General features: G+C 69.3%; 40 protein-coding genes and 3 pseudogenes. 16 read left to right on the forward strand and 27 right to left on the reverse strand.

The window, feature by feature from the left end; all coding sequences use genetic code 11:
* From ACX6XY_RS25520 to ACX6XY_RS25530, 3 genes are all read left to right on the forward strand, one after another.
* Window positions 1-193 (forward strand): hypothetical protein (locus ACX6XY_RS25520; protein ID WP_460335310.1); only part of this gene is annotated, 193 nt, incomplete at its 5' end.
* 1043 nt (window positions 194-1236) lie between these two features.
* The gene (locus ACX6XY_RS25525) at window positions 1237-1902 is read left to right on the forward strand and encodes a MarR family transcriptional regulator (RefSeq protein WP_460335313.1); all 666 of its coding nucleotides are present in this window, start codon (window positions 1237-1239) and stop codon (window positions 1900-1902) included.
* Complete coding sequence (locus ACX6XY_RS25530) at window positions 1896-2312, forward strand: hypothetical protein (protein ID WP_402226996.1); 417 nt, start codon at window positions 1896-1898, stop codon at window positions 2310-2312. The genes ACX6XY_RS25525 and ACX6XY_RS25530 overlap by 7 nt, the downstream gene beginning before the upstream one ends.
* A gap of 285 nt (window positions 2313-2597) precedes the next feature.
* Here the strand turns inward: ACX6XY_RS25530 and ACX6XY_RS25535 are convergent, their stop codons facing one another.
* A complete protein-coding gene (locus ACX6XY_RS25535; RefSeq protein ID WP_460335316.1) occupies window positions 2598-3770 on the reverse strand; it encodes a methyltransferase domain-containing protein in 1173 nt (390 codons plus the stop codon).
* 9 nt (window positions 3771-3779) lie between these two features.
* On the reverse strand, window positions 3780-3902 hold the full coding sequence (locus ACX6XY_RS25540; RefSeq protein ID WP_460335319.1) for a hypothetical protein: 123 nt from the start codon (window positions 3900-3902) through the stop codon (window positions 3780-3782).
* A gap of 371 nt (window positions 3903-4273) precedes the next feature.
* Here ACX6XY_RS25540 and ACX6XY_RS25545 point away from each other — a divergent pair, with 371 nt between their 5' ends.
* Together ACX6XY_RS25545 and ACX6XY_RS25550 are read left to right on the forward strand one after the other, a co-directional pair.
* Complete coding sequence (locus tag ACX6XY_RS25545) at window positions 4274-4867, forward strand: hypothetical protein (protein ID WP_460335322.1); 594 nt, start codon at window positions 4274-4276, stop codon at window positions 4865-4867.
* 44 nt (window positions 4868-4911) lie between these two features.
* Entirely contained in the window at window positions 4912-5214 is a 303-nt protein-coding gene (locus ACX6XY_RS25550; protein ID WP_460335421.1) for a hypothetical protein, read from the forward strand.
* Here ACX6XY_RS25550 and ACX6XY_RS25555 read toward each other — a convergent pair.
* The 4 genes and pseudogenes from ACX6XY_RS25555 to ACX6XY_RS25570 form a co-directional block, all read right to left on the reverse strand.
* Window positions 5176-6154 (reverse strand): annotated as a pseudogene (locus ACX6XY_RS25555) (IS5 family transposase); the annotation flags it as partial. The gene ACX6XY_RS25550 and the pseudogene ACX6XY_RS25555 sit on opposite strands and share 39 nt — an antisense overlap.
* Window positions 6155-6189: 35 nt before the next feature.
* Window positions 6190-6603 carry a hypothetical protein gene (locus tag ACX6XY_RS25560; protein ID WP_460335325.1) on the reverse strand — a complete coding sequence of 138 codons (414 nt, stop codon included), beginning with the start codon at window positions 6601-6603 and terminating at the stop codon, window positions 6190-6192.
* 2 nt (window positions 6604-6605) lie between these two features.
* Window positions 6606-6881, reverse strand: a complete 276-nt coding sequence (locus tag ACX6XY_RS25565) for a DUF6192 family protein (RefSeq protein ID WP_460335328.1) — start codon at window positions 6879-6881, stop codon at window positions 6606-6608.
* A 140-nt stretch (window positions 6882-7021) separates the two neighbouring features.
* Entirely contained in the window at window positions 7022-7918 is an 897-nt protein-coding gene (locus ACX6XY_RS25570; RefSeq protein ID WP_460335331.1) for a lytic polysaccharide monooxygenase auxiliary activity family 9 protein, read from the reverse strand.
* Window positions 7919-8201: 283 nt separating this feature from the next.
* Between ACX6XY_RS25570 and ACX6XY_RS25575 the strand changes: the two genes are divergently transcribed.
* Together ACX6XY_RS25575 and ACX6XY_RS25580 are read left to right on the forward strand one after the other, a co-directional pair.
* Complete coding sequence (locus ACX6XY_RS25575) at window positions 8202-9449, forward strand: ParA family protein (protein ID WP_460335334.1); 1248 nt, start codon at window positions 8202-8204, stop codon at window positions 9447-9449.
* Entirely contained in the window at window positions 9446-10456 is a 1011-nt protein-coding gene (locus ACX6XY_RS25580) for a ParB/RepB/Spo0J family partition protein (protein ID WP_460335337.1), read from the forward strand. Before ACX6XY_RS25575 ends, ACX6XY_RS25580 begins: the two co-directional genes overlap by 4 nt.
* Before the next feature lie 116 nt (window positions 10457-10572).
* Here ACX6XY_RS25580 and ACX6XY_RS25585 read toward each other — a convergent pair whose 3' ends face one another.
* The 10 genes from ACX6XY_RS25585 to ACX6XY_RS25630 form a co-directional block, all read right to left on the reverse strand.
* Window positions 10573-10884, reverse strand: a complete 312-nt coding sequence (locus ACX6XY_RS25585; RefSeq protein WP_460335340.1) for a replication initiation protein, RepL2 — start codon at window positions 10882-10884, stop codon at window positions 10573-10575.
* Entirely contained in the window at window positions 10881-11330 is a 450-nt protein-coding gene (locus tag ACX6XY_RS25590) for a MarR family transcriptional regulator (protein WP_460335343.1), read from the reverse strand. Before ACX6XY_RS25590 ends, ACX6XY_RS25585 begins: the two co-directional genes overlap by 4 nt.
* A gap of 648 nt (window positions 11331-11978) precedes the next feature.
* Window positions 11979-12536: a telomere-protecting terminal protein Tpg gene (gene tpg / locus ACX6XY_RS25595; RefSeq protein WP_460335346.1), complete on the reverse strand. Its 558-nt coding sequence runs from the start codon at window positions 12534-12536 to the stop codon at window positions 11979-11981.
* Window positions 12537-12539: 3 nt separating this feature from the next.
* Window positions 12540-14669, reverse strand: a complete 2130-nt coding sequence (gene tap, locus ACX6XY_RS25600; protein ID WP_460335349.1) for a telomere-associated protein Tap — start codon at window positions 14667-14669, stop codon at window positions 12540-12542.
* Between the two features lie 113 nt (window positions 14670-14782).
* Window positions 14783-15184: a DUF6009 family protein gene (locus ACX6XY_RS25605; RefSeq protein ID WP_460335352.1), complete on the reverse strand. Its 402-nt coding sequence runs from the start codon at window positions 15182-15184 to the stop codon at window positions 14783-14785.
* Window positions 15185-15332: 148 nt separating this feature from the next.
* Window positions 15333-16922: a DNA primase family protein gene (locus ACX6XY_RS25610; RefSeq protein ID WP_460335355.1), complete on the reverse strand. Its 1590-nt coding sequence runs from the start codon at window positions 16920-16922 to the stop codon at window positions 15333-15335.
* Window positions 16919-18022 (reverse strand): bifunctional DNA primase/polymerase, encoded by a 1104-nt coding sequence (locus ACX6XY_RS25615; RefSeq protein ID WP_460335358.1) that lies wholly within the window; start codon window positions 18020-18022, stop codon window positions 16919-16921. The genes ACX6XY_RS25610 and ACX6XY_RS25615 overlap by 4 nt, the downstream gene beginning before the upstream one ends.
* Window positions 18023-18547: 525 nt before the next feature.
* A complete protein-coding gene (locus ACX6XY_RS25620) occupies window positions 18548-19678 on the reverse strand; it encodes a ParB/RepB/Spo0J family partition protein (protein WP_460335361.1) in 1131 nt (376 codons plus the stop codon).
* The gene (locus ACX6XY_RS25625) at window positions 19678-20340 is read right to left on the reverse strand and encodes a ParA family protein (protein ID WP_460335364.1); all 663 of its coding nucleotides are present in this window, start codon (window positions 20338-20340) and stop codon (window positions 19678-19680) included. Before ACX6XY_RS25625 ends, ACX6XY_RS25620 begins: the two co-directional genes overlap by 1 nt.
* A 512-nt stretch (window positions 20341-20852) precedes the next feature.
* Entirely contained in the window at window positions 20853-22769 is a 1917-nt protein-coding gene (locus ACX6XY_RS25630; protein WP_460335367.1) for an acyl-CoA dehydrogenase family protein, read from the reverse strand.
* Window positions 22770-23069: 300 nt separating this feature from the next.
* Between ACX6XY_RS25630 and ACX6XY_RS25635 the strand changes: the two genes are divergently transcribed.
* The 4 genes from ACX6XY_RS25635 (at window position 23070) to ACX6XY_RS25650 (ending at window position 27206) form a co-directional block, all read left to right on the forward strand.
* Window positions 23070-23774: a ScbR family autoregulator-binding transcription factor gene (locus tag ACX6XY_RS25635; RefSeq protein ID WP_460335370.1), complete on the forward strand. Its 705-nt coding sequence runs from the start codon at window positions 23070-23072 to the stop codon at window positions 23772-23774.
* Between the two features lie 258 nt (window positions 23775-24032).
* Window positions 24033-25175 carry a cytochrome P450 family protein gene (locus tag ACX6XY_RS25640; protein ID WP_460335373.1) on the forward strand — a complete coding sequence of 381 codons (1143 nt, stop codon included), beginning with the start codon at window positions 24033-24035 and terminating at the stop codon, window positions 25173-25175.
* Between the two features lie 322 nt (window positions 25176-25497).
* Complete coding sequence (locus ACX6XY_RS25645; RefSeq protein ID WP_460335416.1) at window positions 25498-26151, forward strand: ScbR family autoregulator-binding transcription factor; 654 nt, start codon at window positions 25498-25500, stop codon at window positions 26149-26151.
* Between the two features lie 197 nt (window positions 26152-26348).
* On the forward strand, window positions 26349-27206 hold the full coding sequence (locus ACX6XY_RS25650) for an AfsR/SARP family transcriptional regulator (RefSeq protein WP_460335376.1): 858 nt from the start codon (window positions 26349-26351) through the stop codon (window positions 27204-27206).
* An 11-nt stretch (window positions 27207-27217) separates the two neighbouring features.
* Here the strand turns inward: ACX6XY_RS25650 and ACX6XY_RS25655 are convergent.
* The 6 genes and pseudogenes from ACX6XY_RS25655 to ACX6XY_RS25680 all read right to left on the reverse strand — a co-directional run.
* A pseudogene (locus ACX6XY_RS25655) lies at window positions 27218-28399 on the reverse strand (FAD-dependent oxidoreductase); the annotation flags it as partial.
* Window positions 28400-28421: 22 nt separating this feature from the next.
* Window positions 28422-29198, reverse strand: coding sequence for a 2,3-dihydro-2,3-dihydroxybenzoate dehydrogenase (locus tag ACX6XY_RS25660; protein ID WP_460335418.1), 777 nt, complete (start codon window positions 29196-29198; stop codon window positions 28422-28424).
* An 8-nt stretch (window positions 29199-29206) separates the two neighbouring features.
* A complete protein-coding gene (locus ACX6XY_RS25665) occupies window positions 29207-29659 on the reverse strand; it encodes a DUF2834 domain-containing protein (RefSeq protein ID WP_460335379.1) in 453 nt (150 codons plus the stop codon).
* A 78-nt stretch (window positions 29660-29737) separates the two neighbouring features.
* Window positions 29738-31225: a flavin-containing monooxygenase gene (locus tag ACX6XY_RS25670; RefSeq protein ID WP_460335382.1), complete on the reverse strand. Its 1488-nt coding sequence runs from the start codon at window positions 31223-31225 to the stop codon at window positions 29738-29740.
* A 61-nt stretch (window positions 31226-31286) separates the two neighbouring features.
* Window positions 31287-32219, reverse strand: coding sequence for a 1,4-dihydroxy-2-naphthoate polyprenyltransferase (locus ACX6XY_RS25675; protein ID WP_460335385.1), 933 nt, complete (start codon window positions 32217-32219; stop codon window positions 31287-31289).
* The gene (locus tag ACX6XY_RS25680) at window positions 32213-33013 is read right to left on the reverse strand and encodes a methyltransferase domain-containing protein (protein ID WP_460335388.1); all 801 of its coding nucleotides are present in this window, start codon (window positions 33011-33013) and stop codon (window positions 32213-32215) included. Before ACX6XY_RS25680 ends, ACX6XY_RS25675 begins: the two co-directional genes overlap by 7 nt.
* Window positions 33014-33339: 326 nt before the next feature.
* Between ACX6XY_RS25680 and ACX6XY_RS25685 the strand changes: the two genes are divergently transcribed.
* A complete protein-coding gene (locus tag ACX6XY_RS25685; protein WP_460335391.1) occupies window positions 33340-34161 on the forward strand; it encodes an AfsR/SARP family transcriptional regulator in 822 nt (273 codons plus the stop codon).
* Between the two features lie 103 nt (window positions 34162-34264).
* The gene (locus ACX6XY_RS25690; protein WP_460335394.1) at window positions 34265-36520 is read left to right on the forward strand and encodes a condensation domain-containing protein; all 2256 of its coding nucleotides are present in this window, start codon (window positions 34265-34267) and stop codon (window positions 36518-36520) included.
* A gap of 170 nt (window positions 36521-36690) precedes the next feature.
* Here ACX6XY_RS25690 and phzG read toward each other — a convergent pair whose 3' ends face one another.
* The 5 genes from phzG to ACX6XY_RS25715 are packed head-to-tail and all read right to left on the reverse strand — an operon-like array spanning window position 36691 to window position 41423.
* Window positions 36691-37329: a phenazine biosynthesis FMN-dependent oxidase PhzG gene (gene phzG / locus ACX6XY_RS25695; RefSeq protein WP_460335397.1), complete on the reverse strand. Its 639-nt coding sequence runs from the start codon at window positions 37327-37329 to the stop codon at window positions 36691-36693.
* Between the two features lie 18 nt (window positions 37330-37347).
* Window positions 37348-38184, reverse strand: coding sequence for a PhzF family phenazine biosynthesis protein (locus ACX6XY_RS25700; RefSeq protein WP_460335400.1), 837 nt, complete (start codon window positions 38182-38184; stop codon window positions 37348-37350).
* A 26-nt stretch (window positions 38185-38210) separates the two neighbouring features.
* Window positions 38211-40280: an anthranilate synthase family protein gene (locus tag ACX6XY_RS25705; RefSeq protein ID WP_460335403.1), complete on the reverse strand. Its 2070-nt coding sequence runs from the start codon at window positions 40278-40280 to the stop codon at window positions 38211-38213.
* Window positions 40277-40900, reverse strand: coding sequence for an isochorismatase family protein (locus ACX6XY_RS25710; RefSeq protein WP_460335406.1), 624 nt, complete (start codon window positions 40898-40900; stop codon window positions 40277-40279). Before ACX6XY_RS25710 ends, ACX6XY_RS25705 begins: the two co-directional genes overlap by 4 nt.
* Before the next feature lie 34 nt (window positions 40901-40934).
* Entirely contained in the window at window positions 40935-41423 is a 489-nt protein-coding gene (locus tag ACX6XY_RS25715; protein WP_460335409.1) for a PhzA/PhzB family protein, read from the reverse strand.
* A 295-nt stretch (window positions 41424-41718) separates the two neighbouring features.
* On the opposite strand from ACX6XY_RS25715, the gene ACX6XY_RS25720 reads away from it, so the two are divergent.
* From ACX6XY_RS25720 to ACX6XY_RS25730, 3 genes and pseudogenes are all read left to right on the forward strand, one after another.
* Window positions 41719-42828, forward strand: a complete 1110-nt coding sequence (locus ACX6XY_RS25720; protein ID WP_460335412.1) for a methyltransferase — start codon at window positions 41719-41721, stop codon at window positions 42826-42828.
* 63 nt (window positions 42829-42891) lie between these two features.
* Window positions 42892-43116 carry an acyl-CoA carboxylase subunit epsilon gene (locus tag ACX6XY_RS25725; RefSeq protein ID WP_460335414.1) on the forward strand — a complete coding sequence of 75 codons (225 nt, stop codon included), beginning with the start codon at window positions 42892-42894 and terminating at the stop codon, window positions 43114-43116.
* 16 nt (window positions 43117-43132) lie between these two features.
* Window positions 43133-43329: pseudogene (locus ACX6XY_RS25730) on the forward strand (methylmalonyl-CoA carboxyltransferase); the annotation flags it as partial.

Here is a 43329-nt window from a genome sequence, read left to right on the forward strand (position 1 = left end):
CGCCCTCCGCTTCGCTCCGGGCTGGGCTCCGCTGACGCTTCGCCTGTTTCCCCGCAAGCGGGGAAACAGAAAATTCCGCTTGCGGAATTTTTACAGTGGTAGCAATTCGCGCTTGCGCGAATTGTGCGCACCCGCGCAAGCGCGGGTGCTGACGCTGCCGACAGCAGGTGCGCATCATGGCTGGCCTGTGTAGTGACTGGGATTCCTCTCGTCCCCTTGTCCGCCTGGAATCTGTGGGGCCGTCAAGGGGACGGCCCCACAGATTTACCGTAGTGACGGGCTCCGCTGCGCTCCGCCCTAACTCTCCCCCTGTACCCGGATGCTCACGTTAAGCGAAACTGGGCAGCATCCAACCAGACTGTGCAACCAAACTCCCGAGCGTGCCACGATAACATCGTCGAATCTGCACCGGTATATCACCCCACCATATTGCTCAGCAATAGAACAGAAACCCAGGTATGCGTGTGTTGGAATTCAGCGTGCGGAGGTACAGGAGTCGTACGGCCGCCAGGCCGTACGACGGAACCACCCACCGGCACCGGCCACGCCTCCTCGTTTTTGAACGTCTCGGCCGGTACCGCCCGAGACTCAGAGCCGCTGGTACCGCCTACGGTCCGCACCGGGCCATCGGAGCCGCACGCGAAGCCACCTCAACCACGAGCCCCTGCCCGAGGTATTGCAGGAAGCTGCTTACGCATGCGGCTCCGTCGTGAGCCTTCAGCCTCTTCCGGAGGCCCGTGGCGGGATGAGCCGCCTGCGGGCAAGGGGGCCTGCGCGGGGGCGGTGGGGATACAAACCGGGTGGCGGCCGCAGACCGGAGGGTCGGAGTGCCGGCGCACTGCCAGCTACTCGTGGTTGGTGCCGTCGGTAGCGGGGGCGCGCCACGAGCCCGAGGCCCTGGTGTCGCCTTCGCGCGCGTGCGTCTTGAGGAAAAGAGGGCCCTCGCGGAAAACCGGCTTTGACCTGGGATTTCGCGAAAGACGATGTGTCGGCGCTGACACATCGACCTGCAGAAATGTGTCCGTGGTGCCACACCAACACCCAGATATGCCAAGCCTGCTTGTACAAATAACGAACACTGCTGGTGAGAGCTGGTTTCTAGAGGTCACGCCTCGGATCCGTTGTGTCGGTGTCGACACCAAAGAGCCACGCCAGGATGTACAAATCTGCCAACTGAGCTTGAACAACTGCTAGTGTCCGGTGCAACGCCCAAGATCGAGGACAGGACCACCGTCGATGCCCCGCCAGCCCAAGCGCCCCACCACCGGCCGCAGCAAGGGCCGGATCACCGCCGTGCAGCCCGGTGGCGACAGCGCCTTCCGCGAGACTCTGTCCTCCCGGCTGGGCAAGGACATCAAGCCGCCCACCCGCAAGCGGCCCGTACAGCAGATGGACGTCAGTGTCCGGTACACGTACCGCGCGCCGCACGACATGTACGGGCGGTCCGGCTACAGCGTGGTGTCCAACGATTTCCTCGCCGACGTGCTGGCCGTGCTCATCGCCCAACACGGCATGTCGCCGATCCAGTCCGCGGTCCTGCTGTGGTGCATCGGCCGACAGCGCGAGGGCTGGCTGCGCGCCACCCACAAGAAGATCGCTGACAAACTGGGCGTGGAGCGGTCGAACGTGACCCGCGCGATCGGCCGCCTGGAGCAGTGGCACATGATCCAGCGCGTGGACAATGGGCTGGTCTTCGTGAACCCGATGCTCGGGTTCGAGGGCAACGGAGACGTGCAGCGCGAGATCCTGGACTCCCTGCGAGACAAGGACGGGAAGCTTCCAGAAGACGTCTTCCCTGCCCTGAACGCCCCACCGCCACCGCGCAGCGTCCAGCTGGAGCTCGCTGTCGAAGACGGGGAAGATGAAGATAAAAGGGCCGACGAGGAGGGGCGGGCATGCTGATCCAGGCGAGCGCCGGTTTCGGAATGCTGTACCGGCTGGACCTCACCAAGGCCGCCATGGAGCTGCTGAGCGCCCTCATCGAGCGCCAGGAGCCCGGCGGCGAGGTGAACGCCTCCCAGGCCGAGCTGGGGGCCCGCGTGGGCCTGTCACGGAACTCCGCAAACACCGCAATGGGACTGCTGGAGAGCCGGAACCTCGTACTGAGACCGAAGGACCGCAAGTACCGGACCTACTACCTCCATCCCTACATCGCCTCCTACGCCTCCCAAGAAGAACTGGAGGAAGCGATCGAAGACGCCGCCGAGCGCATCGAGTCCGGCGAACTGCCCGAGATCACCGTTCCGCTGTACGAGACCGCACCGCCCAAACGCCAGAGCCAGCCGCTCCGGGCCGTGCGCGCCGCCGGCTGATGCCAGCGGCTGCGCCCGTCCGTGCGCGCGTCGTTCCCCTCTGCGGAAAGCCCTTGGCAGCCGTCCCGCACGGTGGCGCTGCTGCCACCGTTTCGTGGCAGCAGCGCCACCGAACAGCCCGGTAGGTCAGCCGACTCCGACCCATCGCGCTGTATGCAGCAGCCGTGCATAGATCTCGTTCGGAACATCGCGGGTCTGCGATCTTACGCAGCACCTCAAGGCCACTGCCGACCACCTCATCGAGCAGTCAGCCCCGAGTCAGGTACGGGCGGAGCCGCTGAGGTGTCAGACCGGCCACGAGTCGGACGGATCGTCGACCCAGGCGCGCTGCCCTTCCGCTGTGACGGTGAGACCGAAGCGGGCGTATCCGGGTTTGCCTTTTTCTGCCCACCATCGGTACGCCGCTTCCGCTTCGTCCCACACTTTGCGGGGGCCGGACTGCCATACCTGCGTGGCGTCGCCGTCGCTGAACAGCGCGCACGCCCATGACCGGTCGGTGAGCCCGTAGAGCCAGACGGGCCGTGCTCCGTCGCGCTTGTCCGCGATGATGTGTACGCAGTCGCGGAGCTTGAGCCCGACCGCGAAGCGCTGGGGGCTGAACCGGTCTGCCCCCAGGAAGTCGTCCTCCGTGAGCGTGGTGGACGACTTCTCACGGGCGGCCGCGTTGTCCGTGACGTACTCGGAGTGCACGACGGATGTCAGGCGCTGGGCTCGTGCCTTCATGAACTCGACTGGACCTGTGAAGGGGCCTGCCGCGCTCTGTCCGTCGTCGGCGACGGACAGGCGGGCCACGGCGTCGCCGTTGCCGTAGTGCGTCCCCCAGGGGGCCACGATGACCGCGCCCGGCTGGCACTGCGACACCCATGCGTACGGGATGGTCCTGAATCCGCATGTCACGATGATCCGATCGTACGGTCCTCCTTCAGGGTAGCCCTTGAAGCCGTCGCCGCGGACGACCCGGACGGGGAGCCCATACCGCGCGAGGGCCGTTCTCGCCGTGTCGGCAACGGCCGCGTCCACTTCGACCGTGACGACGTTCTCAGCGCCCAAGCGATGCGCGAGCAGCGCGGCGTTCCAGCCGGTGCCCGTACCGATCTCCAGGGCGCGATGCCCCGGTTCTGCGCCGAGGTCCCGCAGCATCCGGAACACCACGCTCGGCATGGACGCGGAAGAGGTCGACACCATGCCCGGCCTGTTGCCCGTGTGCTGGCCGTCGTCCCATTGGGTGACGATCGGTACGTCAGCGTCGGCGTAGCTCTGCCAGAGCCTGGGGGCATTCGTCTTCGACACGGGGACGCTGTGGCCCGCCTCCATGTCGAACGGCCACATCAGGTCAGGCAGAAACGCGGAGCGCGGGACCTTGGCATACGCGGGCACCCAGTCCGAGGAGAGGGCGCCGCCAGACATGAGGGCACGCCCCAGCTCTGTACGACCGGGGCGCTCCTGGTGTGCGTTCATGGCCACTGCTTAGACGGCGGACTTGGGCGGGTTGGGAACGCCGGGGCCGCCGTCCGGGGTGGGCGGAGGCGGCGGGGGTGCGGGCTCTCCGGGCAGTCCGTCTCCGCCGTTGGTCTCATAGGTCCTGATCATGGCTTTGTTCCTTTCCTTGTTTCCTGACTGCCCGCCCTGGGGACGGAGTTCTCTTCCCGGCAGCCTGGTAGCAGGTGTTGTGCCAGTAAGCGGCTGCGGGGGTACGTGTGATCCGGCGTGCGAGCTCAGAGCGTGTTTTTGAAGGTGTGGTGACGTCGCCATTGATCGAAGTGGACTCGTGATCCAGTACGTTCAGCCGATCCCTTTCTGCACCCAGAGGGATCACGTTCTTCTCTTTGGAACTCTGTCACCATCAGGGCGTTTATCGAACGTTCAGCCTGTCCTGTGAGTCTGGCATCTGCACGCACCAGGGAAGCGCGAAGCCTTCGCGTAACTCCTGCACCACACAGTCAGGAACCCAAGGAGAAAACGTGCACGATAGAAGACCGTTAGTCGGCAGATTCGTGATGGTCGCAGTCGCGGCCCTGATGGGCGCCGCCGCCCTGACGGCACCGGCGGTCGCGCAGAGCTCCCCCTCTGACGAGGTCCCGAAAGAAGCCAAGGTTGTCGCGGTCGGCAGCACTGAGATCTCGGGTCCGCGGAGTATCAGCGCCGGGCAGTACGCGGAGATCGCGAAGAAGAGTGGCGTTCCGGCGACGAAGGAAGAGCTGAACTCGGCTCGCACTGCCGCCAACTGCTGGGAGCACACGGTCGAGAAGTGGGGTAAGAACGTCTTCGGGAAGAAGATGTGGCGGTACTACCAGCGCATCGGCTGGTGCGAAGACGGAAAGTGGATCACGGCCACGCCGAAGGCGGACGCTTGGGGTAGCACCCACTGGGTCGGTTGGACCTATACCGGCCGGGATACCATTCAAAAGGCATACGGCGTGGGCTGGAACATCTGGGAAGTGAGTTCCCAGGGCCACTTCTGCTACCTGGATGTGGACAACGTCGGCTGTGCCCAGACACAAGACCCCCGTATCTTCCAGCAGGCTCAGGGAGACGGGGGCGTCTACTGGGAGTAGCTTGAGCTGCTTCCCAAAGAGCCCAGGTTTAGGGGGTTCCACCCGTGAACGTGAAGACAGTACGTAGCGAGAAGACGACCCATGTGGCATTGCTGATCGTCTTCTTGGCGGTGGCGGTGCTGTTCGTGCCCGTAGGAACCGTCCTGGCCGGAGCGGCTTCCCTCCTTGTCGGTGCCTACCTGCGTAGGCAGGAGCGACCCGGAAGGCAAGCGTTGCTGTTCATCACGGTGGGATGCGTCACGCTGCTGGTGGGATTGGCGGTACTGTTCAGCGGTTTCACCACCAGCACGGGCGGCGAGAGTGACAGTCCCCGTTCCCCGCGGGTTGAGCCGACACAGGCTCCGTGAACGAGATCGACGCGTGGTCTGTGGGCCGTGCCGAGCGGCAGCCGCTGAAGCGGCTGCCGCTTTCGGTTTGGGCTGTTGCTCAACTGGTGGCTGCGGTCTTCTTGTTCCAGCCGTCGGTGTGGGGGGCTTTGCGCGTCAGCCGCTTGGTCATCAGGGTGATGAGTGACCAGGTCAGGTGGGCTTCGGCATGCTGTGGGAGACGTTCGTAGTCGCGTGCATTACGTCGGGCTTTCATGATCCAGCCGATCGTACGCTCTACCTTCCAGCGTCTCGGGAGGACGACGAAGCCTTTCGCGTCGCGGGGGCGGGAGACGGTCTTGAGGGTGATGTGCAGGAATTCGCGGGCCCACTCGACGAGCTGGCCGGCATAGGCGGAATCAGCCCAGACCTGGGTGATCTGTGGATGGGTGAGACGCAGACGCCAGAGCATTTCGCGGGCGGCGTCCCGGTCGGTCATGTCGGCGGGCGTCACCATGATCATCACGGGAAGGCCCTTCGTGTCGACGGCGAAGTGTCTCTTGCGTCCGTTGATCTTCTTGGCGGCGTCGTAGCCGCGGCTGTCCTTGCCGACCGTCTCGGCGGCCTTGACGGACTGGCTGTCGATGATCAACGTGACGGGGTAAGGGCATCGTCCCAGGCTGGAACGGATTCGGCGCCGCAGCTGGTCGCGGATGAACGCGACCACTCCAGCCCGGTTCCATCGCCGGAAGAACCCATAGACCGTTTCCCAGGGAGGGAAGTCGACGGGCAGGGCTCTCCACTTCGTACCGTTGTCGGCGATGTAGCGGATGGCGTCGACGATCTGTCGGCGGGGCCACTTCTCAGGGCGTCCGCCGGTCTTGGTCTGACAGGCCGGAGTCGGCAGAAGGGGTTCGACGAGGGCCCACTCGGCGGGGGTGGTGTCGGAGGGGTAGCGGCGGCGACGGCCGGGGTTGGGCATGGCGGGTCTCGTTCACGATCTTGCGGATCGAGGGGCTATTTCGAGAGCTGGGCGAGGGTCGCGGTGACCCCGGTGAGCTGGGCGGTCACCAGCTGGGCCCATTCGTCGTCGGGGTAGCGGGCCAGGTGCGGGGCGAGTGTGCCCGTGATCATCCGGTTCAGCCGGCCGAGCGCCTGGTGGAGCTGCTTCTTCTCGTACTCGATCCAGTCCGCGGGGTCGTCGGAGAACATGTAGCCGTCCTTGCGCCGCCAGATGATCGGGGTGAGCTTCTCCGCGGCACCGACATCGCGAAGATGTCTCACCCCGCGCTGGACCTGGGACTTCTTCAGTCTGGTCGCGGCCACCAGCTGGACGGTCTGCAGTCCGGCGGGTCTGGCCTCCATGAGCGAGACGCGGACCAGGTCGCCGTAGTGCTCCGACAGCGGCCTCGCGTCCCGGCGTCGCGCCATGCCTACCCGCCCTTGAGGAGCTGGGCGAGCTGCTCGTCCAGAGTGAACACTCCGCTGTCGATCGCCGATTCGAGCCAGTCGGCCGCCGCACGGACCTTCGCGACCGACCGGCGGACGGTGTCGCGCTCGTCGTCGGTGAACTCCTGGCCCCGCAGCCGGGGAACGAGCCTGCCCAGTGCGGCCACGTAGCTGTGGCAGGAACCCACCAGGTCGAGGTACTCCATGGTGTGCTCGATCTTCCGCACCGCCGGAGCCTGCTCGCGGATCCGCTCACGCACGGACCCGCTCTCCTGGTCGCGGCGGCGGCCTGGTCCTCGTTTGTGTCTGCGATCCAGTCCGACGGGTTCGACGCCTGAACCACTGCGCCACCGCGAAGCCCCGCCTGTCCCCCCTTCGGGCTGGCGGGGCTTCTCGTTTGCTAGCCGCGCTTGCGGCGGCGGGTTACTAGGAGGCTGCCTGTGGCGAAGGCGGTGAGGGCGGCTGTGGCCGCGAGGGCGGTTGGGAGGGGGGAGGTCGCGGGGGTGGTGGTTGTGGCGGAGAGTGCGGGGGGTTGTTCGTCGCCGCCGTGGCCTGCGTGGCTGACTGTTGACCGTTCGGTGCCTGCGGCGATCTCTGTTTCTGTTGGGGCGTCTGCGTTCGTGGGGGTGTTGGGCGTGTTGGCTCCGAAGGTGACGTCCGAGCAGCTGTAGAAGGCCTCCGCGCTGTCGTCGCGTTGCCATACCTTGTAGATGATGTGGCGTCCGGTGCGGGTGGGCAGGTTGCCGGGGAAGGCGTAGTAGCCGCCGGGTGGCGTGCGTGTGGTGCGGTGGGTGGCGATCGGGGTTTCGTCGAGGTCCGACCATTTCAGGGGCTGGGTCGGGTCGAAGCCCTCTTTGGTGATGTAGACGGTCATGTGGCCGCGGTGAGGTGCCGTCACCCGGAAGCGGAAGTCGAAGTCTCCCGGTGATACGGCTGTCGTGGGCCAGTCGGTGCGGGCCCAGTCCAGGGCCCGGTACTTCGTGCGGCCCGCTGAGCAGAGCTTGCCGTCCGGGATGAGCTCCTGGTGCCGTCCGGCGGCGTTGGCGAGGTTGACCTCGTTCCAGTCGTACAGCGGCTGGGTGCCGGAGTCGGCGACCAGGTCCTTGCAGACCTGGGACTGGGGGCGTTCGGGTCCCTCCGCGTAGCACGCGGCTACCCGGCTGACCGGGTTGAACACCGCGCCGTGGGCGCTTGCCGGGGATGAGGTGAGCGGGACGGCCACGGCGGCGGCCAGTGCGGCGGCGGTGAGCGGGGCGGCGCGGTGGTGGGTGCGGGCTGGGTGGCGGGACGGTGACATTGCGGGGCTCACTCTCATGTGGGGGATGGGGTGAACGGCGAATGGACCTGCGGCGCGGGAAAGTTGACCCGTGTACGACTTCTTGTGAGCTTGGCATTGGTCCATACCAGTAGGCAAGGGGTGTGCGACAGACGGGCCCGGTCGCCTGGGCGGCTGGCCATCCGGGCATCCGGGCATCCGGGCGGCTGGGTTATCACGGCGTGATAGGTCCGGCGGGTGAAGTGACAGGAAACTAACGTGACTGTGGTGGCTTCTGGCTTTGGCGTTAGTAGAGTTACGCGTTATGACGTCATCTGATACCAGGGGCGGCCGGGAGAAGGCCGTCTCGAAGTTGCCTTCCTGGCTTCGTCAGGAGCTCAAGGTCCGTGCCGTGCAGCACGGCATCGACATGCAGGACGCCGTCGACGCGGGTATCACCCTGTGGCGGGGGCTCGGGTCCAATGTCGCCGCTGTCGATACCGCGGGCGCGGAGTCGTTCGCGACGTTTCTTCCGCCGGAGCAGTGGGCGGGGTTCCGTGCCGAGTGCAAGAGCCGCGGTGTGTCGGTCATTCAGGGGCTGGCCCAGTCGGTGCGGGTCTGGCTGGACAGTCATCCCGAGCCTGAAGTGCGGCGGCCTGCCGTCGTCCGGCGTGTCGTGGTCTGCAACCAGAAGGGAGGTGTCGGCAAGACAGCCATCACGGCGGGGGTGGGCGAGGCTCTGGCCGAGGACCCGGCTGTGCTGGTTCCGGTTCGGGTGTCCAAGTACTTCGCCGCCCTCGCCCAAGGTGGTGGTTCCGGTGCCGGTCCGCTGGCGCTTGACGATCTTCCGGGGCTTGGTCAGCGCGTGCTGCTGATCGACTTCGATCCCCAGGGGCATCTCACCAAGCAGTTGGGGCACGAGCCGCTTCCCATGGACGGGGACTCGCTGACCAACCACATGGCCGGTGCGCCCAGGGGCGCGTTGCGGGACTTGATCGTTCCCATCGATGAGGAGCGGTTCCGGGGGCGGCTCGACCTGTTGCCCGCGTGTGCCGACGCATTTCTTCTCGATGTCCGGCTGGCGTCCGTGCGGGCTCGGGAGGCTTCCCTTGAGCGGGCGCTCGCGCCGGTCGAGGACGCGTACGACGTCATCGTCATCGACTGTCCGCCCAGCCTCGGGCTCAGCATGGACGCCGCGAGCTACTACGGACGCCGGCGGCTGGATGAGGTCGCGGGAAACTCCGGGGTTCTGATCGTCGTTCAGGCAGAGGACAGCAGCGCCGACGCGTACGGGCTGCTCACCTCGCAGATCGAGGACATGCGCAATGACCTCGCGCTCGATCTCGACTACCTCGGGCTCGTGGTGAATCACTACGACGCCCGGCGCGGCTATATCGCCACGTCTTCGTTGCAGTCCTGGGTGGACATCAAGGATCCCCGTGTCGTGGGGGTCATCAGCGACCTCAAGGAACAGAAGGAGGCGGTCCGCGCCAAGCGGCCGCTCCTCGCCTATGCGCCTCGCTGCGAACAGTCCGTCGCGCTCCGCGCCCTCGCTCGGGAGATCAGCAAGTGAGCAAGGCCAAGAATCTCGGCGCTGGTGCTTCATTCGCCCAAGCGCGTCCTGTCAGCGCCCGCCGTGCCGCGATCGGCGCCGTCACGAAGGCGCCCACCGCTGGCGTGCCGGATCCGACCGAGCTTCCCCTGGAGGCCATCAGCCAGAATCCTGACAATCCCCGTACGGAACTCAGGGATCTTGACGGGCTGGCCGACAGCATCCGGGAGATCGGGCTTGTCAACGCGATCACCGTCGCGACGATTGACGCCTATCTCGCCGAGCGTCCTGAGCGGGCGGGTGAACTTGACGAGCGTGCCCGTTACATCGTCGTTGACGGCCATCGTCGGCTGGAGGCCGCGCGTCTGGCTGGTGTGCGGACTGTCCGGGTCAGTGTCGACGATGCTCTCGCCTCGACGGATGAGTCGCTGCTTGAGGCCGCGTTCGTCGCCAATGTGCATCGCGACGATATGCATCCGCTGGAGCAGGCGCAGGCGCTGAGCAGGCTGGTGCGGTTCTACGGTTCGCAGAACAAGGCCGCGAAGCGGCTGGGCATCGGTCAGTCCACCATCTCGTCGAAGTTGTCTGTCCTCGATCTCGCTCCCGAGCTCCAGGCCGATCTCGTCGCGGGGCGGCGGACGATCGAGCAGGTGCGCAACCTCTCCAAGCTGCCGCCGCAGGAGCAGCGCGAGAAGGCCGATGCGCGTGCCGCCGCCGCGGTGCGGAAGAAGCCGGTAGCGGCGGGGGGGCTATCACGGCGTGATAAGCCGGTGCGGGAGACCGCTGGTCCTCAGGGCGCGGCGGAGTTGCCCTGGCATGACGGGGCCGCGCTGATGGATCTCGCTTTCGGTCAGCTCGATGCGCGGCAGCGGGGGTCTTTCATCCAGCGGTACTTTCAGATCACCAGTGGTGTGGATGAGGTTGCCGCCGATATGGCCAGTGGGCTTCTTCCCGCGCATCGGGCGGATCTGGCCGCGATCCTCGGTCGGGTCTCGGAGCTCCTCACAGAGCAGGAGAAGAACGCGTAGGGCGTTTTCTCTCCCTGTGCCGGGCTGCGGGGCTTATGGACACGGAGGCAAGGAGAGCGTCCCCTGGAGCGTGGTTGATGAACGTGACGTTCATCAACCACGCTCCGGGAAGCGGGTCAGGTGGCGCGGCGCAGTGGTACGACGACGTTTTCGCCGGTGGCCTTCGGGCTGAGGCGGTAGTAGCGGATGTGCGCGAGGCGTTCGGATTCCTCGAGCCAGCCCGCTTCGATGACCTGGCGTCGGGTGCGGCTGAAGACGGTGGGTGAGAGGCCGACGAGCTTGGCGAGCTCCGCGGCGGTCTCGATGACGGCTCCGGATCTGTCGGCTGGGTGCACGGCGTAGAGCATGACGACGAGGCGCTGGTTGGCCGTCATGCCTGCGGTGCGTTGCAGCAGGTGGAGAGTCTTGATCTTGTCGTCGTTGTTCACTGGGCCTCCCACCGTGCCGGGGTCGTCGCATCGAAGCCGGGGATATCTGGGGGGTTGCAGGTCCTGACCGCTTCGCGTTGCTCGACTCCGGTGCCGTGGAATGAAATGTACGGGCTGATCCGGTAGAAGCGGTAGTTCCCGATGCGGCCGCGCACGATGAGGATCCGGTGCTTGGCGAGCTTGCGGTTGATCTTACCGACTGCGTCGGTGGACATGCCGACGCGGCAGGCGATGTCGGCGCCGGTGGCGCGCAGGGGCTCCAGTCCTTCTGGTGAGACGCCGATCCACCACAGGACCAGGAACTTTTGGCTGGGGGTGAACGCCCTGCTCTCGCTGATGGCTTCGACGCGTGCCTTGTCCACCTGGGTGTGTTTGCCGGAGAAGGCGAATGGTGCATACGGGATGGTCTCGCCGGTGTCGGCGTCGACCAGTCTGCGTACTCCCACCGAGGCCTCCGGTTGCTGTGACGCTCATGAGGGCGGCTGGTTGGCCGCCTTGATGAACGTAACGTACATGAACGCGGAGTGGATCTAGGCGGTTCACAGGACGTGTCGCTGAACGTCTGTCGGGGCTGTTTCGTCGGCCGGAGCCGTGGTTCTGAGGGCTTTACTGATGGACGTGACGTTCATCTACCCAGTTCCTGGGAACTGTTCACCACGATCCTGGGAACGTGGTGTACGGCTGACGGAACTGGGTCACGGTTCTGGGGATCTGAGCTTGAGTCAGTGTCACCGCAGGTCAGGGTGGGTTTGGCTGGGGACCGCTCTTATGCTGTTACCTGACCCTGGTCGTGGGGTGCCGGTTGGCCGTGCGCCGGGCGGTTCTGTGACTTCCGGTTGGTGGGCCCACTCCCCCGCTGTCTGCCTCAGCCCGCGAAAGCCCGCCACGACGATGGCCGCGGCTGATCGGGCTGGTGCGCGTGTGTCTCCGTGACCCCGCTGCCAGTTCAGCCATGTCGTCGCATGTTTGCCGGCGGCCGCGGCGCCGCGGCCGCCGACGGCGCGTACGGGCCCGTCGGGGCACCGGAAGCCCGGCTAGGGCTGAGGAGCTGCCGACCCGGCGCGCGCGGTGAGACGCGCCGGGTCAGTAGTCGGTCAGTAGTCCAGGTCGAGGTAGTCGATGTCGTTGAGGGAGACGTCGGAGAGGCCCAGAGCTCGGCTGCCGTCGTCCTGGAAGTACACGGTGCGGAATCCGTCGGCGATGATGCCGCGCAGGTGCTGGTCGCTGGCGCCTGCCGCTTGGGCGTCGAAGAGCCGACGGGCGTACTCCGGCGGCAGGTGGACGGTCAGGCGGCGGAAGCGGCCGTCGTCGGTGGTGCCGATGGGGGCGGTGTAACCGAAGCGGGCGCGGGTCTCCACGGTGATGCCGCTGGTGGTGGCGGCCTCTCGCTGACGGCGTTTGCGGACCTGGGGCTGCCAGCGGGCCCGGACGGCGGCGTCGATGCGGTCGGCGATGGGTTTGGGCGGGTGCTTGCGTTCGCCGGTGAGGTAGCGCTCCACCGAGCGCTGGCTGACGCCGATCTCCCGAGCGACGGCGCGGGTGGTCTTGAGTTTCTTTATGAGGAAGGTGATCTGGGCTTTGACGGTCTTGGGGGGCTGGCGGGTGAACGTCTCCTGGGTGGCGCGGTCCAGGGCGTCGTCGATGTCTCCCATGTCCTACTCGCCTTCGTCCAGGACGGCGTCGCCGCCCTTGATGTGGCGGGCCGGGTTGTAGCCCTGCTCCATCAGGCCGACTGCCCACAGCATCGACTGGACGCCTTCGAGTTTCGCCAGGCCCGGAGTGGGGCCGAGGCGGAAGCCGCCGGGCTGGGGCTTGCCGGACTCGGTGTACGGCAGGAAGTCGAGCGGGCTGTCTCCGGGGCTGGGGTAGACGACGCAGTCGGACAGCACGGCGAGCGGGAACAGCCCGGTCATGCGGGACATGTTGAGGAGCTTGCGGTGCATGTTGATCCGGGCCTTGCTGATGACGGCGGCGCGGATGTCGGGGCGCCAGGTCGGGCGTTCCAGGGCTGGCCAGCGTTCGCCCTGCTTGTAGTGGCGGCCCTGGGGGCGTTCGCGGAGTTTGCCGACGCCGCCCTTGACGGTGGCCTTGATGGCGGTCAGTACGGCGGCCAGGGGCGGGTCGACGTCCTTGTGCTGTTCCATCGCGGTGAGGAACTCGGCACCGGAGAGGTCCTTGGTGACGCCGAGGTCGGCGAGGGTGTCGACGTAGGCGGTCTTGAGGCGGTCGTGCCACGGGTCCAGGTACGCGCCGGTCTCGCGGCGCAGGTACGCCTCGATGGGGTGGACGTCGTAGCCGAGCTCCTGGGCGTAGGCGGCGGTCTGCGTCTGGTACCAGGCCGGGCCCGTCGGGCGGGCGCCGTCCGGGGTGAACGGTGACGGGAGGCGCGGGTCGAGCTCGATGTGGGACAGGTCGACCAGCCAGGAGCCGGGGATCTTGGCGTTGAAGGCCGGGCGGTGGAAGTGTTCGGGGGCGGACAGACCGACGGTCAGGCGGGCCGCGGCGGCGAGGAACGCCGTGTTGAGGTCCAGGCCGATCGCGTACGGCAGGGTGCACTCCTCGTCGGTGAGGGCTTCCACCGGGCGGACCCATTGGTAGGCCTCTTCGTTGAGGAAGCCGCCGTTCCAGCCGCTGTGTACGACGACGGGGTGTTCCTGGGTGGCCTCGGGCGGCGCCGGGTCGACGGGATCGGTGCCGAGGCTGCCGGGATAGTGGCCGGGCACCCAGGCACCGGTGGCCCGGTCCTGTACGGCTCTCGTGGGCGGGCGGAGTGCCGTCATCAGCTCCAGGCCCGACACGGCCGTCGAGCCGCGCGGGGTGATGACGCGCTGGGCGTACGTACCGAGGACGCGGGCGATGGCGGGCGGGTCCAGGTCCGCGACGCCGGGCCAGGAGCGCTCGTCGAGGGCGTCCCAGGGCAGGATCGCCAGCTGAACGCACTGGCGCTGGCTGCCCTGGGCTTTGCGGTAGATGCGGGGCCAGGGGCCGAAGCCTCGTTGGGTGAGGTGCCACTTGGCCTTGGTGATCTGCCGGACGACCGGGTGGTCCGGGGGCAGGCGCAGGGAGCGGCGTTGTTCGGGGCCCTCCAGGCGCTCGGGCAGGCCGAGCTTTACCGCGGCCGCGGCGGTGAGGGCGATGAGGGGGTCGGAGTCCTTGCCGTTGCGGTGGAGTTTCGCCGCGCCGAGGCCGGACTCGTTGAGGGTCCACTCGACCAGCTCGGGGATGGTGCGGGCCGGGCAGTCGAGCACGATGCCGCCGACGCCGTAGGCGGAGCCGTCGCCGTCGAGTACGGCGAGCGGGCCGTGGGGGTAGCGCGGGTCGGTGGGGGTGGGGGTGAGGGTGGGGTGTGGGGTGCTGCGGGGTGGTGCTTGTGGGGTTCTTTTGGGGGGCCTTTGGAGGGCCGTGCGGTGGGGCGTTGTGCGTGCTGCCGGCGGGGTGGGGCGTTCGGGGGGCGCCGGGGCCTGGGGGGTCTCCCCTGGCTCAGGGATGGCCGGTGTAGCCGGTGTGGCTGGCGTGGGGGGGACGGGGGCGCCGGGTGCGGGGTACTTCGCCGCCCAGCCGTTCAGGAGCCGCTGGTACGCCTCCAGACGCGGCGGCTTGGGCTCGGTACGGCCGCTCTCCCAGTTCTTCACCGTCTGGGGGGTCGACTTCAGCACGGCCGCCAGGCGGGCCTGGGTGATGCCTGCGGCTTCGCGGAGCCGGGCGCGTTCCGCTGGGGACGGCAGCTGCGGCTCCTCGTCGAGCAGGGCGTCGACCGCTGCGAACAGCTCTTCCTCAGATGGCATGTCTGGTTACCTCCGCTTACCTCCATCCTGAGCACTTCTTTGCCGGAGTGGCGGGATCGGGCTGCTGTGTCGCGTTTTACCGCGGTAAAACGCAGCACGGCAGGCGTAGTTGTCTACAGCGGCAGCGTTATCCCGAGCTCCTGCATCGCGGAGGACGGCGGGCCGCCCTCCGAGCGCTCCGTCTTGTAGCCCTTGGTGCCGGGGGCGAGCGTGCGCGGGTCGACGGCTTCGGCGGGGGCTCCTGTGGCGTACAGGCCGTTCGGTTCCGAGTCTCGGTCGTGCGGCAGGAGCCAGAAGACCCGGCGGCGGAACGTGCCCGAGGAGCGGGACGCCTTGGCTCCGGGGCCGAGCACCGCGTATCCGACCATGCGGCCGTCGCGGTGGTAGGCGGGCTTGCCCTTGCGGGTCGGCAGCCGGTCGAGGCTTTGTCTGACGTAGTCCAGCGCCTGGGTGTCTTCGAGCCAGACGAGATCCGTCTCCTCGCGGATCTCATCCTGGGTGATCAAGGCGCTCATGCTGTCCTACCTTCTCGTACCACGTCTGACACTGCCTGCGCAGGTTCATGGCACGGATACCCATCAGGAGGCGGAGCCATGGCACCCCAGGGGCGTGAGTGCGTGATCGACCGCCTGTCGTGGCCTGTTCCTACGGCTGTTCCTACCATCAGGCATCCTCCTCGTCAGCGAGCAGCCCGATCCCTGGGTAGTACTTGCGCTGGTTGGACAGGATCATGTGCTTCGGTGACACGAGCCCGATGGTCTCGCGTACGCGCGCGGCGAACGAGCGGGACGTCATGGCCGGAGCTCCCTCATGTCGGCACCACTCCTTGTACGCGGCGTACAGGTGTGCCTGTTCTGCTCGCTGGTCCGGGTGAATCACACAGCTTTCGCTCAGGAAGCGACCGGTGTGGTCCTCGGTCTCGGCGTACGCGGTGGTGGCGATGCGCACCCGCTCCGGGCCGGTGAGGTCCTTGTCGCCGCCGAGGTAACGCCGGGCGCCTTCGATGAGCCAGTTGAGGATACCTGGGCCTTCCTCGGTGACGAGGATGTCGGCCAGGTTGTCGATCTTCCGGTCGTCGGGCACGGTCCGTGCGAACGGGATGAGGCGCATGCGGCGCCAGAAGGCGAAGCCGCCGGTGCCGACCTCGGGGCGGTGGTTGCCGAGCAGCCAGAGCTTGTGGGTGGGCTCGAAGCTGAAGAAGTCCTGGCGCATACGGCGGGCCTTGATGCGGTCACCGCCGGTGAGGAGCTTGACGCGGGCTTCGTCGAACTTGTCGCCTGGTTTGACCTCGCTGCAGACGATGACCCGGCGGCCGTGCAGCTCGGCGAGGTCGGTGGGGTGGCCTTCGTAGGGGCGGGCCATCAGGAAGCCGGGGGGCGCCGCGTCCGCGTAGTCCCCGAGGAGCTTCATCAGGACGTCCAGGAGGACGGACTTGCCGTTTTTTCCGACGCCGAAGAGGAACGGCATGACCTGGCCGCCTACGTCGCCGGTGACGGAGTAGCCCAGGAGCAGGTGGAGGAAGCCGATCATCTCGGTGCCCTCGTCGTCGTCCCCGAAGGTGTCGGCGAGGAACTGGTTCCAGCGCGGCGTCGGCATGGGCTTGGGGCCGGTCGAGGTCGAGCGGGAGTGGAAGTCCTTGCTGGAGTCCGGGGTGCGCACCAGCCCGGTGCGGAGGTCCACGATGCCCGCGGGGGTGCACAGGGCGTACGGGTCCGCGTCCAGGCGGGCCGCGTTGAGGACCATGCCCGGCGCGGATCTGGCCTGGGTGAGCATGGCGTTCATGCCGGAGGTGCTCAGGGCTCGCCTGCGGTGCTGCTGGAGCGCGGTGGTGGTGAAGACTCCGCGTGCGTCGTGGGTGGCGATGGACTCGGCGAGGTCGCCGGCCGCCCACATCACGGTGTCGTCCTCGTCGATCTGCCACCGGGTGGTGTCCCAGCGGTACCAGCCGAGGCCGGGGACATGGCGGTAGTCGGCGGCGTAGAGCTTGACGAACAGCTTGGCGTTGCCGCGGTCGGTGAGGGTGTCCGGGAGCAGTCCGTCCGGCGTGGCGAGCGTCTCGGGCGCGCCGGGAGTGCCGGGAGTGCCGGAAGTGCCGGGTGCGCCAGTCGGGGTCTCGCCGCCTTGTGGGGGCACGGGAGATCCCTGGGTTGCCGATGTTCCTGTGTTGTTCGCGGTGCGGGCGAGGATCTGGGCTGCGACGGCCTCCGCGTCGAAGTCGAAGAGTGCGTTGTCCTGGTCCGGCCTCGGAGTCATGAGCGGCTCCCCGGGTCGAGGGGACGGCGCGCGCCGGCGTTCATGCCACTGCGGATGATGTGTTCCGCCCGCCTTTGTTGTCCGGGGCGGGCCTGCTCGGCTGCTTCGAGCAAGGCCTGCTCCCCCGCTGTGTGTTCGAGATTTCCGGCAGCCACCAGGCCGCCGACGGTATAGGCCGCCCGGTTGAGCTTCTCGGTGAACGAGGCGCCTTCGGGTACCTGCGCGCAGGAGGCCACTTCGGCGATGACCGTGTGGAGGGTGCGGGTGGCGCGGTCGCGGCCGCCGCCCGCGGCGAGTACCGCCTGACGGGCGCGGGGCGGTACGGGGCGCGGGGCGGGCACGGAGGGCAGGTGCCCGGTGCGCTCGAGCTCCTGGGCCAGCCAGGCGGGCAGCGGCGCGGGTTCACGCGCGAGACCCACCGGCGTATAGCTTCCCGCGGGGATGGTGGTGCCGGGGGTGACGATGTACCCGCCGTGGGCCCGTACATCGACCTGCCAGGCGAGGGCGCGCCGGGGGCTGGCTCCGGTGGAGCACTGCCAGTGGCGGCCGTCCGGGACGCGGTACCAGATGTGCAGGCCGCCGGACGGGGTGCGTACGCGAAGCGTTGTGTCGTCGTCTGCGGGGTTGGTGACACCTCGTAGGGCTGCGAGGACGGCCAGGGTGTGGTAACCGTTCGCCAGGCCTCTCAGGTCCACCTCGTCGGGGATGTGGATGCCCGGCAGGAGGCGGTCCCGGCTGGGGACTGGCTGCTGGTGGGCGTCGATGTCGATGACGAGGAGTCCCGCGGAGCCGCAGGAGACGCCTACGCCGAATGAGGGGTTACTCCCCCACCATTGGCGGATGAGGGTGGCGTCGAGGGTGGCGGCATGGAAACCGTGGCACCAGCGGCCTTCGGCGCGGCAGGCGCAGTCGTGGTGGGTGTGGCCTGGCCGGCGGCAGGCCGGGCAGTTGGCCGCGGGAGTTTTCCGGCCCGCGGCAAGCGGGAAGACTGGCCAGCCCCGTTGGGCGCACCATCTGGCGGTGGCCAGGGATCCAGCGACTGGGCGGGCAGGGGTGGTCTGCCGTGAGTCGCTGCGTGAAAACCGCAGCTCAGCAGGCATTTAGTTCCCCCATCAGCGACCGAAGCGACTCAACGACGAACATAGATTAGCGAAGTCTTGGCTGCTGGTGGGGCACCTAAGGCCAAAGCCCGTACATCGTGTCGCTGATGGGGGTTTGGGGCCCTTCGGGAGCTCGACAGCGACTCAACTTCTGGGACAGCGACTGAAGCAGTTTCGGTCGCTGTCTTCGGTCGCTGCTAAAAACCCAGGTCAGAGGCTTTTGATCAAGAAAACAGCGACTGAAGCGACTCAGCGACCGTATATATGACGCGCACGCGCACGCGCACGCACGCGCCAATGTCTTCATATACCCGGAACTTGAGTCGCTTCGGTCGCTGTTTCGTCGAGACATGCCCTGTGACCTGCGGTTTTAGCAGCGACCGAAGACAGCGACCGAACGGCTTCGGTCGCTGTTCTTCAGTCGCTGTCCGCTTTGGGACCCTTGAGTGAAGCTCCAGGCTGTCTCAATAGCGACTGAAGAACAGCGACCGAAGCGACCGAAGCGACTCAACGTCGGGGTAGCCGTCAGGCGTCTTGGACGTGCTCCTGCAGCAGAGCGTGCAGGCAGTGCAGATCCTCGGACGTCATGCGGTGCCGGAGGGTGTGGAAGACCGTCTCTGGACTGTGCCACGGGATGGCACTGACCTTCGTGCCGTCCGGCAGTGGTGCGGGACGGGTCTGAAGCGCCGCTGTGGGCGTGTTCCGGACGGGTGCCGGGGGTGTCGGGGCTTGCGACGCTCCCCCGGCCTCAGCGGGCTGTTCAGGGGCGTCAGGAGCCTTTTTCCGGGGCTGTGGTGGTGCCTGGGATGGCGTGTCTTGAGGTTCCTGGGGTGGTCCCTGCTGTGGTCCCTGGTGGGGCACCGTGTTCACCGCTGGGTCCGCCGGGTCCGCTGGTTCGGTTGGTGGCGAGACCTCAGCTGGTGGTGCTGGTTCAGCCGCAGGGGGGTCCTCCGGTGTCCGCCGGGGGGCGCGCGGTGCGGCCTGCACGGCGACCCGGCGGTCGAGTTCGGCTTGCCAGGCCGAGGCCTGCTCCTCCTGGGGCAGGCCGGCGATCTCCCGGCCGACTCGGATGGACAGCTCTCCCGAGCTCACCAGCTGCTGCAGCTCGGGCGTGAGCCGCAGCAGCTTGCGCTGGTTGCTCACCCAGGGGTTGGACTTGCCGTAGTGCTTGGCGACCTTGTCCGCGCCCCCGAGTTCGAGCACCATCGTCTCGATGCCCAGGGCCCGCTCGATCGGGTCCAGGTCCTCACGGTCGTTGTTCTCCGAGAGCACCGCGTCCAGGAACTGTGCGCGGGACCGTGCCAGTTCCTCGTTGTGCACCACGTCGAGGGTGGGCCGCCCCACGAGGGCCGAGGCTCTGAAGCGGCGCTCCCCGTTGGCGATCACATACGGGATGTCCCCGACCCGCTCGGCTTCCTCCGGCCACAGCTTGAGGTACCCGGAGCGGGAGACGACTACGGCGGGCTGGAGCTGCTGCTGCTTCAGCTTCCGCCCGAACTCCTCGAGCTGCTCCTCGGTGCCGAAGTTCCGCCGAGGGTTGAACCGTGTGGGAATCAGCTTCGCCAGAGGCAGCGAGAGCAGCAGCGGGTCGCTCTTACCCGGTACGTCGTCGACCTTGGCGCCCGCCAGGGACGCGAGGCTGGTACGTCGGCCCATCAGGCGCGCCCTCCATAGCCGAGTTCGAGTGCGAGGCGGAAGAAGTCCTCGCGGGCTTCCATCGCGACGCGGTTCTTCGGGTACTGGGTGACGACCCGGCCCTCGACCGAAGCCCGCGTGTGCACCTTGTAGCGGCGGATCACCGAGTCCGCGCGGGGCCAGCCCTGCGCGTCGATGTACGCCTTGGTGTCCTCCAGGTCCGCGGTTCCGTCACGCGGATCCCAGTTGTTCACGACGACCTGGAACGGCAGTCCGGTGGGTTCGATGACCTTCTGGATGGTCCGCGCGGTGGGGTCGAACGCGAGCCCTTCGGGGGGCATGGGGACGATCACGTCGTGGGCGTAGGTGAGGGCTTCGAGCAGAAGATTCTCGTCCTGCAGGCTGCCCGGAGTGTCGATGAAGATGTGTTGCAGGCCCTGGTTCTTGCCCCGCAGTGTGTCGGAGACGATCGCCCCGAGGTTGAGTGTGGTGGTGGTCTTGCCGACCCCGCCCTTCTGGTTGGCGACTACGTGAACCTGGGCGCCGGTGTCCTTGAGGACGGCCAGGTTCTCCGGAGTCTCGTGTTCCTGGGAGAAGTCGAAGGGCAGATCGTTGATCCGGCTCGCCCACCAGACGGTTGAGGCCTGGGGGTCGATGGACACGACGTAGACAGCACTTTGCATGTGATGCTCCGTTTGCTTCCCGTGGATTCCGGTACTTCGGGCGTGCAGCATCATCGCAGACGCTTCCCTGCTGTCTGGCATGGACACGAGCGGCTTCGGGGGCCGGGACGCGGGTAACCCACGGCTGGCCGTCATACGGCGGTGGGGGGGGGGGGGGGGGGGGGGGGGGGGGTACGCGGGCCAACCCCCCCCCCCGCCCCCCCGCCGGCGCGGGGGGGGGGGGGGGGGGGGCGGGGGGGGGGGGGGGGGGGGGGGGGGGGCCCCCCGGGGGGGGGGGGGGGGGGGGGGGGGGGGGGGCGCTGTCCCCCCCCACAAACCCCCCCCCCCCCACCGTGAGCGAGCCTCAGCTCGGTGCGACGCTTGCCCTGTGCGGACCGCCCGCTCGTTTTACCGCGGTAAAACGGCGGACCTCCCGTTCTCGTTTTACCGCGGTAAAACGAGCGGCGAGCCGTTGGCCGTGGCGATCCCCGTACGCCGCGGTCGCTGGGGTGGTGCTGGCGTGCCCCGCAGGGTCATGAGGCGATGTCGGCGGTTGCGGCGCCGACCAGGTCGTCCACATGGACCGAGTAGCTGTCGTTGGCGAGCGGGATGTTGGCGAGGTACTCGTCAGGCAGGTCGAAGGCGTCGACGAGCGGGCCCATACAGGGCGCGAGCTCGCGGACTGTGCGGTCGACAGCGGCGGGCAGCTCGCGGATGTGGTCGAGGTTGATGCGGTCTTCGACGACGAGGGTCCCGGTGTGTTCGTCGAGTTCCTTGAGGGCGAACAGCCGGTAGAGGTTTTCGAGGAGGGTGCGGGCCTCGGGGGAGACGGTCTCCTCGATGGCTTCGAGGAAGGCGTCGGCCGCGAGCCGCCGGGTGTAGGCGTGCACCATTTCGAGGGCGGGTGGGCAGGCGGCGTTCCAGCGGCCGAGTGGGTTTCCCTGAGGGCCGTGGCGCAGGGCGGTGCGGGAGCGGCGCTGCCAGATGTCCTCGACGTCGGCCAGGCGGTCGCGTAGGAAACGGAGCTCGGTGAGCTGGTCCTGATGACTGGCTCGGCTGTCCCCGGTGGGCTCGTCTGTGGTGGTGCGCTCGGTCTTGTGGCCGAAGATCATTTCGGAGGCGGCCTTGACGGCGATGACGAGGTTGTCGCCCTCGGCGGTGATGCCCCCTTCGATGTTGAGCTGCTGCTCCACGAGGTTGTTGAAGGGGAAGAGTCCCTGAGCGCCGCAGCGTTCCCGGCATTCGATGGCGATCTGGCGGCACTGCCAGGTGATCCAGCTCTTGCTGACGGCCACCATGCGTTCGACCTGGTCGCGGTCCTCGGCGGTGTGCTCCGTCCAGCGCTTCATCACCTTCCGGTGCAGGAAGGTCAGTGCGTAGCAGGTGGCCAGTGCGGAAAGCAGCCGTCCATGGTGGCTGCGGTGAGCGGCGAGGGGCACCCGTTCCCCCTCGCGGGGACCGGCGATGTGGCGGATGTGGGCGTAGCGGACGGCGATGGTCAGGGCGGTGCGGGCCATGCCGAGGCTGCTGGCGCTCATGCAGAGCTTGCCCATGGTGACGCGGTTGACGGAGCGGAGGAAGCGTTTACGGCGGTTGCCGAGGCTGCTGGTGAGCTGGCCGTGGTGGTCGAGCCGTCCGTGTTCGGCTTCCAGGAGAGCGGTGCGGGGGAGTCGTACGTGCTTGAAGCGGGTGAGGCAGTGGTCGACGGTGGGCCCGAAGCGGGAGGGGATGGCGCGGACGGTGACACCGGGCAGGGGGCCGGTGGAGTCAGTGAGCGGTACGAGGAAGAGATAGACGCCCTGGTCCTCGTTGTCGACGAGCAGCCTGGCCGCGACGACGGCGCTCTTGGGGCCGCCGAGCGTGCTGGTGTTGGGCATGAACTTCTGTGCGCCGATGGTGGGGGTGTGCAGAGTGAAGCCACCGGTGGTGGGGTCGTAGGTGGCGGTGGTCTGCAGGTTGGCGGCGTCGTTGCCGTGTTCGAGCTCGGTGCACAGGAATGTTCCCGTGCGGCTCAGTGAGGTGTAGGGGGTGAGGTCCCGGCCGTGGTCGTCGTGTTCGAGGAGGCTGCCGAGGAACAGGTTGTAGTGGATGCTGGCGAGGGTGCACAGGCCGCCGTCGACGCCGCCGATCCACTCGTGCATGGCGGACAGGCGGTGGGGGTCCTGGGGGAGGAGCTCGGGGGTGCCGACGATGTCGTTGACCAGGTGCAGCCGCTGGTAGGAGCGGGATATCTGCTCCGTGGTGGTCAGGCCTGGCTGGTAGTGGAACTCAGGGTCGGCGATGAGGGCCCGCCAGGGGGCGTGGATGTCTGTGCGGTCGCTGCCGTTGTACAGCAGGTGGGCCAGCTCTTCGACGGTGCCCCGTGTGACTGTCGGCAGTGACAGGGTGACGGGCGCAATGCCCCTTTTGCGTATGTTCGGGGCAGTGCTCTGAATGCTTAGCAGGGTCATAGACCTCTCCGCATGGACGCCGAGTCGATAGGAGATGGTGCAGGACCATAAAGATACGGACCCACCGGTTTTTTGCAAGGATCGTCGTGTCCTGTTCTGTCATCAAAATTTTCGGCAGTAACCTGTCAACAGGGGCGAATCGACCAGTGGGAGTGAGGGAGGTGTCCAGGAGGGGACGGCGCGGGGGCCGCGCGTTGCCAAACCGCTTGCCTGGTTTTACGATCAGCGCGGGTTGCTTCTGTCGTCGGCCAGGGCGCCCGTCCTGTTCACGACAGACGGGGGGTACGGAGGTGTGTTTTTGTGGCGCGGCAAGAACGGGCGGTTCGGACGCGGAAGTCGATCCTCGCCTCGGCTGCGGAAGTCTTCGACGAGGTCGGCTATGAGGCCGCCACGATCTCCGAGATCCTCAAGCGGTCAGGACTGACCAAGGGCGCCCTGTACTTCCACTTCAACTCCAAGCAGGAGCTGGCGCAGGCCGTACTCGGCGAGCAGGTGTCCGCACTGCCGAGGGTTCCCGAGCATGAACTCAAGCTGCAGATGTCGCTGGACGAGGCGATGCTGCTGGCGCGTCTGCTGCAGAGGGGTACTGGCGACCCGGTAGTGCAGGGCAGTGTGCGTCTCACGGTCGAGCAGGGAGCCGCCAAGGACGGCCTGGACCGGCGTGTTCCCATGCAGGGGTGGATCGATCACAACCTCGACCTCTTCGGACAGGCGAAGGCCGGGGGAGAGGTACTGCCCGACGTCGACCTGGAACGGGTGGTGAGAGTCTTCGTCGGCGCGTTCACCGGCATCCAGGTCCTGTCGCACATTATGACTGGACGCGAGGACATGTCGGAGCGGGTCGCTGACATGTACCGGCATCTGATGCCGTCGGTCGCGGTTCCCGGCGTGCTCGCACGCCTGGACTTCTCCCAGGAGCGCGCCGACCGTGTCTTCGACGAGGCGCTGAAGCTGCACAGGGAGCGGATCGAGAAGGCCGCGCACGAGAGCGCGTCGGCTGCCTGAGCGTCTGCTGTCTGACCCTGGGCCCCAGGGCTCCTGTGCGCGCTCCTGGAGTGCGCAGGGACAACTGCATATGAGCCATCGGCGGGGGGAGAGGGGTAACCCCCTCTACGCACGCGTGTCTCAATCAACGGTATGAACTGCTGAGCGAACGGAGTGCAAAAGATGGAGATGGCTACTTGTCCGTACGCACTGGACCCGCGGGGGCGGGATCTGGCCGGTGAGGCGGCCTGGCTGAGGGGTCAGGGACCTGCCGTCGAGGTGGAACTGCCCGGTGGGGTGACCGCCTGGGCGGTGATCAAAGAGCAGTACGTCAAGCAGTTGCTGACGGATCCGCGGGTCTCCCGTGATGCCCGGCAGCACTGGCCGATGTTCATTGAGGGGCATATCACTGAGGACTGGCCGCTGCATCCCTGGGTGGCCAACGAGAACATGATGAACGCCTATGGCAAAGATCACACGCGTTTGCGCAAGATCGCCGCCGGGGCATTCACCACACGGCGTACCGAGGCGCTGCGGCCCCGCATTAAGGAGTACGCCGCTGAGCTGCTCGACGAGCTGGCGCAGCGCCAGCCAGGCGAAACCGTCGACCTGCGTGCGGTGTTCGCCGACTTGCTACCTTTGCATGTCATCTGTGAGTTGTTCGGGATCGCGCAAGAGGCCAGGGCCGAACTGTGCGCCAATCTGCACACCGTCTTCGACACCACGGTGACAGCTGAAGAGATGGCTGCGGCGAACGCGCGTGTCTTCGCCATACTGGCTGAGCAGGTCAAGTTCAAGGAGGCCTGTCCGGGAGACGACCTGACCTCCAGCCTGATCGAGGCGCGGGGACTGGATGCCTCCGGCGGGCTCAGCGAGCAGGAACTCCTCGGCACGCTCTACCTGTTGATCGCGGCGGGCCAGGACACCGCGGCGACACTCATCGTGAACGCCGCCGCCGCGCTGCTCGCCCGCCCCGAGCAGCTGGAGCACGTCCGGCAGTCCAGGGCTGCCTGGGAGGATGTCGTCACCGAGACGATGCGGGCTCACAACCCCGCGGCCTACCCGCCGCTGCGCTTCGCCGTGGAGGACATCGACCTCGACGGCGTCACCATCAAGCAGGGGGACGCGGTGCTGGTGAACTTCGCGGCGGCCGGAATCGACCCGGAGGCGCACGGCGACTCCGCCGAGGACTTCGACGTGCTGCGGGAAGGGCGGGGTAACGAGCTGGCCTTCGGCTACGGGGTGCACCGGTGTCTCGGCGCGCCCCTGGGGCGTATGGAGGCGGTCGTCGCGCTCTCGGAGCTTTTCGAGCGCTTCCCGGACATGCGGCTCGCCCAGCCGGTGGAGGCCATCGCGCCGGTGGAGTCCTTCATCATCAACGGGTATGGGTCGCTGCCGGTCGTTCTGCGGCCCGTCGAGTGAGGGTGCGTCAGACCTCGTACGTGTAGCGCCATAGCCACCGCACGGCTTGTGCGTCTTGGAGCTCCGCGGCCTGTCCGGGCCGCGGAGCTTTTTGCGTGCCCTGAGGGGCCGGGCGGCTCTAGTCGGCCTCAAGTGACACAGGAGAGCGTGAACTTGGTGAAGAAGGCGCATCATGGAGAATCAAACCGCGTGGATGGTTTGTTATTCTGGGCGGCGAGGCGCCACCGTAACCACTTCGCTTCACGGTGTAGTTGGGCGGGGCGCGTCGCCGGGGCAGTGCATGGGCGGCCTCGGCAGTCCCTCCACAATCAGGAGATCCATGATGGTGCAGCAGGAGCGTGCCGCGCGCACGAGAGAGTCCTTGATGCGGGCCGCAGCCGAGACGTTCGCGGACGAGGGCTTCGCACTGGCCTCGCTCAGCACCATCAGCAAGAAGGCCGGAGTCAGCAACGGGGCGCTGCACTTCCACTTCGAGAGCAAGAACGCCCTCGCGCAGGCCGTGGAGGGCCAGGCGGCCGAGGCTCTGGACCGGATCACGCGTGAAGTGGTTCTCGACGGCCTCAGCCCGCTGCAGGAACTGGTGGACGCGACACATGAGTTGATGAGCCAGCTTGCCGGAGACGTCGTGGTGCGCGCGGGCTTCGGCCTCTGCGGTACGGGCGCCCGCGGTGACGCCGCCAAGCTGTGGAGCATCTGGCAGCAGTGGATCAAGGGCACCCTGGACCGGGCCGAGCGGATCGGGCAGCTGGCCGACGGGGTGTCGACGGATCAGGCGGCGTCCGCCGTCCTGGCGGCGACCGTCGGCTTTGAAGTGCTCGGCGGCCGCGAACCTCGGTGGTTCTCCGAGGAGATGGTCACCCGCTTCTGGGATCTGCTGCTGCCCCGGCTTGCCGGGCCGGGCGGTCTGGACGTCGTCAGTTCCGCTCCCCGTAGGCGCGGAGAGGGGGCTCTGTCCGCCGTCCCTCGGCAGAAGTAGCCAAACCAGACCGGGCGGTTGCGCTTGCGGGGAGCGCGGCCGGGCTATCTGGGTGTACTTAAGCATCAAATAGGGACAACAGGGCTAACCGCTTTCCATTGACAAACCGCGCGCCCTGTTTTTTACTTGGCGTGCTGCTACGGGCGTAGCCGTCGAGCTCGTGACCGAACGGCCGCGCATCACAAGGGGAGATCGCCATGGACATCCAACTGCTGGGGGCGCTGGCCGTCCGGGAGTGCGGAATCTCGATCACACCGACCGCTCCGAAGCCCCGGCGGGTGTTGGCGTTGCTTGCGCTGCACGCTGATCAGGTGGTGCCGGTGGGGGGGTTGATCGAGGAGTTGTGGGGTGGTGCTCCTCCGCGTAGTGCGCGTACGACGTTGCAGACGTATGTGCTGCAGCTGCGTGAGCTGATCGCCGCCGCTCTGGACCGGGGCGGGACCGCTGGCGACGGGCGTGGCTGCGCGAAGGACGTCCTGGTGACGACGCCCGGAGGCTACCTCCTGAACACGGGCGGCGGGTCTCAGGACGTGCGGGAGTTCGAGCGGCTCGCGGGGCTTGGGTACCGGGCGATGGACGCGGGTGATTTTCCGGGTGCGGCGCGGCAGTTGGGGCAGGCGCTGGACCTGTGGGGCGGGGACGCGTTGGCGGATGTGCAGGCGGGTTCGCAGCTGGAGACGGAGGTGAAGCGGCTGGAGGAGAGCCGGCTGTGCGCGCTGGACCAGCGCATCGAGGCAGATCTCCGACTCGGCCGACACCGCGAACTCCTGGGCGAGCTCACCGTCCTGGTGCGCCGGTACCGCACCCACGAGAACCTGCACGCCCAGTTCATGACCGCCCTGCACCGGTCCGGTCGCCGCAGCGAGGCGCTCGACGTGTATCAGCGGCTGCGCACCGCGCTCGTACGGGAACTCGGCCTCGAACCCTCGGCAGCCCTGCGACGGCTCCAGCGATCGGTTCTGATGTCCACCGAACCCGGCCCCGCGCCCGCGTCCGGGTCCGGGTCCGCCGCCGTCACACCGTTCGGCAGGGAACGACTCGCGCCGGTGATCTGACGCGGGGCGCTGTGCAGCCAGCCGACCTTCTCGTACAGGTCGTCCTCGGTCAGTGACCGCAGCATCGCATTGCGCTCCAGGGCGGCCCCGCCCGCCGGGTGGTAGAGCTGGGATCCCATCTCTCGGGACAGGAGCTGGACGCGGGCGGCCCGCTCGCGTCGCTCGGCGTTGTACGCCAGCAGGCGGCCCGGCATGTCGTCGCCATCGGCGGCGGTGTGGGCGGTGTGGGGGGCGTCGCCGAGTGCCGCCCCCAGGATGACGGCGTCCTCCAGAGCCTGGCATGCGCCCTGGGCGGCGTACTGGAGCATCGGGTGGGCGGCGTCGCCCACCAGCGTCACCCGGCCGTCGGACCACCCGTCGACCGGATCCCGGTCGCACAGCACCCACTCGCGCCAGCCCCGGCCCAGCTCCAGCAGACTCCGGGCGGCGCCGCCCAGTTCCGCGAAACGGCCCAGTACCAGCGCCCGGTCCGCCGGACGCCCCGCCACCGGGGTGCGGGCGTCGTCGTCCAGCGTCGCGGCGAGGTTGAGATAGTCGCCGCCGCCGATGACATAGTGGACGAAGTGCCAGCGCGGTCCCGCCCACAGCGTCACCGCGTTCCACCGCAGACGCCGCGGCACCGCGTCGATCGGTATCACCGAGCGGTAGATGGTGTGGCCGGACACCCGCGGGGCACGGTCGCCCACCAGGCGGGCGCGGACCGCCGACCGCAGGCCGTCGGCCCCGACGAGCAGGTCGCCCGTGAACGTCCGGCCGTCCGCCGCGGACACCGTGACCCGGCGCGCGTGCTGCGCGTACGACCGCACCGTGGCGCCGGTCACCAGCTCGACGCCGCCGGACGCCCGGCACGCCGAGAGCAGCGGCTCGTAGAGGTCGCCGCGCCCCACCACGGCGTACGGGTTGCCGAACCGCCGGCGGTAGCGGCCGGTGAGCGGCATCGTGACCAGGGGCTCGCCCGTCACGCCGTCCATGAGCCGCAGCGCGTCGACGAACACCGCCCGGTCGCGCACCCGCCCGCTCACGCCGAGGACGTCCAGGGCGTGGAAGGCGTTCGGGCCCAGCTGGATGCCCGCGCCGCTCTCGGCGCAGGCGTCCCGGCGTTCCAGGACGGTGACTTGGTGTCCGCGCCGCGCGAGCGAGAGCGCGGTGGCGAGCCCGGCTATCCCGCCTCCGGCGATGACCGCGTGTGCCATGTCGCTTCGGTGTCCCTTCGCGCTACAGGCTCGCCCCGAGGGTCGCGCCGCCGTCGACGTTCAGGTTGTGCAGGGTGATGTGCCCGGCCTCGTCCGACAGCAGGAAGCCGACGGCGTGGGCGACGTCGTCCGGGCGTGCCACCTTGCCCAGCGGAATGCCCACCCGGTACGCGGCCGGGTCTCCCGCCACGGCCGCGGCGGGCCCGCTCCCGTCGGGGTGCATGGCGCGCAGCATCGGAGTGTCCGTCGAACCCGGCGCGACCAGGTTGCAGCGGATGTTGAACCGCGCGACCTCCAGGCCCAGGCACTTGGTGAAGACGGTCGCGGCCGCCTTGGACGCGGCGTAGGCGGCCATGTGCTGCCGGGCGGTGCCCGCCGCGTTCGACGCGACGGTGACCAGGGCTCCGCGCCGCCGCGGGATCATACGGGCGACCACCGCGCGGGACATGCGGAAGACGCCGCTGGCGTTGACCGCGAAGGTGGTGTCCCAGTCCTGGTCGCTCAGCGCACGGGCCTCGCCCAGGCGGAGCACCCCAGCCGCGTTCACCAGGTAGTCGACGGGCCCCAGTTGCCGCTCCACCGCGTCCACCACGGTCTCGACCTCGGTGCCTGAGGTGACGTCCGCCGGGTAGCCGCGTACGGGCAGCCCGTCGGCGTCGAGCTTGCCGACCGTGTCCCACAGCCGCTCGGTGTCCAGGTCGACGGCCGCGACCCGGACGCCCCGCTCGCCGAGCAGGCGGGCCACGGCCGTGCCGATGCCGCCGGCCGCGCCGGTCACCACGGCGATCCGGCCTTCCATGTCGCCGTTCACGGCGTCGCGTGCGCCGTCGCCGCGTACCGCACGGCGGGCTCGGCGGTGGCGGGCGGTTCGTCCGCGTCCCGCGCGTCCGTGTCGCGCGCTGCCGCGATCTTCAGCTGGCGGACCAGCATGAACAGGCCGTAGGTCACGATCAGCGCCAGCAGCGGGGCTCCCACGATGTACGCCCACACGTGCCGGATTCCGTGCCGCCGCCCCTCCACGATCATGTACGCGCCCAGCGCCGCCCAGACCAGCACCAGGTCCGCGTACACGAACTGGGTCGCCAGGTTCGATGTCGCGTCGCGGAGGAAGACCTCGACGACGCCGAGCCCGGCGTCCGCGTTCCGTACGACGAAGGTGACGGCCATCGTTCCCATGATGAGGAAGCCGACGAGGGCGGTTGTCCCGTAGAGGATGCACAGCGAACGGTCTCGTCCTCGTACATCGGCAAAACGCAGCACAGTGGTCTCCCGAGTCTCGTGTTTCTCGTGTTTCTCGTGCTTCGTGGTCGTGTTTTCGTGTGGGCTTGTCTCGCGGGCTCAGAACCGTTCGTAGCGGTAGTCGTCGAGGTCGAAGTGGCGGGCGCGCCAGGTCGCCTCGTACGTCGAGGCCGGGCGGACGGCGGGGGCGTCCCCGCGCTCGTCGAGGTAGTAGCTGTTCGAGCCCCGGCAACTCGGGTCGAGGAACACGGTGTTGCGCTGCCGGCGCAGGGTCCGGCGGAACGAGGCGTCATGCTTCTCCGGCCGGACGGCCGCCTGGGTGGCTCCTCGGCGGCGGGCCTCCTTGATCACCCGCAGCGCGTGGGTGACCTGGTAGTCGATCATGCCGAACCAGGACCCGCCGGTGAACGAGTAGGGCCCGACGATGAACCACAGGTTCGGGTACCCCTTGACCGAGGTGCCCTCGTACGACTGGAAGCGCTCGGTCCGCCAGAACTCCTTGAGGTCCCGGCCGTCCGCGCCGTGCAGGGGGAACGGCGGCAGGTTGTCCAGGACGTGGAACCCGGTGGCCAGGAGGAGTACGTCGAGGGGCTGTTCCCGGCCGTCCGCGGTGCGGATGCCGGTCTCGGTGATCTCCTCGATGGGTTCGGTCTCGAGCTCGACGTTGTCGCGGGTGAAGGCGCGCCAGTAGCCCTTGCTCAGCGACGGCCGCTTGCAGCCCACCCGGTAGGCGGGCGTGAGCTTGCGCATCAGCTCCCGGTCGCCCTTGACCTGCCGCCGCAGATAGAACCGGGAGGCGGCCTCCCCGGCTCGTGCCAGGAAGGGGAACTGGCGGTAGTGCACCATCGCGATCACGAAGCTGAGTTCGGTGACGGAGTCGGTGAGCAGCCGGATCGTGCGCTGCGTCCACGGCGCCGCCGCGAAGAGTCTGCGGACGGCGGGCGGCACCGCGAAGTCCGGCTTCGGGAGCAGCCAGATGGGGGTGCGCTGGTAAACGTGCAGCCGCCGCACCCGAGGGGCGATCTCCGGGACCGCCTGCACCGCCGACGCGCCGGTGCCGATCACGCCTACCCGGCGGCCGGTCAGCTCAAGGGACGGGTCCCAGGCCGCGGTGTGCACGACCTCGCCCTTGAAGGCGTCAAGGCCGGGGATGTCGGGGGTCTTGGGCTTGGTGAGCCAGCCGGTGGCGCAGATGACGAACCGTGCCGTCAGGGCGCTGCCGTCCGCGAGGTGGACGTGCCACACGTGCGCGGATTCTTTGTAGTCGGCCTGGACGACCTTCGCGCGGAAGCGCAGATGCGCGCGCAGGCCGTAGGCGTCGATGCAGTGGTCCGCGTACGCCTTCAGTTCGGCTCCCGGCGGGAAGACGCGGGACCACGACGCGAAGGGCTCGAAGGCGAAGGAGTAGGAGAAGGCGGAGATGTCCACGGCGATGCCGGGATATCTGTTGGCGTGCCAGCTGCCGCCGACGTCGTCCTGCTCCTCCAGGATCAGGAAGTCGTCGATGCCGTCCTGGCGCAGTCTGATCGCCGCGCCGATGCCCGAGAAGCCCGCGCCGATCACCAGTACTTCGTGGTCAGGAGTCATCGGTCTCGTCTCCGGTCGTGTCTGCGGTCTCGTCCGTGGTCGGGGCTGTGGTGTACGGGCTTCACAGGGCGAGGCTGAGCGCTTGCAGGGAGCCGAACGCGAGGAGCAGCAGGCAGGTGTGCTCCAGCGCCGGAATCAGGTCACGGCCGCGCGCCCCGCTCAGCACCCGGCGCACCGGGAAGACGGCGAAGGGGAGCGCGCCGAGCAGGAGCAGCGCCCAGGGCCGGGCGGCGGCGAGCAGGAGGCCGGAGGCGAAGGCGGCGCCGACGCACCACACGTAGAACCGGCTGGTCCACTCGGCGCCCCGCCGCACCGCGAGGGTGATCTTGCCCGCGGCGGCGTCCGTCGGGATGTCCCGGAGGTTGTTCGTGGTCAGCAGCGCGCAGGCGAGCAGTCCGATCGGTACGGACGCGCCCAGCGCGAGCAGGGGCACCCGGCCGAGCTGGACGTAGACCGGGGCGCAGACGAACACGACGCCGTGGTAGAGGAAGATGCTGACCTCGCCGAGCCCGCGGTAGCCGTAGGGCCGGGAGCCGCCGGTGTAGAACCAGCCGCCCGCCGCGCAGAGCGCGACCAGCGCCAGCAGCCACCAGGAGACCAGCACGGCCAGCACCGCTCCGGCCGCGGCGCCGACGACGTACAGGACCAGTCCGTCGCGGAAGACCTGCCGGGGTGTGGCCTGCCCGGAGCCCACCAGCCGGGCGGGGCCCACCCGGTGGTCGTCGACGCCCCGGACGCCGTCGCTGTAGTCATTGAAGAAGTTCGTTCCGAGCACGAACCCCAGGACGAGCACTACGGTCAGCGCCGCGTGCCCCCAGTCGACCGGCCCCAGCGAGTGGGCGAGGGCCAGGCCCACGGCGAGCGGCGCGAAGGACACGGGCAGGGTTTTCAGCCGGGCGCCGACCACCCAGTTGCGCACCTGGGCGCGCACCGGTGTCCGGTCGGGCGTCCGGTCGGGCGTCCGCGCACTGTGCTCACTCTGCGAGGTCAGCATTTCGTCCCCACTCCGAGGAACAGGACGCCGGTGGACTTCGTCCGCACCATGCGGACCTCGTCGCGCCGCCCGGCCGCGTACCGGGCCATGTCGCGCATCCGCGGCCGCAGTCCCAGCAGCGTGAGCTCGACGCCGTGCTCGCGCGCGACCCGGATCAGCCGCTGCCGGTTGACGAAAAGCCGGTGGTCGTGGGTGCCGCGGGGCGGCCGACCCGGCAGGGGGACGTTCTCGGCGAGCGTGATGGAGACGAACCGGGCGATCCGGGTGTCGGCGATGGTGTCGACGACCAGCGTGCCGCCGGGCCGCAGGACTCGGCACGCCTCCCGCACCGCCGTATAGGGGTCCGGTACGTGCTCCAGGCACTGCCCGGCCGTGACGACGTCGAATGACGCGTCGTCGAACGGGAGCTGGGCGATGTCGTGCCGGACGACCTCGTCGAAGCCGTGCTTCAGGGCCTCGCGCAGAGACAGCTCCGACAGGTCGACGCCGACCGCGCGGTACCCCTTGGCGACCGCGTGCGGGCCGAACAGGCCGCCGCCGCAGGCGATGTCGAGCAGACAGGGCTCTCGCTGCCCGGTGTGCGTGGCGTTCGCGGTGTCCGCGGTGTCCGCGGTGTCCGCGGTGTCCGCGGTGTCCGCGGTGTTCGCGGCGTTCGCGGCGGCGGGAACGTAGTCGGCGCGGGCGCGCGCGATCCAGCTCAGCGGTGCGAGCGGCCCCCGAGGATCCCACCACTGGCCGGCGAGGCCGTCGTAATCGTCGATGAAGTCCTGCCTGATCGCCGATTTACTCACCATGTGTGATCCCCAAACTTGTTCATCACGTGCGAATGAAATGAGCCTCGACTGCCGGAAAGTGGCGTATCCCGCATGAAGGCCGGTCGACGTCGACTCAAGGAATGGGTGAGTTCGGTTCCAGGGCAGTCGCCGGGTAGGTGTGAAAATCCCCTGGTGCCCCTGTGAGCAGGGCAGATGGGGGCCGCTTGGAAGAACTCTCAAGCTCCGCTGGAGAAAAGCGGGATCCGGCGGGATTTTAGTTAGTCTGCACGTGACGATGACTAAACGTCGACACGGAGCTGGCCGCAAGATCCCAGAGGGACCTTGACGAGCTACGGAGGGAAGCCGTGAAGATTCAGGTTCTTGGACCGTTGAGTGCCGAGGCCAATGGGGGAGAGATCGTCCCGACCGCCGCGAAACCGCGGCAGATCCTCTCCCTGCTCGCGCTGTATCCGGGGCGTGTGCTGCCCGTTCCCACACTCATGGAGGAGATCTGGGGAACGGAACCACCGCAGAGCGCGCTCACCACACTACAGACGTACATTCTCCAGCTACGCCGCCGCCTCGGCACCGCCATGGGCCCCGACGCCCCCGGCAGCGCCAAGGACGTGCTCGCCACCCGGCACGGTGGCTATCTCTTGCAGGTTCCAGAGGAGGCGGTCGACGTCCACGAGTACGAGCACCTCGTCACCGAGGGGCGCAGTGCCTTCGAGGACGGCGACGACGAGACCTCCGCCACCTGCTTCCGCCGCGCCCTCGACCTGTGGCGCGGGCCCGCGCTCGTCGACGTACGGGTCGGGCCGGTCCTGGAGATCGAGGTGCTGCGCTTGGAGGAGAGCCGTCTGGGCACCATCGAGCGCCGCATCGACGCCGACCTGCGGCTCGGGCGGCACTCGGAGCTCATCTCCGAACTCACCGAGCTGACGGCCCGTCATCCCCAGCATGAGGGGCTGCACTCGCAGGCCATGGTGGCCCTGTACCGCTCCGGCCGCCAGGCCGCCGCCCTGGACGTCTACCGCAAGCTGCGGATGCGTCTGATCGACGAACTGGGCGTCGAGCCGTCGCCGCAGGTACAGCGTCTCCATCACGCCATGCTCTCGGTCGATCCCCAGCTGGACGTGGCCGCCGGGCCCCGGCGCACTTCCACGTTCGACCTGTACGCGGCCTGATCCACGGCCCGACCCGTGGCCAGGCCCTGGCACCCCCGTCCCACAGGAGAGGAGGGAGGGGCCGCACCGTCGCCGTGCGCCGCACGGCCGCCCCCGAGGACCGATGACCGTCGAACGCAACGCAGACATGGCGCTGACCGCCGTAATCGGCCCCGGCGCCGCTTCGTACGGCACCCCGCAGCACACCCACCAGGAGACCGATCCACACAACGGCCCGCACACTCATTCGCCCGCGACGCTCGAACTGTACGGTCCCCTCGACGCCGTCGTGGTGAATGCCGCGCTGGACCGGCTCGCCGCCGACCGGCCCGCGCTGCGGGGCGAACGGCCCCGGCTGCTGCGGCACGGCCCCGACCACCACACTCTGAAGCCGACCGGCCCGTACCCGCTCGGCGTCCTGGCCGACCTGCTCACCGCGTGGCCGGTCGCTGACCCGCCCGAGCCGCTCGGCGTCACCCCGCTGCAGTGCGAGCTGCTCGCCGAGGCCGTGGAACGGCCCCAGCACCAGATCGCCCAGTATGTGTGGCGCTGGCACGGCCTGCTGGACGTCGGGCGGTTCACCACCGCCTGGCAGGCCGTCTTCGACCGCGAGACCGTGCTGCGCGCCGCGTTCGTGTGGGACCCGCGGCCCCGCGTCGCGCTGCACGCACGCGCACACGCCGAGGTCGTACGCCACCGGTACGGCACCGTCACCCGGCGCGCCCTGATGGAACAGGAGCGGCGGCGCGGCTTCGACCTGAGCCGACCGGGGATGCTGCGCGCCGCGCTGCTGGACGGCGCGCCGCCGGAGCCCGACGACGGGCGCCCGCCGCCCACGGACGTCCTGCTCACCTACCACCGTGGGCTCCTGGACGGCTGGAGCGTGGGCATCCTGCTGCGCGAGTTCTACCGCGCGTATCTGGACGCGGGCGTCCTCCAGGGCGGCGAGCGGCGCCCCGACCTGCGCGACTACCAGCACTGGCTGGCGGGCCAGGATCCCGAGCCCGCTCGGGACTTCTGGAGCCGGGCGGCCCGCCCGGTGCCCGCCGGGCTGCCCCGCGCCCGTGGCGGCGGTGGCGCTGCCACCGGGCGTCGCGGCACCGGCCGGGCCCGGTCCCGGCTCACCCGGTCCGAGGCCACCCGGCTCGGCGACTGGGCGGCCCGCTGGGGCGTCACCGAAAGCAGCGTCCTGCAGGCCGCGCTGGCGATGCTGCTGCACCGGGCGGGGGGCGCTCGCGGTCCGGCGCCGGTGGGCTTCAGCGTCACGGTGTCCGGGCGCGGCGTCCCGATGGAGGGGATCGGCCGCGTACCGGGGCCCTTCGAGAACCCGCTGCCGATCACGCTGCGGGTCGATCCCGGCGCCACGGTCGCCGGGCTGGCGCGGCAGGCCCGCGACTGGGCCCTGGACGTGGCCGCGTACGAGTGGGTCTGCGGCGGGCAGGCGCGCGCGTGGCGCGACGGGTCCGGCGGCCTGGGCGCGCCCGGTCTGCTGCTCTCGTTCGAGCACCGGTTCTCGCCCGTGGAGGGGGTGGCGCACGAACTCGAGGGCCAGGGACTGCGGATGGAGGACATCGAACCCGTGGGGGCGCGGACGGCGTTCCCCGTGGGCGTGCTCGCCCACTACGACGGCATGGGCGGCCTGGTGCTCGCCTCCGTCCATGACCGGGCCCTCGTGGACGACGAGGAGGTGTCGGCGCTGCTCGCGCAGGCCGCCCGGCTGCTGCGTGAACTGCCCACAGGGGCGGGCGAGTCCACCACCGTCGCCGAGGCGCTCGCCGGCTTTCCCGGCCTCGGGGTCCCGCGGCTGTACGAGCGGCCCGCGGGGGCTTTGGGGGCTGCGGAGCCTGCGGGATCCGCGGGGGCTGTGGGGCCTGCGGGGTCCGAGTCCGCTGGTTCTGTCGCTGGTTTTGGCGCTGGTTTTGGCGAGGCCGGTGCGGTGTCCGTTTCCGGCGCGGGGCCCGGTGGGCTCGCTCCGCTGGTACGGCTTCGGGGCGCGGCCCGGCCCGGCGCCGGTGCGGTCTGCCTGGTCACTCCGCACGGCCCGCCCGACAGCGGGCACGCGGAACTCGCCCGCTGCTACGACGGGCCGCAGGCGGTCGTGGCGCTGCGCGCCGACATGGACCGGATGGCGGGCTGTGTGGCCGCGCTGCGGCCGCTGCTGAGGACCGGGGGCCCGCTGGTGCTCGGCGGGTTCTCCGGGGCGGGCGCGCTCGCGCACGAACTCGCCCGGCGGGTGGGCCGGGAGCGCGGGCGGCCGCCGCTGGTGGTGCTGGGCACGTGGCGCTCCGCGGGGAGCACGGAGGGGGGCGGCCCTGTGGTACGGGAGCTGGCGCGGGCCCTCGCCCGCGCGGCCGGGAGGGAAGAACCTCACGGGGCTTGAGCGGGGTCGTGTGTCCGGGGCCGGGGCCGGGGCCGGGGCCGGGGCCGGGGCCGGGGTCGGGCGGGTTGCGCGGTCTGTCGGTTCGGGTGGGCGGGTTGTGCGAGGTCTGGGGTCTCGCTCCCGTGCCCCAGGCCAGGGGCACGGGAGCGAGACCGTGGGGCGGGTCGGGGTCAGGGCTGGAGGCGGGTGGGGGTCCAGGTGCCGTTCTCGGTGCGTTCGTAGTGGAGGCGCTCGTGGAGGCGGTCGGTGCCGTTGGACCAGAACTCCACCGTGTGGGCGGTCAGTTCCAGGCCGATGTACGCGGGCGGGCGCGGCTGCGGGCCCGCCGCGGCGACGGCGCCGGCGCGGTCGCGCAGCTCCTCGGGGTCCGCGAGCGGCTCGCTCTGCCGGGACGACACCGTCATGGCGTGCGTGAACACCGGGCGCGCGGCCCACAGCGCGTCCGAGGTCGTGTCCGGCACCCGGTGCACGGGGCCGTTGACGCTGATCTGCTGACTGGTCTCGCGCCAGTACAGCAGGGCCGACGCCCACGGGTTCTCCCACAGGTCACGGCCCTTGCGGCTGCCCTCGTGGCTGGTGAAGAGCAGTCCCCGGTCGGTGATCCGGTTCAGCACGATCGTCCGGATCGAGGTACGGCCGTAGGTGTCGGCCGTGGCCAGCGCCAGCGCCCGTGGCTCACGCACGCCGAGCCGCTGCGCCTCGTCGAGCCAGCGGCGCAGCAGGCCGAGCGGCTCCTCAGGCGGGGCCTCGTACTCCGGGAACGGCAGGTCGAGGTTACCGGTGAGGCTCTCTGACCTGGTGGCTGTCATCGTATTCCTTCCAGTTCGTCAGACGAGCAGGGAGCCGCGGGCCGTGATCACGCAGTCGCCGCCGACTTCGACCCCCGTGATGTCGGCGCCGGTGCCCTCCACCCGAGCGCGCATGCGCGACGGGCGGCCGATGTCGACGCCCTGGGCGATCTCGACGTGCCGGCCGTGGGTGAGGGCCTTGTGGCGGAGCAGATGGATCACCAGGGGGCCCGCGGCGGAGCCGGTCGCCGCGTCCTCGACGACGCCGTACGCCGGGGAGAACATCCGGCTGCGCCACTGCGACCCGGTGCCCGCGAAGCAGTTCGCGGCCAGGTCGTCGAAAGCGGTCAGGGCCCGGTGGTCGGGGTGGAGCGCGGACAGCGCGGCCACGCTCTCCAGGCCGACGAACACATGCCGGGGCCCGTTGTGGTAGACCTCCACGGGCAGGGTCGACTCGGCGACGCCGAGCGCGGCGAGGAGTTCGTCGGCCCGGTCGAAGGGTTCCCACGTCGGTACCGGCTGCCGCATCCGGGCGCTGGTCACCCGGCCGTCCTCCCGGTCGAGCTCAAACGGGATGGTGCCCATGGCGGTTTCCAGGCGCAGCGTGTCGCCCTCGACGCGTTCCCCGAGCGCCGCGGCCGTGCCGAGCAGGGGATGCCCGGCGAACGGCAGCTCGTTGACGGGCGTGAAGATCCGGATCCGGGCGTCGCCGCCGTTCCGGGGCCGCAGCACGAAGGTGGTCTCCGAGAGGTTCATCTCCCGTGCGATGCGCTGCATCAGGTCGGCGGACAGGTCGTCGCTGTCGAAGAAGACCGCTACGGGGTTGCCGTGCAGTCTCTCCTGGGCGAAGGCGTCCACGACGACGTACGCGTGCATGCGTCCTCTCTCTCCTCCACAGGCCGTCAGGCCTTGTCGTAGCTGAGCGCCGACGCGGCGACCGGCTGGCGCGGCGGCTGTGGCCGTACGGACCGGTCCCGCCGCGCGGGGTGTCCCAGCGCGATGCTCGCCGCCTGCCCGAGCAGCCGCGGCCCGTCCTGGGTGAGCACCGACTCCGCGTGGAACTGGACCGACGCGAAGTGCGGGCCGCGCAGCGCGTGCACCTCGCCGGTGGCGGCGTTCCGGGACACCGTCACGGCGCCGACGCCGTCGGCGTGTACCTGGTCGGCGGCGCTGCGGGCGGCGTAGGTGTTGTAGAAGCCGACGCGTACCCGCTCGCCGAACAGGTCGATCTCGTGCTGCACGCCCTGGTTGGGTGTGCCTCTGCGGATCAGCGGGAGGCCGAGCTGTCGGCTGAGCACCTGGTGGCTCAGGCATACGGCGACGAACGGCCGCCGGGCGTCGAGCAGGGTGCGCACCGAGTCGCGCAGGGCGGCCATACGCCGGTCGGGTGCGGCCGGGTCGCCTGGTCCGGGGCCGAGCACGATCAGGTCGTACCCGTCGAAGGTGTACGCCTCGTCGTACCGCCGTACCGTCACCGCCAGGCCCAGCGAGCCGAGCTGCTGGGCGATCATGGCGGTGAAGGTGTCCTCCATGTCGACCACGAGCACGGTGTGCCCGGCCAGTTCGGACAGGGGGAGGTCGGGGAGGGGCGGTACGTGTGGCTCGGGCGGGCTCGGCTCGGGCAGGGGCGGGCTGAGCCAGAATCCGGCGAGCCGGTCGTTGCGGTGCTCCAGGGCCGCGCGTACGGAGGGGTGCGCTGTCAGGGACGGCCGCTTCGGGGCTGGCAGGCTGCCCGTACTGTCCGCGCCGCCCGTACCGTCCACTCTGCCTACGTCGCCCGCGTCGCCCGCGTCGCCCGCGCCATCCGTGTCGGACTTCAGCGCGGCGAGCAGCCCGGCCGCCTTGGCGCGGGTCTCGGCGACCTCGGCGGCCGGGTCGCTGTGGCGTACCAGCGTGGAGCCGACGCCGATGCGCAGCCGTCCCGTACGGTCGATGTCCGCGGTGCGGATCAGGATCGCCGAGTCCAGGGCCCGGCCGCCGCGCTCGTCGCGGCCGATGAGCGCGGCGAGACCGCTGTAGTAGCCGCGGCCTTCGGGCTCGTGGCGTGCGATGACCCGGCAGGCGCTCTCCAGCGGGCTGCCCGTGACGGTCGGCGCGAACATCGTCTCGTACAGGATCTCGTGCGGCTCGCGGTCCGTGTCGCCCTCGATGAAGTACTCGGTGTGCGCGAGCCGCGCCATCTCCTTGAGGTACGGGCCGCGCAGCCGGGCCCCGGACGGGCAGATCCTGGTCATCATCTTCAGTTCCTCGTCGACGACCATCGACAGCTCGTCGGTCTCCTTGGGGTCGCAGAGGAAGTCCAGCACGCCGGGCAGGGTCGGGCCGCCGCGCGGATAGCGGTAGGTGCCGCTGATCGGGTTCATCACGGCGCGGCCGTGGTCGACGCTGATGTGCCGCTCGGGGGACGCCCCGACGAAGGTGCGTTCGCCGGTGTGGATGACGAAGGTCCAGTACGCGCCCGACTCGCCGCGCAGCAGCCGCCGGAAGAACGCCAGCGCGCTGTGCGGCCCGTAGTCCGTGATGTCCGCGACGAAGGACCGGCGCATCACGAAGTTGGCTCCCTCACCGGTCCCGATGGCGTCGCGTACGACGGCACGGACCGTGTCCGCGTACGCCTCGTCGTCGGTGTCGAAGTGCTGCCCGGCGAGCGGCGTCGGCACCTGGGGGAGCAGGTCGAGCGCCTCGGACAGGGGCCTGGTCTCCTGCCCGGTGACCGTCATCGCGAGCAGCGGCGCCCCGTCGTCGGGGCAGGCGTAGCCGCGTTCGGCGAGCTGCCGGTAGGGGACCACGACCAGGTGTTCGTGCGGTCCGCCGCCGGGTGTGTCCAGGGACGGGAGCTCGTCGAGCGACGTGAGCTGGGACATGTCGCCGGTCAGCACGTCCAGGCGGCCGGGGCCGCCCGCTTCGGGGCGGTGCAGGAGGGCGTACGCGGGCGGCGGCGCCGACAGGACGCGCTCCAGGAGGCCGCTCATGCCGTCACCTCCTTGGTGGTGACGACGGTGGCGCAGCACGCGGCCGCGTACTGCAGGGCGAGCTGGTGGCGTTGCCGCGAGAAGTCCGCGACCGCGTCCGCGACGAGCAGCGTCTCGATGTCGTTGCTGAACGCGTCCACCGCGGTGACCAGGACCCCGATATGCGCGTACACGCCGCACAGGACCAGCTGGTCGCGGCCCTGCTCGCGCATCCAGGCCAGCAGCCGGGAGCGGTGGAAGGCGCTGTAGCGCCACTTGGTGAGGACCAGATCGGCGGGCCCCGGCCGCAGCTCGTCGACGACCCGCCGGTCCTCGTCCTCCGTGCGCATGCCCGGACCCCAGAAGTCCGTGAGCAGCCCGCGGTCCTGGTCGCTCATCCGGCCGGGCTGCGCGGTGTACGCGACGGGCACGCCGAGCCGCGCGCAGTGCTCGCGCAGCCGGGCCGTGTTGCGCAGCAGGTCCCGGCGCAGTTCGGGCGGCAGGGCGCCGACGAAGTAGCGCTGCATGTCGTGGACGAGCAGCACCGCGCGGGCCGGGTCGAAGCTCCAGTGGGCGGTGTTGGCGGGCAGCTCGCCCGCGGCCGGAAGCGGATAGGGCGCGATGGCCGGGATGCCTGTCATCAGCGGGCTCCAGTCCTCAGGGGGATGCCGTTCCTCAGGTGGGGATGCCGTCGCGCCTGATCTTCGGAATCGGGAGGCTGAGCGCGCGCATCTGCTCGATCGGGTTCATGAACTCGCGGTTCTGGACGATCTTTCCGTCGTCGAGTTCAAAGGAGTGCAGGAAGTGGTTCTCGTAGTAGCCGTCGGGGTGGCCCGGATAGTGGATCTGGCCGTGGCCGTCGCACTCCACCCAGATGAAGTTCGGGTCCTGCGTCTCGAAGAGCCGGATGTTGTACCACTCCCAGTCCGGGAAGCACTTCAGCGACCAGACGGCGTGCTCGGCCAGGCGGTCGCGGCCCCTGATGACGATGGGCGCGCCGGTGTCGCTGGTCCACAGGCCGCCGCTGCCGTGCTCGACGAACAGCTCGTGGCGGCGCAGCCGGTTCTCGCCCTTGGTGTACTCCAGGTACTTCTCGACGGTGGCGCGGTTGCGGCGGCGCAGGTCGGTGGCGTCGGCGAAGCCGTGCGGCGCGCTGTCGGGCATGGGCTCTTCCCCTCGCGTGGTGGGTGCGGTGCGGATGTGGTCCGGTGGGGGCCTTTGAGGTCCACACGTAAGGGTGTTGGAGGTTTCTCGGTGTGTGGTCGGAGCCAGCTAGAGGCTGGCTTGAGCGCTGTTGCGTGCGTGGTCAGCGGGGTGTCGCGGGTCGAGTCCGCCTTGGGTTCAGGCGGATTTCGACCGGGGTGCGATGGGGGCGGCGCAGGATCGGGCCGTCGGGTCACCCGGCCCGCCCGTCAGCCCAGCCGATCCACCTCGGCAGAGGTGAGAGAAGAGTCCGACGATGACCGATGTCACCCTCGGCGGCCACGTCGCCGCCCGCGAGACCGCCGAGAACACGATCGAGACCCCGGCCGAGAGCACGATCGGAAACCCGGCTCAGAACCCGGTCGAGAATCCCAGTGAGCAGCTGCTCGAGCTCTCCCTCGGCTACCTGTACTCGGCGGCCCTGCACACCGCGGCCCGCTTCAAGATCGCCGATCTGCTCGCCGACGGCCCCCGCACGCCCGGCGAGCTCGCCGAAGCGGCGGGCGTACACGGCCCGCACCTGCACCGGCTGCTCCGCTTCCTCGCCACCAAGCGGGTGTTCCGCGAGGACACCGACGGACGTTTCCACCTCACGCCGCGCGCCGAGCCGCTGCGTACCGGGGTGCCGGGTTCCCTGCGCGACTACGTCATGGTGCGCGGCGAGGACATCTTCTGGAACTCCGCCGCCCGGCTGCACGACGCGGTACGCACCGGCGGCACGGCCTTCGAGACCCTCTACGGCGTCCCCTTCTACGACCACCTGTCCGCCAACCCGGAGCTCGGCGCGGCGTTCCACTCCAGCATGGCGGCGTTCTCGGAGTCCCTGAGCAACGACGTCGCCGCCGTCTGCGACCTGGCCGACGCCAGCACCGTGGTCGACGTGGGAGGCGGCCGCGGCGGCCTGCTGCGGGCCGTGCTGCGCCGCCAGCCGCACCTGACGGGCACGCTGTTCGACCTGGAGTCCGTGGTGTCCGGCCATGTGCTCGACACCCCGGACCTCGCGGGGCGCTGGCGCGCCGAGGGCGGCGACTTCTTCGCCTCCGTGCCCGCGGGTGCCGACGCCTATCTCCTCAAGCACGTCCTGGCCAGCTGGCCGGACGACGCCTGCCTGCGGATTCTGCGCTCCTGCCGTGCCGCCATGCCCGAGCACGGCCGGATCTACGTCATCAACGCCCTGATCCCGGAAGGGAACGAGCCGCACCCCGGCAAGACCATCGACATGGTGATGATGACCGTGCTCAACGGCAAGGGCCGCACCCGCGCCGAGTACGAGTCCCTCCTCGACCAGACCGGGTTCGCCGTGCGGGGCGTCGTGGACGCCTCGCCGCACGCCAGCGTCATCGAGGCGGTCGTGAGGCGCTCTTGAGCCCTTGTCGAGCCCTCACGCCGACCGTGGCCGCACGTGGCTGAAAGAGGCCGAGGAGGCGCTGTGGAGTCAGGCAACAGGGCGGGCGGCGTGGTCCGGATCGAGCGCGGGGCCGCCGACGAGCGTGAAGTCGCCGCGGTGACCGTGGTGCTGCTGTCCGTACTCGCCGCCGCCCGTGGCGCACAGACCGCGGACGAGATGTCCGACGACACCGCACTCGAGCGCTGGGAGCGCTGGGAGCGCTGGGAACACGACGCGTCGTACCAGGCGCCGCACAGCTGGCACTGATGAGGAGGAACCTGTCGTGACGGTGATCGATGAGATCGCTCCGGTCCAGATGGAGCCCGCCGACGCCCGTGGCCGGGTGGCCGAACTGCACGCGGTGCGGGCGCAGGCGGAGGCCGGGCCGAGTGAGAGGGCGACCGCGGCGCAGCATGCCAAGGGCAAGCTGACGGCGCGGGAGCGGATCGAGCTGCTTCTCGACGCGGGATCGTTCCAGGA

Source organism: Streptomyces sp. O3 (assembly GCF_054788135.1).

Coding starts and splice junctions, on each gene's coding strand:
- ACX6XY_RS25525 (WP_460335313.1), top strand. CDS start 1,237: ATGCCCCGCCAGCCCAAGCGCCCCACCACCGGCCGCAGCAAGGGCCGG.
- ACX6XY_RS25530 (WP_402226996.1), top strand. CDS start 1,896: ATGCTGATCCAGGCGAGCGCCGGTTTCGGAATGCTGTACCGGCTGGAC.
- ACX6XY_RS25535 (WP_460335316.1), bottom strand. CDS start 3,770: ATGAACGCACACCAGGAGCGCCCCGGTCGTACAGAGCTGGGGCGTGCC.
- ACX6XY_RS25540 (WP_460335319.1), bottom strand. CDS start 3,902: ATGATCAGGACCTATGAGACCAACGGCGGAGACGGACTGCCCGGAGAG.
- ACX6XY_RS25560 (WP_460335325.1), bottom strand. CDS start 6,603: ATGGCGCGACGCCGGGACGCGAGGCCGCTGTCGGAGCACTACGGCGAC.
- ACX6XY_RS25570 (WP_460335331.1), bottom strand. CDS start 7,918: ATGTCACCGTCCCGCCACCCAGCCCGCACCCACCACCGCGCCGCCCCG.
- ACX6XY_RS25575 (WP_460335334.1), top strand. CDS start 8,202: ATGACGTCATCTGATACCAGGGGCGGCCGGGAGAAGGCCGTCTCGAAG.
- tpg (WP_460335346.1), bottom strand. CDS start 12,536: ATGGGAGACATCGACGACGCCCTGGACCGCGCCACCCAGGAGACGTTC.
- tap (WP_460335349.1), bottom strand. CDS start 14,669: ATGCCATCTGAGGAAGAGCTGTTCGCAGCGGTCGACGCCCTGCTCGAC.
- ACX6XY_RS25605 (WP_460335352.1), bottom strand. CDS start 15,184: ATGAGCGCCTTGATCACCCAGGATGAGATCCGCGAGGAGACGGATCTC.
- ACX6XY_RS25610 (WP_460335355.1), bottom strand. CDS start 16,922: ATGACTCCGAGGCCGGACCAGGACAACGCACTCTTCGACTTCGACGCG.
- ACX6XY_RS25615 (WP_460335358.1), bottom strand. CDS start 18,022: ATGCCTGCTGAGCTGCGGTTTTCACGCAGCGACTCACGGCAGACCACC.
- ACX6XY_RS25620 (WP_460335361.1), bottom strand. CDS start 19,678: ATGGGCCGACGTACCAGCCTCGCGTCCCTGGCGGGCGCCAAGGTCGAC.
- ACX6XY_RS25625 (WP_460335364.1), bottom strand. CDS start 20,340: ATGCAAAGTGCTGTCTACGTCGTGTCCATCGACCCCCAGGCCTCAACC.
- ACX6XY_RS25630 (WP_460335367.1), bottom strand. CDS start 22,769: ATGACCCTGCTAAGCATTCAGAGCACTGCCCCGAACATACGCAAAAGG.
- ACX6XY_RS25645 (WP_460335416.1), top strand. CDS start 25,498: ATGGTGCAGCAGGAGCGTGCCGCGCGCACGAGAGAGTCCTTGATGCGG.
- ACX6XY_RS25650 (WP_460335376.1), top strand. CDS start 26,349: ATGGACATCCAACTGCTGGGGGCGCTGGCCGTCCGGGAGTGCGGAATC.
- ACX6XY_RS25660 (WP_460335418.1), bottom strand. CDS start 29,198: ATGGAAGGCCGGATCGCCGTGGTGACCGGCGCGGCCGGCGGCATCGGC.
- ACX6XY_RS25670 (WP_460335382.1), bottom strand. CDS start 31,225: ATGACTCCTGACCACGAAGTACTGGTGATCGGCGCGGGCTTCTCGGGC.
- ACX6XY_RS25675 (WP_460335385.1), bottom strand. CDS start 32,219: ATGCTGACCTCGCAGAGTGAGCACAGTGCGCGGACGCCCGACCGGACG.
- ACX6XY_RS25680 (WP_460335388.1), bottom strand. CDS start 33,013: ATGGTGAGTAAATCGGCGATCAGGCAGGACTTCATCGACGATTACGAC.
- ACX6XY_RS25690 (WP_460335394.1), top strand. CDS start 34,265: ATGACCGTCGAACGCAACGCAGACATGGCGCTGACCGCCGTAATCGGC.
- phzG (WP_460335397.1), bottom strand. CDS start 37,329: ATGACAGCCACCAGGTCAGAGAGCCTCACCGGTAACCTCGACCTGCCG.
- ACX6XY_RS25700 (WP_460335400.1), bottom strand. CDS start 38,184: ATGCACGCGTACGTCGTCGTGGACGCCTTCGCCCAGGAGAGACTGCAC.
- ACX6XY_RS25705 (WP_460335403.1), bottom strand. CDS start 40,280: ATGAGCGGCCTCCTGGAGCGCGTCCTGTCGGCGCCGCCGCCCGCGTAC.
- ACX6XY_RS25710 (WP_460335406.1), bottom strand. CDS start 40,900: ATGACAGGCATCCCGGCCATCGCGCCCTATCCGCTTCCGGCCGCGGGC.
- ACX6XY_RS25715 (WP_460335409.1), bottom strand. CDS start 41,423: ATGCCCGACAGCGCGCCGCACGGCTTCGCCGACGCCACCGACCTGCGC.
- ACX6XY_RS25720 (WP_460335412.1), top strand. CDS start 41,719: ATGACCGATGTCACCCTCGGCGGCCACGTCGCCGCCCGCGAGACCGCC.